The sequence below is a fragment of the Streptomyces sp. NPDC050674 genome, from assembly GCF_040654575.1.
In the GTDB taxonomy this organism is placed as follows: Bacteria; Actinomycetota; Actinomycetes; order Streptomycetales; family Streptomycetaceae; genus Streptomyces.
In genome coordinates this window covers 1-55,932 of the sequence record NZ_JBFAIG010000018.1, presented here as the reverse complement: position 1 = coordinate 55,932, position 55,932 = coordinate 1, and the positions used below count along the sequence as shown (strand labels likewise).

51 protein-coding genes (1 of these 51 only partly in view) are annotated in these 55,932 nt (G+C 72.3%); 31 read left to right on the top strand and 20 right to left on the bottom strand.

Annotated features, from left to right (window positions below; genetic code table 11):
• Positions 1–629, top strand: partial view of a cytochrome P450 gene (locus tag AB0I06_RS26880; protein WP_363121406.1) — the 3' end only. Its footprint begins 697 nt before the window's first position; 629 of the gene's 1,326 nt are visible here — the last part of the coding sequence; the start codon falls outside the window, past its left edge; its stop codon occupies positions 627–629.
• Here the strand turns inward: AB0I06_RS26880 and AB0I06_RS26875 are convergent.
• Entirely contained in the window at positions 577–1,497 is a 921-nt protein-coding gene (locus AB0I06_RS26875) for an NAD-dependent epimerase/dehydratase family protein (RefSeq protein WP_363121405.1), read from the bottom strand. The two genes, AB0I06_RS26880 and AB0I06_RS26875, sit on opposite strands and share 53 nt — an antisense overlap.
• Positions 1,494–2,495, bottom strand: coding sequence for a ScbA/BarX family gamma-butyrolactone biosynthesis protein (locus tag AB0I06_RS26870; protein WP_363121404.1), 1,002 nt, complete (start codon positions 2,493–2,495; stop codon positions 1,494–1,496). The genes AB0I06_RS26875 and AB0I06_RS26870 overlap by 4 nt, the downstream gene beginning before the upstream one ends.
• 312 nt (positions 2,496–2,807) lie before the next feature.
• On the opposite strand from AB0I06_RS26870, the gene AB0I06_RS26865 reads away from it, so the two are divergent.
• From AB0I06_RS26865 to AB0I06_RS26850, 4 genes are all read left to right on the top strand, one after another.
• Entirely contained in the window at positions 2,808–3,521 is a 714-nt protein-coding gene (locus AB0I06_RS26865; protein WP_363121403.1) for a ScbR family autoregulator-binding transcription factor, read from the top strand.
• 132 nt (positions 3,522–3,653) lie between these two features.
• Positions 3,654–5,093, top strand: coding sequence for a DUF2252 domain-containing protein (locus AB0I06_RS26860; protein WP_363121402.1), 1,440 nt, complete (start codon positions 3,654–3,656; stop codon positions 5,091–5,093).
• 183 nt (positions 5,094–5,276) lie between these two features.
• Entirely contained in the window at positions 5,277–6,104 is an 828-nt protein-coding gene (locus tag AB0I06_RS26855; protein ID WP_363121401.1) for a hypothetical protein, read from the top strand.
• Positions 6,105–6,188: 84 nt separating this feature from the next.
• Positions 6,189–6,518, top strand: a complete 330-nt coding sequence (locus AB0I06_RS26850; protein WP_363121498.1) for a rhodanese-like domain-containing protein — start codon at positions 6,189–6,191, stop codon at positions 6,516–6,518.
• A 106-nt stretch (positions 6,519–6,624) separates the two neighbouring features.
• Here AB0I06_RS26850 and AB0I06_RS26845 read toward each other — a convergent pair whose 3' ends face one another.
• Positions 6,625–7,758 carry an acyl-CoA dehydrogenase family protein gene (locus AB0I06_RS26845; protein WP_363121400.1) on the bottom strand — a complete coding sequence of 378 codons (1,134 nt, stop codon included), beginning with the start codon at positions 7,756–7,758 and terminating at the stop codon, positions 6,625–6,627.
• Between the two features lie 401 nt (positions 7,759–8,159).
• Between AB0I06_RS26845 and AB0I06_RS26840 the strand changes: the two genes are divergently transcribed.
• Genes AB0I06_RS26840 through AB0I06_RS26830 form a run of 3 tightly spaced genes read left to right on the top strand, consistent with a single transcriptional unit; the run spans position 8,160 to position 11,097 of the window.
• Positions 8,160–9,149 carry a DUF5819 family protein gene (locus tag AB0I06_RS26840; RefSeq protein ID WP_363121399.1) on the top strand — a complete coding sequence of 330 codons (990 nt, stop codon included), beginning with the start codon at positions 8,160–8,162 and terminating at the stop codon, positions 9,147–9,149.
• Entirely contained in the window at positions 9,146–10,357 is a 1,212-nt protein-coding gene (locus tag AB0I06_RS26835) for an HTTM domain-containing protein (RefSeq protein WP_363121398.1), read from the top strand. The genes AB0I06_RS26840 and AB0I06_RS26835 overlap by 4 nt, the downstream gene beginning before the upstream one ends.
• Positions 10,354–11,097 carry a TrmH family RNA methyltransferase gene (locus AB0I06_RS26830; protein ID WP_363121397.1) on the top strand — a complete coding sequence of 248 codons (744 nt, stop codon included), beginning with the start codon at positions 10,354–10,356 and terminating at the stop codon, positions 11,095–11,097. The genes AB0I06_RS26835 and AB0I06_RS26830 overlap by 4 nt, the downstream gene beginning before the upstream one ends.
• 70 nt (positions 11,098–11,167) lie before the next feature.
• Here the strand turns inward: AB0I06_RS26830 and paaN are convergent, their stop codons facing one another.
• Positions 11,168–12,859, bottom strand: coding sequence for a phenylacetic acid degradation protein PaaN (paaN, locus tag AB0I06_RS26825; protein WP_363121396.1), 1,692 nt, complete (start codon positions 12,857–12,859; stop codon positions 11,168–11,170).
• A 160-nt stretch (positions 12,860–13,019) separates the two neighbouring features.
• On the opposite strand from paaN, the gene AB0I06_RS26820 reads away from it, so the two are divergent.
• The 3 genes from AB0I06_RS26820 to AB0I06_RS26810 all read left to right on the top strand — a co-directional run bounded on the left by AB0I06_RS26820 (position 13,020) and on the right by AB0I06_RS26810 (position 15,530).
• On the top strand, positions 13,020–14,543 hold the full coding sequence (locus tag AB0I06_RS26820) for a 3-hydroxyacyl-CoA dehydrogenase (RefSeq protein WP_363121395.1): 1,524 nt from the start codon (positions 13,020–13,022) through the stop codon (positions 14,541–14,543).
• Entirely contained in the window at positions 14,540–15,130 is a 591-nt protein-coding gene (locus AB0I06_RS26815) for a TetR/AcrR family transcriptional regulator (protein ID WP_363121394.1), read from the top strand. The genes AB0I06_RS26820 and AB0I06_RS26815 overlap by 4 nt, the downstream gene beginning before the upstream one ends.
• Before the next feature lie 91 nt (positions 15,131–15,221).
• Complete coding sequence (locus AB0I06_RS26810; protein WP_363121393.1) at positions 15,222–15,530, top strand: hypothetical protein; 309 nt, start codon at positions 15,222–15,224, stop codon at positions 15,528–15,530.
• Positions 15,531–15,547: 17 nt separating this feature from the next.
• On the opposite strand, the gene AB0I06_RS26805 is transcribed toward AB0I06_RS26810, so the two are convergent.
• Positions 15,548–16,033: an Lrp/AsnC family transcriptional regulator gene (locus AB0I06_RS26805; RefSeq protein ID WP_363121392.1), complete on the bottom strand. Its 486-nt coding sequence runs from the start codon at positions 16,031–16,033 to the stop codon at positions 15,548–15,550.
• Between the two features lie 189 nt (positions 16,034–16,222).
• Here AB0I06_RS26805 and pdhA (AB0I06_RS26800) point away from each other — a divergent pair, with 189 nt between their 5' ends.
• From pdhA (AB0I06_RS26800) to AB0I06_RS26775, 6 genes are all read left to right on the top strand, one after another.
• The gene (gene pdhA, locus AB0I06_RS26800) at positions 16,223–17,368 is read left to right on the top strand and encodes a pyruvate dehydrogenase (acetyl-transferring) E1 component subunit alpha (RefSeq protein WP_363121391.1); all 1,146 of its coding nucleotides are present in this window, start codon (positions 16,223–16,225) and stop codon (positions 17,366–17,368) included.
• Entirely contained in the window at positions 17,365–18,369 is a 1,005-nt protein-coding gene (locus tag AB0I06_RS26795; protein ID WP_363121390.1) for an alpha-ketoacid dehydrogenase subunit beta, read from the top strand. The genes pdhA (AB0I06_RS26800) and AB0I06_RS26795 overlap by 4 nt, the downstream gene beginning before the upstream one ends.
• Complete coding sequence (locus AB0I06_RS26790; RefSeq protein WP_363121389.1) at positions 18,369–19,898, top strand: dihydrolipoamide acetyltransferase family protein; 1,530 nt, start codon at positions 18,369–18,371, stop codon at positions 19,896–19,898. The genes AB0I06_RS26795 and AB0I06_RS26790 overlap by 1 nt, the downstream gene beginning before the upstream one ends.
• A 135-nt stretch (positions 19,899–20,033) precedes the next feature.
• Entirely contained in the window at positions 20,034–21,017 is a 984-nt protein-coding gene (locus AB0I06_RS26785) for an NTP transferase domain-containing protein (RefSeq protein WP_363121388.1), read from the top strand.
• A complete protein-coding gene (locus tag AB0I06_RS26780; protein WP_363121387.1) occupies positions 21,014–22,396 on the top strand; it encodes a molybdopterin molybdotransferase MoeA in 1,383 nt (460 codons plus the stop codon). The genes AB0I06_RS26785 and AB0I06_RS26780 overlap by 4 nt, the downstream gene beginning before the upstream one ends.
• Positions 22,393–23,502, top strand: a complete 1,110-nt coding sequence (locus AB0I06_RS26775; RefSeq protein WP_363121386.1) for a potassium channel family protein — start codon at positions 22,393–22,395, stop codon at positions 23,500–23,502. The genes AB0I06_RS26780 and AB0I06_RS26775 overlap by 4 nt, the downstream gene beginning before the upstream one ends.
• 146 nt (positions 23,503–23,648) lie before the next feature.
• Here AB0I06_RS26775 and AB0I06_RS26770 read toward each other — a convergent pair whose 3' ends face one another.
• Together AB0I06_RS26770 and AB0I06_RS26765 are read right to left on the bottom strand one after the other, a co-directional pair.
• Positions 23,649–24,497, bottom strand: coding sequence for an ABC transporter permease (locus AB0I06_RS26770; protein WP_363121385.1), 849 nt, complete (start codon positions 24,495–24,497; stop codon positions 23,649–23,651).
• On the bottom strand, positions 24,494–25,513 hold the full coding sequence (locus tag AB0I06_RS26765; protein ID WP_363121384.1) for an ATP-binding cassette domain-containing protein: 1,020 nt from the start codon (positions 25,511–25,513) through the stop codon (positions 24,494–24,496). Before AB0I06_RS26765 ends, AB0I06_RS26770 begins: the two co-directional genes overlap by 4 nt.
• Before the next feature lie 170 nt (positions 25,514–25,683).
• On the opposite strand from AB0I06_RS26765, the gene AB0I06_RS26760 reads away from it, so the two are divergent.
• Entirely contained in the window at positions 25,684–26,676 is a 993-nt protein-coding gene (locus AB0I06_RS26760; RefSeq protein ID WP_363121383.1) for an NAD(P)H-quinone oxidoreductase, read from the top strand.
• 86 nt (positions 26,677–26,762) lie between these two features.
• On the opposite strand, the gene AB0I06_RS26755 is transcribed toward AB0I06_RS26760, so the two are convergent.
• On the bottom strand, positions 26,763–27,521 hold the full coding sequence (locus AB0I06_RS26755) for a hypothetical protein (protein ID WP_363121382.1): 759 nt from the start codon (positions 27,519–27,521) through the stop codon (positions 26,763–26,765).
• 138 nt (positions 27,522–27,659) lie between these two features.
• On the opposite strand from AB0I06_RS26755, the gene AB0I06_RS26750 reads away from it, so the two are divergent.
• Positions 27,660–28,229 carry a PadR family transcriptional regulator gene (locus AB0I06_RS26750; protein WP_363121381.1) on the top strand — a complete coding sequence of 190 codons (570 nt, stop codon included), beginning with the start codon at positions 27,660–27,662 and terminating at the stop codon, positions 28,227–28,229.
• A gap of 85 nt (positions 28,230–28,314) precedes the next feature.
• Positions 28,315–28,854, top strand: coding sequence for a bacterial proteasome activator family protein (locus tag AB0I06_RS26745; protein ID WP_363121380.1), 540 nt, complete (start codon positions 28,315–28,317; stop codon positions 28,852–28,854).
• 70 nt (positions 28,855–28,924) lie between these two features.
• Here the strand turns inward: AB0I06_RS26745 and AB0I06_RS26740 are convergent, their stop codons facing one another.
• Positions 28,925–30,568, bottom strand: a complete 1,644-nt coding sequence (locus tag AB0I06_RS26740; protein WP_363121379.1) for a protein kinase — start codon at positions 30,566–30,568, stop codon at positions 28,925–28,927.
• A gap of 347 nt (positions 30,569–30,915) precedes the next feature.
• Here AB0I06_RS26740 and AB0I06_RS26735 point away from each other — a divergent pair, with 347 nt between their 5' ends.
• The 6 genes from AB0I06_RS26735 (at position 30,916) to AB0I06_RS26710 (ending at position 39,921) form a co-directional block, all read left to right on the top strand.
• Entirely contained in the window at positions 30,916–32,505 is a 1,590-nt protein-coding gene (locus tag AB0I06_RS26735; RefSeq protein WP_363121378.1) for a protein kinase, read from the top strand.
• Positions 32,506–32,934: 429 nt separating this feature from the next.
• Positions 32,935–34,125 carry a pyruvate dehydrogenase (acetyl-transferring) E1 component subunit alpha gene (pdhA, locus tag AB0I06_RS26730; RefSeq protein WP_363121377.1) on the top strand — a complete coding sequence of 397 codons (1,191 nt, stop codon included), beginning with the start codon at positions 32,935–32,937 and terminating at the stop codon, positions 34,123–34,125.
• A 1-nt stretch (position 34,126) separates the two neighbouring features.
• Positions 34,127–35,104 carry an alpha-ketoacid dehydrogenase subunit beta gene (locus AB0I06_RS26725; RefSeq protein ID WP_363121376.1) on the top strand — a complete coding sequence of 326 codons (978 nt, stop codon included), beginning with the start codon at positions 34,127–34,129 and terminating at the stop codon, positions 35,102–35,104.
• 10 nt (positions 35,105–35,114) lie between these two features.
• Positions 35,115–36,578: a dihydrolipoamide acetyltransferase family protein gene (locus tag AB0I06_RS26720; protein WP_363121375.1), complete on the top strand. Its 1,464-nt coding sequence runs from the start codon at positions 35,115–35,117 to the stop codon at positions 36,576–36,578.
• A 247-nt stretch (positions 36,579–36,825) separates the two neighbouring features.
• Positions 36,826–39,060, top strand: coding sequence for a glycoside hydrolase domain-containing protein (locus AB0I06_RS26715; RefSeq protein ID WP_363121497.1), 2,235 nt, complete (start codon positions 36,826–36,828; stop codon positions 39,058–39,060).
• 36 nt (positions 39,061–39,096) lie between these two features.
• Positions 39,097–39,921, top strand: a complete 825-nt coding sequence (locus AB0I06_RS26710; protein ID WP_363121374.1) for a twin-arginine translocation signal domain-containing protein — start codon at positions 39,097–39,099, stop codon at positions 39,919–39,921.
• Between the two features lie 57 nt (positions 39,922–39,978).
• On the opposite strand, the gene AB0I06_RS26705 is transcribed toward AB0I06_RS26710, so the two are convergent.
• Entirely contained in the window at positions 39,979–40,878 is a 900-nt protein-coding gene (locus tag AB0I06_RS26705) for a serine hydrolase (protein WP_363121373.1), read from the bottom strand.
• Positions 40,879–41,087: 209 nt separating this feature from the next.
• Here AB0I06_RS26705 and AB0I06_RS26700 point away from each other — a divergent pair, with 209 nt between their 5' ends.
• Positions 41,088–41,738: a GntR family transcriptional regulator gene (locus AB0I06_RS26700; RefSeq protein WP_363121372.1), complete on the top strand. Its 651-nt coding sequence runs from the start codon at positions 41,088–41,090 to the stop codon at positions 41,736–41,738.
• Positions 41,735–43,030: an MFS transporter gene (locus tag AB0I06_RS26695; protein WP_363121371.1), complete on the top strand. Its 1,296-nt coding sequence runs from the start codon at positions 41,735–41,737 to the stop codon at positions 43,028–43,030. Before AB0I06_RS26700 ends, AB0I06_RS26695 begins: the two co-directional genes overlap by 4 nt.
• A gap of 1 nt (position 43,031) precedes the next feature.
• Here AB0I06_RS26695 and AB0I06_RS26690 read toward each other — a convergent pair whose 3' ends face one another.
• The gene (locus tag AB0I06_RS26690) at positions 43,032–43,772 is read right to left on the bottom strand and encodes a class I SAM-dependent methyltransferase (RefSeq protein ID WP_363121370.1); all 741 of its coding nucleotides are present in this window, start codon (positions 43,770–43,772) and stop codon (positions 43,032–43,034) included.
• 216 nt (positions 43,773–43,988) lie between these two features.
• The gene (locus AB0I06_RS26685; RefSeq protein ID WP_363121369.1) at positions 43,989–44,813 is read right to left on the bottom strand and encodes a maleylpyruvate isomerase family mycothiol-dependent enzyme; all 825 of its coding nucleotides are present in this window, start codon (positions 44,811–44,813) and stop codon (positions 43,989–43,991) included.
• Positions 44,814–44,994: 181 nt separating this feature from the next.
• On the opposite strand from AB0I06_RS26685, the gene AB0I06_RS26680 reads away from it, so the two are divergent.
• Positions 44,995–45,792, top strand: coding sequence for a carbon-nitrogen family hydrolase (locus AB0I06_RS26680; RefSeq protein WP_363121368.1), 798 nt, complete (start codon positions 44,995–44,997; stop codon positions 45,790–45,792).
• Between the two features lie 11 nt (positions 45,793–45,803).
• Here AB0I06_RS26680 and AB0I06_RS26675 read toward each other — a convergent pair whose 3' ends face one another.
• Together AB0I06_RS26675 and AB0I06_RS26670 are read right to left on the bottom strand one after the other, a co-directional pair.
• Complete coding sequence (locus AB0I06_RS26675; RefSeq protein ID WP_363121367.1) at positions 45,804–46,295, bottom strand: LURP-one-related family protein; 492 nt, start codon at positions 46,293–46,295, stop codon at positions 45,804–45,806.
• Complete coding sequence (locus tag AB0I06_RS26670) at positions 46,292–47,290, bottom strand: helix-turn-helix domain-containing protein (RefSeq protein ID WP_363121366.1); 999 nt, start codon at positions 47,288–47,290, stop codon at positions 46,292–46,294. Before AB0I06_RS26670 ends, AB0I06_RS26675 begins: the two co-directional genes overlap by 4 nt.
• Positions 47,291–47,342: 52 nt before the next feature.
• Here AB0I06_RS26670 and AB0I06_RS26665 point away from each other — a divergent pair, with 52 nt between their 5' ends.
• Positions 47,343–47,735 carry a cupin domain-containing protein gene (locus AB0I06_RS26665; protein WP_363121365.1) on the top strand — a complete coding sequence of 131 codons (393 nt, stop codon included), beginning with the start codon at positions 47,343–47,345 and terminating at the stop codon, positions 47,733–47,735.
• A 28-nt stretch (positions 47,736–47,763) separates the two neighbouring features.
• Here AB0I06_RS26665 and AB0I06_RS26660 read toward each other — a convergent pair whose 3' ends face one another.
• The 6 genes from AB0I06_RS26660 to AB0I06_RS26635 all read right to left on the bottom strand — a co-directional run bounded on the left by AB0I06_RS26660 (position 47,764) and on the right by AB0I06_RS26635 (position 55,143).
• Complete coding sequence (locus tag AB0I06_RS26660; RefSeq protein WP_363121364.1) at positions 47,764–50,103, bottom strand: hypothetical protein; 2,340 nt, start codon at positions 50,101–50,103, stop codon at positions 47,764–47,766.
• Between the two features lie 108 nt (positions 50,104–50,211).
• Positions 50,212–50,805 (bottom strand): hypothetical protein, encoded by a 594-nt coding sequence (locus AB0I06_RS26655; RefSeq protein WP_363121363.1) that lies wholly within the window; start codon positions 50,803–50,805, stop codon positions 50,212–50,214.
• A gap of 362 nt (positions 50,806–51,167) precedes the next feature.
• Positions 51,168–51,509 carry a hypothetical protein gene (locus AB0I06_RS26650; protein ID WP_363121362.1) on the bottom strand — a complete coding sequence of 114 codons (342 nt, stop codon included), beginning with the start codon at positions 51,507–51,509 and terminating at the stop codon, positions 51,168–51,170.
• A gap of 96 nt (positions 51,510–51,605) precedes the next feature.
• Positions 51,606–51,860: a DUF6458 family protein gene (locus AB0I06_RS26645; RefSeq protein WP_361296595.1), complete on the bottom strand. Its 255-nt coding sequence runs from the start codon at positions 51,858–51,860 to the stop codon at positions 51,606–51,608.
• Between the two features lie 87 nt (positions 51,861–51,947).
• Positions 51,948–53,240: a M18 family aminopeptidase gene (locus tag AB0I06_RS26640; RefSeq protein WP_363121361.1), complete on the bottom strand. Its 1,293-nt coding sequence runs from the start codon at positions 53,238–53,240 to the stop codon at positions 51,948–51,950.
• 76 nt (positions 53,241–53,316) lie between these two features.
• Positions 53,317–55,143 carry an acyl-CoA dehydrogenase gene (locus tag AB0I06_RS26635; RefSeq protein ID WP_363121360.1) on the bottom strand — a complete coding sequence of 609 codons (1,827 nt, stop codon included), beginning with the start codon at positions 55,141–55,143 and terminating at the stop codon, positions 53,317–53,319.
• A 191-nt stretch (positions 55,144–55,334) separates the two neighbouring features.
• Here AB0I06_RS26635 and AB0I06_RS26630 point away from each other — a divergent pair, with 191 nt between their 5' ends.
• Entirely contained in the window at positions 55,335–55,799 is a 465-nt protein-coding gene (locus tag AB0I06_RS26630) for an SseB family protein (protein WP_363121359.1), read from the top strand.
• The last annotated feature ends 133 nt before the right edge of the window (positions 55,800–55,932 follow it).

Below are 55,932 nucleotides of genomic sequence, written 5' to 3'. Positions count from 1 at the left end.
AGGAGCTGATGGACAATCTGATCCTGCTGCTCACCGCCGGCTTCGAGACGACCGTCAACCTCATCGACAACACCGTGCACAGCCTGCTCGCCCACCCCGGCCAGCTCGACCTCGTCCGCACCGGGCGGGTGAGCTGGGAGGACGCCCTGGAGGAGTCGCTGCGCTTCGAGGCGCCGGGCGCCATGTCGGGGCTGCGTTACGCCGTCGAGGACATCGAGATCGAGCCGGGCCTGACCATCCCCAAGGGCGACCCGCTCGTGGTCTCCTTCGCCGGCGCGGGACGCGATCCCGAGCGGCACGGGCCGGACGCCGACCGGTTCGACGTCACCCGCGCCACCAGTCGCGAGCACATCTCCTTCGGCCACGGCGTGCACCACTGCCTGGGCAGGCCGCTGGCCATGGCCGAGGCGACCGTCGCCCTGAGGTCGCTGTTCGCGCGCTTCCCGCGCCTGGCCCTGGCCGACCCGGCGCGTCCGCCGAAGCGGCTGCGCTCGATCATCTCCACCGGCCACGAGGCACTGCCGGTGCTGTTGCACGGCCGGGACGCGGACCCGCGCCCCGGGGAAGCGGAGACGGTCAGGACACCCGGCTCCGGAGGAACGCGCGGTACCAGGGCGCCGCGCGGCTGAACGCGGCCGCGAACCCCTCGCCGGGCGCGCAGCCGGTGTCCTTCCAGAACGTCTCGTCCACGAACCAGTGGTCGACCGTGAGCATGCCGAGGTGATGGAGGGCGAGCGGTGACCCGGCGGCCCGGCCGAGGGCGGTGGCGACGTCCACGGCCGCACCGCCGCCGGGCTCGGCCACCTGACGGCACACCGACGCCAGCAGGTCCCCGACCGCGACCGGCTCGGGGTGGTCGACGTGGTGCACGCCGTCGCCGAGCGCCGGGGAGAGGGCCGCGGCCACCACCGCGCGGCCCAGGGTGTCCACGTCGATCATCGACTGGAGGGCCTCGCAGCCGGTGAGGGTGGCCGACAGCTCCTCCATCAGCCACACCAGCCCGGGGACCACCCACCGGTCGCCCTCTCCGTACACGAGGTGCGGACGCAGCACCAGGCCGCCCGCGTCGAGGACGTACCGCTCGGCGGCGGCGCGGGCGCGGCTGGTGGGCGACGCGGGCGCGACCGGCACCTGCCCGGGACGCACGCCGCGAAAAGGGCCCCGGCCGAGGACGGCGGCGGTGCTGACGTACACGATCCGGCGCACTCCGGCGCGCACCGCCTCCTGCACCAGGGCCCGGGTGCCGTGGTCGTTGACCGCCCGGACGGTCTCGGCGTCGCCGCCGACCTGGGCGGCGCAGTGCACCAGGACATCGGTGTCGGCGCAGGCGCCGCGCAGCGAGGGCGGGGCGCACAGGTCGCCGTGGACGTACTCGGGACCGGGCGGCGCGTGCCGGGACAGCAGGCGTACGTGGACGTCCGGCCGGCGCCGGGCCGCCGCGGCGACACGGCTGCCGACGAAACCGCTCGCGCCCGTGATCAGAAGCTTGACCGTCACGACGGGGACCGTACCGGCGCGGGCCGGGCGGTGGTCAGGGTGGCCGTGAAGACGGACTCGCCGTCCTGCCGGCCCGACACCCGTACGGTCGTCTCCCCGGGGCGTCCGGCGAGGATCTCGGTCTCGACGTCGCAGGGGCTGTGCAGTTCGGCGTACCGGGCGAAGCCGGCGGTCATGGTCGTGGGCAGGAAGGGGTGCAGGCCGGACGCGGCCGTCGCGGCCTGGCGGGCCGCCTCGAACAGGACCATGCCGGGGACGTGGTCGTTGGGCCGCGGGAAGAGGACCGGGTGGCCGGTGTCGACGCGCAGCCGCCAGACGCCGGGGCGGTCGGCGGGGGCGAGGACGACGTCCTCGGGGCGGGCGCGTCCCACGATCCGGGGCGCTGTGCCGGGCAGCAGCGGCACCGGCGTGTCCAGGGCGTTCAGCCGGTCCCCCCGCAGGCGGCGGTAGGCGCCCGGGGAGGTGCAGCCGGTACTGCCGGTGCCGCGGGCGACGAACCGTCCCGCCCGGCGGAACTCCATCGTGGTGCGCATGCCGGCCAGTCCGCGGCCGCGGCGGCGGATCTCGGAGCACACGACGTCGACCTCCACCGGTTCGGCGGCGTCCGTCAGCAGCAGGGCGGACGGGTCGAGGCGGACCGTCAGGTCCCACATGACGAAATGGGTGTCGGCCGGGGCTCCGAACTCGGCGTGCGCCAGCACCATGGAGGCCTGCCGCAACGTTTCGCCCACGACCATCGGATCCTGGTGCCGGTCGTCCACGGGGCCGAAGAACGGGTGGGCGGCCGGCCAGTGCGCCGTGAACCGGAAGCGGGTGTCGGAGATTCGGGTCCACCGGGTGGGGAAGACGTCCGTCTCTGTGGTGCGGTGGGCCAGTTCCTTGGTGACGGCGGTGTGGGAGTGGGGGACGCGGTGTTCGGTGACGGGGGACGGCGGCGCCGGTTCGCCGGCGACCACGACCGGCGCGGCCGGTCTCCCGGCGGCGGTGACCCGTGACACGGGTTCCCCGGGCGCGGGACGCGGCGGCGCGATCCCCTGGGGCGCCGCCGTCTGTGGCGGGTTCTCGACGGTCGTAGCGGTTGCGTTTGCCGGACGGCCCCCGCGTCCGGTCTGATCGTCGGTGAGTGCGCTTAAAGGCCCTGTCTGCGGCATGAGAACCCCCAGGATCGGCTGTCTGGCCGCGGTCGACGCCTGACTAAGATACGGACGAGCCGGTTTTTTTCAAAGGGTGGACCACCACCGCCGGGACAGGCTCTCGCGCCCTCGCCCCACAGCGACTTCACAGGATCGACGGAGATCAGGAGGCACCCGATGGCGCGACAGGAGCGCGCGATCCGCACCCGGCGGACCATCCTGGAGGCGGCGGCGGCCGTCTTCGACGAACGCGGCTACACCTCGGCGACCATCGGCGAGATCCTGCAACGGGCCGGCGTCACCAAGGGCGCGCTGTACTTCCACTTCGGCTCCAAGGAGGAGCTGGCGGTGGGGGTGTTCGAGGAGCAGCTCGCGATCACGCTCCCTCCGCAGTCCAGCAAGCTCCAGGAACTGGTCGACTCCGGGCTGGTGATGGCCCGCCGGCTGCGGTCCGAACCGCTGGTGCGGGCCAGCGTGGGGCTCGCCCTCGACCAGGGGGCCATGGACCTCGACCGCACCCCCGCCTTCCGGATGTGGATCGACCAGAACGTGCAGCTGCTGACCGAGGCGAAGACGCGGGGTGAGCTGCTCCAGCACGTCGACGTGGCGGAGACCGCGGAGTTGCTGGTCGGCAGCTTCTCCGGGGTGCAGCTGCTGTCGCAGCTGCGCTGCCAGCGGCAGGATCTCGAGCGCCGGATCGTCGTGCTGTTCGAGCACTTCCTGCCCAGCATCACCGTGCCCGCGGTGCTGGCCCGGCTCGACATCTCGGTGGACCGGGCCGAGCGGGTGCTGGCGCGGGTGCGGACGGAGCGGGAGCAGGAGGAGCAGGGGGAGCAGGGGGAGGACGATGTGGCCGCGGCCGTGGAGACCTCCGTGCCCTCGGGGGCGTGACCCGCCGCCGCGCGAACCGGGACCGGTTGTCCACAACGCTGGAGTTGTCCCCAGGGTCTGACGAGTTCCGGCCACCCGGTTGTACCGTCGGCACGAGTCGATGTTCGTGCGCGTGCGGGGGAGGCGGTCGGGATGACCAGGTCCGGGGCTCGGGACGAGGGCGGGACCGGAGCGGGCGACGCGGAGCGGCGCAGGCTGCCCCGGGTGCGCGGCTTCGCGCGATGGCCGGCCGAGGAATCACCCAAGGGTGAGGGCAAGGCCCTGCGCGAGCGGATCCCGCGCAGCGCGCACGCCGCGCTCGACCTCGACGCCTCCCGGCCCGACGCGCTGAGCGCGGTCGAGGAGTCGGGCCGTGGCAGGCTGCCCGAACTGACCCCGATCCGGGTCGGCCGCATGGCCGCCAGCCCCTTCGCGTTCCTGCGCGGCGCCGCGGGGCTGATGGCCTACGACCTGGCGCGCACGCCCATGACCCGGATCCGGGCCCAGATCTGCGGCGACGCCCACGCGGCCAACTTCGGCCTGTACGGCGACGCGCGCGGCGGCCTGGTCATCGACCTCAACGACTTCGACGAAACGGTGCTCGGCCCCTGGGAGTGGGACGTCAAGCGCCTCGCGGCCTCCCTGGTGCTCGCCGGCCGGGTGGCGGGTGCCGACGAGGACCAGTGCCGCAAGGCGGCGTTCGACGCGGCCGGTGCCTACCGCAGGACCATGCGGCTGCTGGCCAGGCTGCCGGTGCTGGACGCGTGGAACGCCATCGCGGACGAGGAGCTCGTCTCCCACACGGACGCCCATGACCTGCTCGGCACGCTGGAACGGGTCTCCGAGAAGGCCCGGCACAACACCAGCGGCCGCTTCGCCGCCAAGTCGACCGAGGCCACCGAGGACGGCGGGCGCCGTTTCGTCGACGCCCCGCCGGTGCTGCGGCGCGTCCCGGACGCGGAGGCCGCCGTCGTGGCGGCGTCCCTGGAGGAGTACGTCGGCACCCTCCAGGAGGACCGCCTGCCGCTCCTCGCCCGGTACGCGGTGCAGGACGTGGCCTTCCGCGTCGTGGGCACCGGCAGCGTCGGCACCCGGTCCTACGTCGTGCTGCTCCTGGACCACCGGGGCGAGCCCCTGGTGCTCCAGGTGAAGGAGGCGCGGGCGTCGGCGCTGGTGCCGCACCTGGTGACGGCCGGTTTCGAGGCACCCGAGGCCGGTCACGAGGGCCGGCGGGTGGTGCGGGGCCAGAAGCGGATGCAGGTCGTCAGCGACAACCTGCTGGGCTGGACGACCGTCGACGGCTTCCACTTCCAGGTCCGCCAGTTCCGCAACCGCAAGGGCAGCGTCGACCCGGCCGCCCTCGCCGTCGACCAGCTGGACGACTACGGCCGCATGACCGGCGCGCTCCTGGCCCGCGCGCACGCGCACAGCGCCGATCCGCGGCTCATCGCCGGCTACTGCGGGAAGAACGAGGAGCTGGACGAGGCGATGGCCGCCTTCGCGGTGGCCTACGCGGACCGCACCGAGGCGGATCACGCGGAGCTGGTGGCGGGGGTGAAGAACGGCAAGGTCGCGGCGGAGATGGGGGTGTAGGGGACCGGGCCCGGACCCTGCCGCCGGGTGGGCCCGGGGCTCCGGGTTGTGGTCGGCTGCCGGGCTGCGGGTGCCCGGGGCGCCCGTCTCGCCCGGGCGCCCGGCAGTGCCGGGGTGCGGGGACACCGGGAGCCCTCTCCCCGGGCGCGAGGCCCCGGCGGGTTCGTCACCTAGGCTGGTCGGGTGACGACCCCGGAAGCTGAGCAGGATGGCGGCGACGCCGCACGGCCGGAGGCGCGGCTGGAGCGGGCCGTGCGGGCCGCCGAGCAGGCCTTGATCGAGTACGAGATCGCGGTGGAGACCTTCCGCGTCGAGGTCGAGAACTTCTCCCGGCTTCATGAGCAGAAGCTCGGCCCGCTGTACGCCCGGCTCGAGGAGCTGGACGCCCGGATCCTGGAGGCCAGAGCCGCCCGCAGCGGTGACCCCGCGGACCGGCAGCGGGCGGAGGAGGCCAGAGCGCGGCTCGCCCCGATCCCCGGCGTCGAGGAACTGCTGCACGGCTGGATGGACGGCAGCGGTCTGTTCCCGGAGGCCTCGGCCATGCTCACGGAACAGCCGGTCCGGCCCCCGCAGCGGGTCCGCCCCAGCGAGGAGGCCCGCAAGCTCTACCGCGACCTCGCCCGCAAGGCCCACCCGGACCTGGCCCAGGAGGAGCAGGAGCGCAGGCGGCGCGAGGAGTTCATCACGCGGGTCAACGCCGCCTACGCCCGGGGCGACGAGGCGGAGCTGCGCGAGCTCGCCGCTGAGTGGGCCAAGGGGCCCGAGCTGGAGCGGGGCCCGAGCCCCGCCGAGGAGCTCTACGCCCGCCTCGAATGGCTCGCCCAGCGCAAGGAACTGCTCGCCCTGCTCGCCAGGGAGCTGGAGGACAGCGCCATCGGCCACATGCTCCAGCTGGCCCCGGACGACCCGGACCGGTTGCTGGACGAGATCGGGCAGGGCCTGCTCGCCCAGGTCGCCGAGCGCGAGACGGAACTGGCCGGGCTGCTCGACGAGGGCGCGGGCGGGAGCTGAGGACGGGCGGAGCGGGGCCGGGCCGTACCCCGACCGCACCGGGCCGGTTCGGGTAGCGTCGGACGCATGAGTTTTGGAGCTGGTGTGCCCACCGTCGCGGTCGCGGACCTCAAGGACGGCGACTTCCTGCTGGACGTCCGGGAGGACGACGAGTGGAAGGCCGGTCACGCCGAAGGGGCCCTGCACATTCCCATCAGCGAGTTCGTCGCCCGTTACGGCGAGCTGACCGAGGCCGCCCCGCAGGACGGCCGGGTCCATGTGATCTGCCGTTCCGGTGGCCGTTCCGCGCAGGTCACGATGTATCTGGCGCAGCAGGGCGTCGACGCCGTGAACGTCGAGGGCGGCATGCAGGTGTGGGAGGCGGCGGGGCGTCCCGTCGTCACGGACGACGGGCAGCAGGGGTTCGTCCTCTAGGACTGCCTGCTCGGGGTGGACCTGCCCGGTCGGGTGAGGCGTCAGGTGGACCTGCCCGTCAGGCGGGCTGCCCGGTCAGGCCGCGTCGGCCGGTGGACCTGCCTCGTCAGGCCGGTGGGTGGGCCGCCAGCAGGTCGCCGAGCACCTCTTCGTGTGCCGCCGCCGGGCCGAGCGACAGTTCCAGGTGCTTGGCCCAGGCGTGGTACCGGTGCAGGGGATAGTCGACGTCGGCCCCGAACCCGCCGTGCAGGTGCTGCGCGGTCTGCACGACCCGGCGGACGCCCTCGGCCGCCCAGATCTTCGCGACGGCCACGTCTGCCGCGGCGGGCAGGTCGCCCGGTGCCCCGGAGGCGATCCGCCACGCGGCCTGCCACAGGGTGGCCTCCATGGCGCGCAGGTCGATGTAGCGGTCGGCGGCCTGCACGGCGACGGCCTGGAAGGTGGCGATCGGGAACCCGAACTGTTCCCGCTCGCTCGTGTACCGACCGGTCATCCGCAGCACGCGCTCCCCGAGCCCGAGCGCCAGCGCGCACGTCCCGGTGGCCAGCAGGTCGCGCAGCCACTCCCATGCCCCGTCGGTGTCGATCACGTCCCGGGCGGCGAGCCGTGCCGACTCCAGCCGCAGCTCACCGAGGCGCTCGCCGCTGGTGGAGAACTGCTCGGCCAGGACCGCGCCCGGCAGCCCGCGCGGCACCAGGGCCAGCAGGGTGCGGCCCGACGCGGTGTGCGCGGGGACGACCGTGACGTCGGCGTCGTAGGCCCAGGGCACCGCCGTCTGGAGCCCGTCCAGCACCCACGTTCCGCCGTCCCGCCGGGCGGTCACGGCCTGCTCGGCCGGGTCGTGGCCGGTGCGGCCGTGTGCGGCCACCGTCAGGACGAGCTCGCCCCGGCCGGCCCGGGCGAGCAGGGTCTCCTTCGCCTCCTCACCGCCGTAGGCCTGGACGGCGGCCGCCGCCGCGCAGCTCTCCAGCAGCGGCACCCTGGCCAGCACCCGCGCCGACTCCCGCAGCACCAGGCACAGGGCGATGGCGTCCAGGCCGGCCCCGCCGTGACGGGGGTCGAGCAGCAGGCTCAGCAGGTCCGCGTCGGCGAGCCTGGCCCACAGGGCGCGGTCACAGGTCTCGGCGACGGCGCCCGCGGTGAGGGCCGGGCTGGGCACGGCGTCGGGCGCGACCCCGGCGAACACACCCTGCGCCGCCTCGGCCGCCGCCTGCTGCTCCTCGGTGAAGGTGAAGTCCACGGTGCCTGTCCTTCCGGCGGATCCCGTTGGCCTGACGGGGCGTCAAGATAGAACAGGTTCTAGAAGAAGGGAATGGGTGTACGGGGGGCGCCGTAGGGTGTCACTCCTGTGGACGAACGGCCGGGCCTGCCTGTGGATAACCTGCGGGGGTCCCCTGTGGACCAGGGGGACCGGGGCTCCCGGGCGGTCGCACGCGCCGTACGTCCGGCTGCGCAGTGTGGTGATCGGTGTGGTGATCGGTGTGGTGACGGCCACGGCGGGACCGGCCGACAGGGGCTGTGCCCGGGTGGGCGTCCTGAGTACCGTTCCCGTGCCGATGCCGCGCGCCGGTGCGCGGGTGGTGCGACGCCCTCGCGGCCGGGCGGACGGAACGACGGACCGGGATCGTGGAACGGGGCGGAATGGACGCGTACGACGAGGGCTCGGACGCCCGGCACGGCCCGGAGGCGCCGGGCCGGCCGGCCCCGCCCGCGGAGGGGGGCGCACCGGCGCGGTCCCCCGGCCCTGCCGTGCCGCCCTCGGCCTGCGAGCCGGTGGGTCCGACGCAGGCGACGGGTCCGACGGATCCGACGGAGCCGGTGGGCCCGACGGAGAGGGCAGGTCCGACGGAGACGGCTGGATCGTCCGAGTGGCTCGGGCCGCCCGAGCGGGTCGGGCCGTCCGAGCGGGTCGGGTCGTCCGAGCGGGTCGGGCCGTCCGAGTCGGTCGGGTCGTACCCGGGCGCTGACGCCCGGGCCGGTGTCGCCGCGCTGTCGCTCCCCTACCGGATCGGCGTCGCCCTGGCGCTCGCGGTCGTCGCCATCGGCGTGTGTGTGCATCTCGGCATGACGTTCCTGCACGTCGCACCGGCGAACACGGTCACCCGGGCGCACGGTGAGGCGGTGGACGACTGGATCTATCCGGAGTTCGAGCAGAACTGGAAGCTTTTCGCGCCGAACCCGCTCCAGCAGAACATCTCCATCCAGGTCCGGGCCGCGATCCGCGGGCCCGACGGCGCGACGCTGACCACCGGCTGGTACGACCTGTCCGCCGAGGACGGCCACGCCATCGACGGCAATCTGCTGCCCAGCCACACCCAGCAGAACGAGCTGCGCCGCGCCTGGGACTTCTTCGTCGCCACGCACGACAACGACAACCGCCCGGTGGGCCTGCGCGGCTCGCTCTCCGAGTCGTATCTGCGCCGGATCACGGTGCTGCGCCTGGACCGCGACGACGCCGTGCGGGCCACGACCGGGGGCGCCGGTGTCATCGAGCGCGTGCAGGTCCGCTCCCGTACCAGCAACGTGCCGCCGCCCGCCTGGAGCCGGGAGAAGGTGACCACGACGCCGTCCTACCGGGAGCTGCCGTGGTGGAAGGTGCCGCAGGACGAGGCCCTGGAGGGTGTGCGGTGAACCGCTTCTCGCTGGCCGTCTCGGGCGTCATCGCCCGGGTCACCGAGGCCGCCCTCGGCCCCTACCAGACGGCGGTCATCCGTATCGGCTTCGCCGCCACCTGGCTGCTGTTCCTGCTCCGCGAGTTCCCCCACCGCCACGAGCTCTACGGTCCCGACGGTCCCTGGAGCTGGGATCTCGCCGCGCAGCTGGTCGGCTCCAACGGCTCCTTCACCGTCCTGATGTGGTCGGACGGCCGGGTCTGGTTCGAGATCGTCTACGCGCTGGCCGTGCTGTCCAGTGCCCTGCTGATGCTGGGCTGGCGCACCCGCACCACGTCGGTGCTGTTCATGGCCGGTGTGCTGTCGCTCCAGAACCGCAGCGTCTTCATGGGCGACGGCGGCGACAACGTGCTGCATCTGATGTCGATCTACCTGGTGTTCACGCGGTGCGCCCAGGTGTGGTCGCTGGACGCCCGGCGGGCCGCGCGGCAGGGGGCGGCCCGCGCGCGGGGCGAGCGGGTCACGGACCGCACCGGACCCGCCCTGTGGGGTGTGTTCGGGTGCGTGCTGCTCGCGGTCACCCTGGTCGGCCGGATGCAGGGCGACTGGCTGATACCGGCACTGCTGTGGACGGTGTGGGCGGCGCAGGCCCTGTGGTGGCTGGCCGGGCGCCGGGCACGGACCGGTGAGCCGCGGATCCTGCTGGACGTCGTCGCCACCGTCGTGCACAACGGCGCCCTGCTGGTGATCATGGCCGAGGCGTGTCTGATCTACGCGACGGCCGGCTGGTACAAGATCCAGGGCTCCCGCTGGCAGGACGGCACCGCGGTCTACTACCCGCTGCACCTGGAGTACTTCTCCCCCTGGCCCGCCCTGGCCGACCTGCTGACGGCCAGCGGCACCCTGGTGATGCTGGTGACCTACGGGACGGTCCTGGTCCAGGTCGCCTTTCCGTTCACCCTGTTCGACCGGCGGGTGAAGAACGTCCTGCTGGCGGTCATGATGACCGAGCACGCCGTGATCGCGGTGGTCCTCGGGCTGCCGTTCTTCTCGCTGGCGATGATCGCGGCGGACGCGGTGTTCCTGCCGACCGGCTTCCTGCGCCGCCTGGGCGAAAGGGCGGCGCGGTTGTGGGACCGGCTCCCGCGCCGGGGCGGGCGTACTCCGGTTCCCCCGCCGCGCGCGGCCGAGAGCCCCGGGACGGCGCACGTAGGCTTCGGGGCATGACCGACCCCCTGACCGTCTGGCACCGGCATGCCGGTGACACCGTCCTGCTCGACGGCTTCCACGCCCTCAAGCACGCGCTGCGTTTCGGCGCCGAGGTGCCGGTGGCGGTCACGGCGGACCGGGCCGCCGCCCTCGCGCTCGCCGACGAGCTGGCCCCGGACGTACGGGACGCGCTGGCCGGGCTGCTGGTGGAGGTGCCGCACGAGGCGTACGCGTCTGTCGTGCCGCGCCCGCACCCCACCGCCCTGGCCGCCCTGGCCGTGCGGCCGTCCCGGGCCTCCGGCCTCGAACGGCTGGCGCGCCTGCCGCGCACGGCGCCGGTCGTGGTCCTCGACAACCCGCGCAACCTCGGCAACGCGGGCGCGGTGATCCGCCTGGCCGCCGGGTTCGGGGCGACCGGGGTGGTCACGACCGGGACGGTCGACCCGTGGCACCCGACGGTCGTGCGCGGCGGGGCGGGGCTGCACTTCGCGACGGCGGTGGAGCGGCTGACCGCCGACGAGCTGCCGCCCGGCCCGCTGTTCGCCCTGGACCCGGAGGGCGACGACCTCCGGGGCGTCGAGCTCCCGGACGACGCCGTCCTCGCGTTCGGCTCCGAACGTACGGGCCTGTCCACGGAACTACGCGCGCGGGCCGACCACTTGCTGTCCCTTCCGATGCGCCCCCAGGTCAGCAGCTACAACCTGGCGACGAGCGTGGCGATGACCCTGTACCACTGGAGTTTCGGGGCGCCCCGGTAGGGGCGCGGGGAACCGCGCGAGCAACCCCACACGGCCCGGCACTCGCGCGCTGACGTGAACCCCCGAGCTCCTAGGCGTCCCGCCGCACCTCGACCACCCGGAACCGGTTGGCCACGAACGCCCCGTCGCACAGCGCCGCACTGGCCGCCGGGTTGCCGCCCGAGCCGTGGAAGTCGGAGAACGCGGCCGTCTGGTTCACGTACACCCCGCCCGTGAGGTTCAGCGACAGCTGCGCCGCCTCCTCCAGGCAGACCTCCTGCACGGCCTGCTCGACCTCCGGGTCCGTGGTGTACGCCCCGACGGTCATCGCGCCCTTCTCCCGGACGGTGCGCCGCAGCAACTCCACCGCGTCCGGCGCCGAGTCGACGGCGACGGCGAAGGACACCGGCCCGAAGCACTCGCTCATGTACGCCGCCTCGTCGTCCGGCTTGGCCCCGTCCAGCTTGACGATCACCGGGGTGCGGACGACCGCACCCGGGAAGTCCGGGTTGGTGATCTCCCGGGAGGCCAGGGCCACTTCACCGAGGCCCGCGGCGGACTCCAGGCGGGACTTCACGTCCGGGTTGACGATCGCGCCGAGCAGGGCGTTGGCCCGGGCGTCGTCGCCGAGGAGCCCGTCGACCGACCGGGCGAGGTCGGCGACCACCTCGTCGTAGGACTTGGGGCCCTGGTCGGTGGAGATGCCCTCGCGGGGGACCAGCAGGTTCTGCGGGGTGGTGCACATCTGGCCGCTGTACAGGGACAGCGAGAACGCCAGGTTGGAGAGCATGCCCTTGTAGTCGGACGTGGAGTGCACGACGACCGTGTTGACGCCGGCCTTCTCCGTGTAGACCTGCGCCTGGCGGGCGTTGGCCTCCAGCCAGTCGCCGAACTCGGTCGAGCCCGTGTAGTCGATGATGCGGATCTCGGGGCGCAGGGCGAGGGTCTTGGCGATGCCCTCGCCGGGGCGCTCGGCGGCCAGCGCGACCAGGTTCGGGTCGAAGCCGGCCTCGGTGAGCACCTCGCGGGCGACCTGGACGGTGAGCGCGAGCGGCAGCACCGCGCGCGGGTGCGGCTTGACCAGGACCGCGTTGCCGGTGGCGAGGGAGGCGAACAGGCCCGGGTAGCCGTTCCACGTCGGGAAGGTGTTGCAGCCGATCACCAGGCCGATGCCGCGCGGGACCGGCGTGAACTGCTTGGTCATGGCCAGCGGGTCGCGCTTGCCCTGCGGTTTGGTCCACTCGGCGTGGTCGGGGGTGCGCACCTGCTCCACGTACGCGTACGCCACCGCTTCCAGGCCGCGGTCCTGGGCGTGCGGCCCACCCGCCTGGAACGCCATCATGAAGGCCTGGCCGGAGGTGTGCATGACCGCGTGCGCGAACTCGTGCGTCCGGTCGCTGATGCGCTTGAGGATCTCCAGGCAGACCACCGCGCGCTGCTCGGCGCCCGCGTCGCGCCAGGCCCGCTGCCCGGCCTGCATGGCGGGCAGCAGCACGTCGAGGTCCGCGTGCGGGTACGTCACGCCCAGGTCGACGCCGTACGGGGACGTCTCGCCGCCCACCCAGTCGTCCGTGCCGGGCTGGCCGAGGTCGAGGCGGGAGCCGAGCAGGGCGTCGAAGGCGGCCTTGCCCGCCGCCGCGTCCAGGCTGCCGTTGTCCCCGTAGGCCTTGGGGTGCTCGGGGTGCGGGGACCAGTAGGCGCGCGTGCGGATCGCTTCCAGCGCCTGGTCGAGGGTGGACCGGTGCCGGGCGATCAGCTCGTGCGCCGAGAGTGCGGCGGTCATGGGTGACCAACTCCTCGTCTCAAGAACTCCTCGTCGAGTTCATGACCTGGGCAGAAACCTGGGCAGGAACACTCGGACAGAGCTAGAGTAACCGAACGATCGGTCGGTTCAAGGGGGTCCGCCGCATCTGTGGAAAACCCCGTGCGGGAGGATCGCGCACATGACAGCACTCGACCTCAGCAGCCCCGTGGCCGTCGTCGGCACCGGCACGATGGGCCAGGGAATCGCCCAGGTCGCGCTGGTCGCGGGCCATCCCGTACGGTTGTACGACGCCGTCCCCGGACGGGCCCGGAAGGCGGCCGACGCGATCGGTGCCCGTCTGGACCGGCTCGTGGAGAAGGACCGGCTCACCGGTGCCGCCCGGGACGCCGCCCGGGCCCGGTTGCTGCCCGCCGAGGACCTCGCCGAGCTCGCCGACTGTGCCCTGGTCGTCGAGGCGGTCCTGGAGCGGCTGGACGTCAAGCAGGAGCTGTTCCGCGAGCTGGAGGGCATCGTCGCCGACGACTGCCTGCTCGCCACCAACACCTCGTCGCTGTCCGTCACGGCCATCGGCGGCGCCCTGCGCGTCCCCGGCCGGTTCGTCGGCCTGCACTTCTTCAACCCCGCGCCGCTGCTGCCGCTGGTCGAGGTGGTCTCCGGGTTCGCCACCGACGTCACCCACGCCACGCGCGCGTACGAGACCGCCCGCGCCTGGGGCAAGACGCCGGTCGCCTGCGCGGACACCCCGGGCTTCATCGTCAACCGCATCGCCCGGCCCTTCTACGCCGAGGCCTTCGCGGTGTACGAGGCGCAGGGCGCCGACCCGGCCACCATCGACGCCGTGCTGCGCGAGTCGGGCGGCTTCAGGATGGGCGCGTTCGAGCTGACCGACCTGATCGGCCAGGACGTCAACGAGTCCGTCACGCACTCGGTCTGGCAGGCCTTCTTCCAGGACGTGCGCTTCACACCGTCCCTGGCCCAGCGGCGCCTGGTCGAGTCCGGCCGGCTGGGCCGCAAGACCGGCCAGGGCTGGTACGACCACCGGGACGGCGCCGAGCGCCCCGAACCGGACACCGCCGAGCCGCGGCAGCCGCCCGCGTACGTCGTCGCCGCGGGCGACCTGGGCCCGGCCGCCGAGCTGCTCGCCCTGATCCGCGAGGCGGGCATCCCGGTCCGCGACGAGGACGACGACGAGGACCAGGGGGCCTGTCTGCTGCTCCCGGGCGGCGGGCGGCTCGTCCTGGCCGACGGGCAGACCTCCGCGGAGTTCCGGGACGTCGTCTACTTCGACCTGGCCCTGGACTACCGCGAGGCGGCCCGGATCGCCCTGTCCGCCTCCCAGGACACCGCCGCGCGGACCGTCGCCGAGGCCACCGGTCTCTTCCAGGCACTGGGCAAGAAGGTCAGCTTCATCGGCGATGTGCCCGGCATGATCGTCGCCCGCACGGTCGCGCGGATCATCGACCTGGCGCACGACGCGGTCGCCAAGGGCGTGGCCACCGAGGAGGACATCGACACCGCGATGCGCCTGGGCGTCAACTACCCCCTGGGCCCCTTCGAGTGGAGCCGCCGGCTCGGCCGCTCCTGGGCCTACGCGCTCCTGGACGACCTCCACCGCTGCGACCCCTCGGGGCGTTACGCGCCGTCCCTGGCGCTGTACCGCCACGCCCACGCCTTCGACCCGCGGGAGGGCACCGCCTCATGACCACCGCCAAACGCGACACCTACACCCCGGACACACTGCTGTCCGTCGCCGTCCAGGTGTTCATCGAGCGCGGCTACGACGGCACCTCCATGGAGCACCTCTCCAAGGCGGCCGGCATCTCCAAGTCGTCGATCTACCACCATGTCGCCGGCAAGGAGGAGCTGCTGCGCCGGGCCGTGAGCAGGGCCCTGGACGGTCTCTTCGGCATCCTCGACGAGGAGCACGCGCGCGTGGGGCGCGCCGCCGACCGCCTGGAGCACGTCGTCCGGCGCATGGTCGAGGTGCTCATCACCGAACTGCCCTACGTGACCCTCCTGCTGCGGGTGCGGGGCAACACCGACACCGAGCGGTGGGCCCTGGAGCGGCGCCGCGACTTCGACCACCGGGTGTCCGACCTGCTCAAGGCGGCCGCGGCGGAGGGGGACGTGCGCGGGGACATAGAGGTCCGGCTGGTGACCCGGCTGGTCTTCGGCATGATCAACTCGATCGTCGAGTGGTACCGGCCGGACGGCCGCGGCATGAGCGAGCGCGAGGTGGCCGACGCGGTGGTGCAGCTGGCCTTCGCAGGTCTGCGCAGAGCCGCCTGACCCCGGCCCCCTGGGGGTGAGTAGCCGCGCGGGGGGCGGATGAGTACGCGTGACGATGTCCCGGACACTCCGCGGTGATGGGGTGGGGCGCATGCTCGGACATGACACGCCGCCTCCCCGCGCCGCCCACCCGACCTGGTGGCGCGCCCCGCTCGTGGCCACCCTGTTCGGCCTGCCGCTCCTCGTGCTGGAGTACCGCTGGTTCGCCGCCCAGGACGGCCCCGGCGCCTTCTCGGGCGTGCTGTTCTGGGCGGCCGGCCTGCTCGCGCTCGCCTGGGTGCTGCCGCACCGCCGGTCCCTGCGCGGACTGCGGCTCGCCGCGGCCGGCACCGGGCTCGGATGCGCGCTGCTCCCGGTCATGTTCGCGATGCTGCTCGGCGCCGCGGTGGCCGCGAGCTGACGGGCGCGTTCCGGCCCTCACCCCTGGGGTTCCAGGTCCTCCTCCTCGAACACCAGCAGCGTGCGGGTGCTGAGCACCTGCGGGATCGCCTGGAGCCGGGTCAGCACCAGTTCGCGCAGCGCCCGGTTGTCGGACACGTGGACCAGCAGCAGCACGTCGAAGTCCCCGCCCACCAGGGCGATGTGGGAGGCGCCCGGCAGCTGTCTGAGCTCCTCGCGCACGGTGCGCCAGGAGTTCTGGACGATCTTCAGCGTGATGTACGCGGAGGTGCCCTGGCCCGCCCGCTCGTGGTTGACGCGGGCGCCGAAGCCGCGGATGACACCGTCCTCGACGAGGCGGTTGATGCGGGCGTAGGCGTTGGCGCGCGAGACGTGGACCCGATCGGCGACGGACCGTATCGAGGAGCGGCCGTCCGCCTGGAGCATGCGCAGGATGTCCTGATCGATGGCGTCCAGGGGCCGCGCCGGCGGCAGCACGCCGCCGTCGTCCTGTCCGTCGGCCATTTGTTCAGATGCCACCCGCCCCCGCCTTCCCGCCATGGACGTACTGCGTCCATCTCAGGTTGTGGAGAACCGTTTGTCCACAGCCTGGGGCCACCCGTAGCCAAAATGTGCCGACGACCGAACAATCGGTAGGTGAGGCGGGTCACAGCCGACGCGCCTGACATGCCGCTCCCACGAGGAGGTGCCGTCATGACGGTCATGGAGCAGCGGGGCGCTTACCGGCCGACCCCGCCGCCCGCCTGGCAGCCGCGCACGGATCCCGCGCCGCTGCTGCCCGACGCGGAGCCGTACCGCGTCCTCGGCACCGAGGCGGCCGCCGAGGCCGACCCCGAGCTGCTGCGGACGCTGTACGCCCAGCTGGTGAAGGGCCGCCGCTACAACGCCCAGGCCACCGCCCTCACCAAGCAGGGCCGTCTCGCGGTCTACCCCTCCACCACCGGTCAGGAGGCCTGCGAGGTCGCCGCCGCGCTCGTGCTGAAGGAGCAGGACTGGCTCTTCCCCAGCTACCGCGACACCCTCGCCGTGGTCGCCCGCGGGGTGGACCCGGTCCAGGCACTCACTCTCCTGCGCGGCGACTGGCACACCGGCTACGACCCCCGCGAACACCGGGTCGCCCCCCTGTGCACCCCGCTCGCCACCCAGTTGCCGCACGCCGTCGGCCTCGCGCACGCCGCCCGCCTCAAGGGCGACGACGTGGTCGCGCTGGCCATGGTCGGTGACGGCGGCACCAGCGAGGGCGACTTCCACGAGGCGCTGAACTTCGCCGCCGTCTGGCAGGCCCCGGTGGTCTTCTTCGTGCAGAACAACGGCTTCGCGATCTCCGTCCCGCTCGCCAAGCAGACCGCGGCCCCGTCGCTGGCCCACAAGGCCGTCGGCTACGGCATGCCCGGCCGCCTGGTCGACGGCAACGACGCCGCCGCCGTGCACGAGGTGCTCTCCGACGCCGTGCGCCACGCCCGGGCGGGCGGCGGCCCCACGCTCGTCGAGGCGATCACCTACCGCGTCGACGCCCACACCAACGCCGACGACGCCACCCGCTACCGCGGCGACGCCGAGGTCGAGACCTGGCGCGAGCACGACCCGATCCGGCTGCTGGAGCGCGAGCTGACCGAGCGCGGCCTGCTCGACGAGGCCGGCATCGAGGCCGCCCGCCAGGACGCCGAGACCATGGCCGCCGCCCTGCGCGAGCAGATGAACCAGGACCCGGTCCTCGACCCGATGGACCTGTTCGGCCACCTCTACGCCGAGCCCACGCCCCAGTTGCTGGAGCAGCGGGACCAGCTGCGGGCCGAGCTGGAGGCCGAGGCCGAGCCGGAGGAGGGCACGCACCGATGACCACCGTCGCCGTCAAGCCGGCCACCATGGCGCAGGCCCTCACGCGCGCGCTGCGCGACGCCATGGCCGCCGACCCCGCCGTGCACGTCATGGGCGAGGACGTCGGCACCCTCGGCGGTGTCTTCCGCGTCACCGACGGACTCGCCAAGGAGTTCGGCGAGGACCGCTGCACCGACACCCCGCTCGCCGAGGCCGGCATCCTCGGCACCGCCGTCGGCATGGCCATGTACGGCCTGAGGCCGGTGGTGGAGATGCAGTTCGACGCGTTCGCCTACCCGGCGTTCGAACAGCTCGTCTCGCACGTGGCGAAGATGCGCAACCGCACCCGCGGCGCGATGCCCCTGCCGATCACCATCCGCGTCCCCTACGGCGGCGGCATCGGCGGCGTCGAGCACCACAGCGACTCCTCCGAGGCGTACTACACGGCGACTCCCGGGCTCCATGTCGTCACCCCCGCCACCGTCGCCGACGCCTACGGGCTGCTGCGCGCGTCCATCGCCTCCGACGACCCGGTCGTCTTCCTGGAGCCGAAGCGGCTGTACTGGTCGAAGGACTCCTGGAACCCCGAGGAGCCGGCGCCCGTCGAGCCGATCGGGCGCGCGGTGGTGCGGCGCCCCGGCCGCAGCGCCACGCTCATCACCTACGGGCCGTCCGTGCCCGTCTGCATGGAGGCCGCCGAGGCGGCCCGGGCCGAGGGCTGGGACCTCGAGGTCGTCGATCTGCGCTCCCTGGTGCCGTTCGACGACGAGACGGTGTGCGCCTCGGTGCGGCGGACGGGACGCGCGGTCGTCGTCCACGAGTCGAGCTCCTACGGCGGCCCGGGCGGGGAGATCGCCTCCCGGGTCACCGAGCGCTGCTTCCACCACCTGGAGGCGCCGGTGCTGCGTGTGGCCGGGTTCGACGTGCCGTACCCGCCGCCGATGCTGGAGCGCCACCACCTGCCCGGTGTGGACCGGATCCTGGACGCCGTGGGGCGTCTTCAGTGGGAGGCCGAGAGCTGATGGCACAGGTGCTGGAGTTCAAGCTGCCCGACCTCGGTGAGGGGCTCACCGAGGCGGAGATCGTGCGCTGGCTGGTCGAGGTCGGTGACGTGGTGGCCATCGACCAGCCGGTCGTCGAGGTCGAGACGGCCAAGGCGATGGTCGAGGTGCCCTGCCCCTACGGCGGTGTGGTCACGGCCCGCTTCGGCGAGGAGGGCACGGAACTGCCCGTCGGCGCACCGCTGATCACGGTGGCCGTGGGGGAGCGGCCCGCCTCCGGCCCCGGGGACACCGGCGCTGAGGGGACCGGTCCCGAGGGCTCGGGCAACGTGCTGGTGGGCTACGGCACCTCCGAGGCACCCGCGCGGCGCCGCCGGGTCCGCCGGGACCCGCTCGTGCCCGGCACGCCCGCCGGCGCCGGACAGACCGGTGCCGCCGGTGCGGTGAACGGGCGGACCGGTGCCGCCGGGGCGGTCGGCGAACGGGCCGGAGCCGCCGCGACCGAGGTGAACCCGCACACCGCGTCCACCGCCCGGGCGGTGGGCACGCGGGCCGCGGGCCCGGTGCCGACGGGGGACCGGCCGGCCGGTGGTCCCGCCACGACGGCCGGCGGACGGGGCGGCGGCCTCGCCACGGAGGACGGCCCCGTCCCCGTGATCTCGCCCCTGGTGCGCCGCCTGGCGCGCCAGAACGGCCTGGACCTGCGCGAACTGACCGGGTCCGGCCCGGACGGGCTGATCCTGCGGGCGGACGTGGAGTACGCCCTGCGCGCCACCGGGCCGGGCCTGACCGCGGCGCCCCCGGCGGAGCCGCAGGCCTCCGCGCCCCCGCCCTCGGTGACCTCCTCCGCCGTGGCCCCGGGCGAGACGCGCACCCCGCTCAAGGGCATCCGGGGCGCCGTCGCCGACAAGCTGGCGCGCAGCCGTCGCGAGATCCCGGACGCCACCTGCTGGGTGGACGCCGACGCCACGGAGCTCATGCGGGCCCGCACGGCCATGAACGCGGCCGGCGGACCGAAGATCTCCCTCCTGGCCCTGCTCGCCCGGATCTGCACGGCCGCCCTCGCCCGCTTCCCCGAGCTCAACTCCACGGTGGACGCACAGGCCAGGGAGATCGTCCGGTTCGACCACGTGCACCTGGGCTTCGCGGCGCAGACCGAGAGGGGCCTCGTCGTCCCGGTCGTCCGGGACGCGCACGCGCGGGACGCCGAGGCGCTGACCGCGGAGTTCGCCCGGCTCACCGAGGCGGGCCGGACGGGCACCCTCACCCCCGGCGAACTCACCGGCGGCACCTTCACGTTGAACAACTACGGCGTCTTCGGTGTCGACGGGTCCACCCCGATCATCAACCACCCCGAGGCCGCCATGCTCGGCGTCGGCCGCATCGTCCCCAAGCCGTGGGTGCACGAGGGCGAGTTGGCGGTGCGGCAGGTCGTCCAGCTATCCCTCACCTTCGACCACCGGGTGTGCGACGGCGGTGTGGCGGGCGGGTTCCTGCGCTACGTGGCGGACTGCGTGGAACAGCCGGCGGTGCTGCTGCGGACGCTCTGATCCGGTCCGGCCGGCGGGCTTCGGCCGCGCCGCCGTGCGGACGCCCTGATTCCTGTCCGGCTCGCCGAGCGGGACCCGTGATCGTGTCGGTTCCCCCGCGTTCCCTGTGATCGCGGGGGCACGCATACTCGGGGGGTGACCGCCTACGAGCCCCCCGGTGAACCCGGCGCCGGCACCGGCCCCGCCCAGGAGGCGGACTCCGCCGGGTACGACGCCGTCGTGCTCGCCGGCGGTGCCGCCCGGCGCCTGGGCGGCACCGACAAACCCGGTGTGCGCGTGGGCGGGAGGGCCCTGCTCGACCGGGTGCTCGCCGCGTGCGGCGGTGCCCGGACCGCCGTCGTCGTCGCCGCGCCACGGCCGACCGCACGGCCCGTGACCTGGGCCCGGGAGGACCCGCCCGGGGGCGGGCCGCTCGCCGCGCTGGACGCCGGACTACGCCACACCACGGCCGAGCACGTCGTGGTGCTCTCCGCCGACCTGCCGTTCCTCGTCCAGCGGACCGTCGCCCGTCTGCTGGACGCGCTGCGGGCGAGCGGCTGCGACGGCGCGCTGCTGACCGACCCCGGCGGCCGCGACCAGCCGCTCGTGGCCGCCTACCGGGCGCCGCGCCTGCGCGAGGAGCTCGGGCGCCTCGCCGACCGGCACGGCGCCCTCGCCGGTCTTCCCCTGCGGCGTCTGACCGCCGAGCTGAACCTCACCCGCGTCTTCGACCCGGTCGCGTCCTTCGACTGCGACACCTGGGACGACATCGCCACCGCCAGGGCACGTATCAGGGAGCATGGGCACGTGTTGGATGAATGGATTTCCGCCGTCAAGGACGAACTGGGGATCGACCTCGATGTCGACACCCGCGGCCTGCTCGACCTCGCCCGCGACGCCGCCCACGGAGTGGCGCGGCCCGCGGCCCCGCTGACCACCTTCCTCGTCGGCTACGCGGCCGCGCAGGCCGGTGGTGGCCCCGAGGCGGTCGCCGAAGCCGCCCGCAAGGCCGCGGCCCTCGCCGTCCGCTGGGAGGAGGAGACCACCTCCGAGGCCCAGCCGTCCGGCAGCGCCCCGCAGGCCTCCCAGGGCGACGTGGCCCCCGACGCCACGCCCGACACCCGACCGGACGCCGGATGACCCCGCACGGCGCCCGTGCCGGAGAGGACGCCGAGGACCTCGACATCGAGGAGGTGCTCGCCCTCGTGAAGAACAGCAACCACCTGCCCGACCCGGCGGCGCGCGGCGGCACGGACGGTGCCCCCGCTCCCCACGGGCCGGGCTCCTCCGCCCGGCCCGACCCCCACCACCGCGCCACCCCCTGGCCCGAGGCACGCGCCCTCGCCGAACGCGCCGGCCGCGACGCCGCCCGGGCCGCCCGCCGTGCCCCCGTCTCCGCGCCCCTCGACACCGCCCTGGGCCTGACCCTGGCCGCCCCGCTCGACGCGCTCACCGACCTGCCCTCCTTCGACACCTCCGCGATGGACGGCTGGGCGGTCTGCGGCCCCGCCCCCTGGCACGTGCGGGACGAGGGCGTGCTCGCCGGGCACGCCGCGCCCCCGGCCCTGACCGACGGCGAGGCCGTCCGGATCGCCACCGGCGCCCGCATTCCCCCGGACGCCACCGCCGTCCTGCGCAGCGAGCACGGCCGCACCGACGACAAGGGCCGCCTCCACGCGACCAAGGACGTCATCCCCGGCCAGGACATCCGCCCGCGCGGCCAGGAGTGCCGCACCGGCGACCAGCTCCTCGCCGCCGGCACACTCGTCACCCCGGCCGTCCTCGGGCTGGCCGCGGCGGCCGGATACGACACCGTCACCGCCGTCCCCCGCGCCCGCGTCGAAGTCCTGGTGCTGGGCGACGAGTTGCTGACCCAGGGCCTGCCGCACGACGGGCTGATCCGGGACGCGCTCGGCCCGATGCTGCCGCCCTGGCTGCGGGCCCTCGGCGCCGAGGTCATCGCCGTCCGGCGCATCCGCGACGACGCCGACGCACTGCACCGGGCCCTCGGCGCCTCCGACGCCGACGTCATCCTCACCACCGGCGGCACCGCGGCGGGGCCCCTCGACCACGTCCACCCCACCCTGAGCCGGATCGGCGCCGAACTCCTCGTCGACGGCGTCAAGGTCCGCCCGGGCCACCCGATGCTGCTGGCCCGCATCACGCGGACCCAGCACCTCGTGGGCCTGCCCGGCAACCCGCTCGCCGCCGTCTCCGGCCTGCTGACGCTCGCCGAGCCACTGCTGCGGATCCTCGCGGCCCGCCCGGCCCCGGAGCCGTACACCCTCCCCTTGCGGGACGCGGTGCACGGGCACCCCCACGACACCCGGCTCGTCCCCGTCGTCCTGCGCGGCGACGAGGCCGTGCCCCTGCACTACAACGGCCCCGCCATGCTGCGCGGTATCGCGGCGGCCGACGCGCTGGCCGTCGTACAGCCGGGCGGCGCCCGCCCGGGTCAGGAGGCGGAACTGCTCGACCTGCCCTGGGCGTCCGGAGGAATCGGGGTGTGTTTCACGTGAAACTTCCGGGCCAGGACGCGATCGCCCGCCAGGCCGACGAGCATCTGGTGACCTATCGGGTGAAACTCCCGAGGAAAGTGGTGGAGCACCCGATCCGCCAGGTCGTCAAGCGGCTTTCCATGGCACTGCTGGTCCTCGTCGTGACCGCGGTGATCGTCTATGCCGACCGCGCCGGATACAACGACAACGCGGGCGGCGGCCTCAGTCTCCTCGACGCGTTCTACTACGCGACCGTCACGCTCTCCACCACCGGCTACGGTGACATCACCCCGGCCAGCGAAAGCGCCCGGCTCACGAACATTCTCGTCGTCACGCCCCTGCGCGTGCTGTTCCTGATCATCCTGGTCGGCACCACGCTCGAAGCCCTCACCGAACGCACCCGGGAGGAGTGGCGACTGACCCGCTGGAGGTCCACGTTGCGCGATCACACCGTCGTCATCGGGTTCGGCACGAAGGGCAGGTCGGCGATCCGGACCGTCTGCGCGACGGGTCTGAGAAAGGAGCAGGTCGTCGTGGTCGACCCCAGCTCCAAGGTCATCGACGCCGCGACCGCCGAGGGCTACGCCGGAATCGTCGGGGACGCGACCCGCAGCGAGGTGCTGAAGCAGGCCGAGGTGCACCGGGCGCGTCAGATCATCATCGCGACCCAGCGCGACGACACCGCGGTCCTGGTGGCGCTGACGGCCCGCCAGCTCAACCGCGGGGCGAAGATCGTGGCCACGGTCCGGGAAGAGGAGAACGCGCCGCTGCTCAAGCAGTCGGGCGCCGACGCGGTGGTCACCAGCGCCAGTGCCGCCGGCCGGCTGCTCGGCCTGTCCGTGCTCAGCCCGTCGGCCGGCATGGTGATGGAGGACCTCATCCAGCAGGGCAGCGGCCTCGACATCGTCGAACGGCCGGTCGTCAAGGCCGAGGTGGGCAAGACCCCGCGGGAGGTCGCCGACCTGGTGGTGAGCGTCATACGCGGTCACCGGGTGCTCGGGTACGACGATCCGTCCGTCGGGCGGCTGGAGTTGACCGACCGGCTCATCACGATCGTCCGCAAGACCCCGGCCACCCAGGTCGCCCCGGACATCCGCCCGATGCCCCCGATGCCCCGCAACACCTGACGAACCGAGCGAACGGCCGGCCGCCCCGCACCCCTGAGGTGCGCGACGGCCGGCCGCGGGGCCGGGAGCCGTGGGCCCGGGAGCGTGGGCTCGGGAGCCGTGGTCCGGGAGGCGGGGCCCGGGAGCCGTGGTCCGGGCGGCGTGGGCTACTTACGGTTGTACAGCCGCATCGTGACCGGCCCGAAGACCAGCACGAACAGCGCTGCCCAGCCCAGCGACCAGGCGACCTCGTCGGCCGGCCAGTCGCCGCCCATCAGCCCGCGCACCGCCGAGGCCAGATGCGTGATGGGGCTGTTGTTCACGAACGCCTGGAGCCAGCCCGGCATGGTCTTCGGGTCCACGAACACGTTGGACAGGAACGTGAGCGGGAAGATCACCATCATGCTGACGCCCATCACCGACTTCTCGGTGCGCAGCATCAGCCCGAACATCGTCCAGATCCACGAGAAGGCGAACGAGAAGGCCACCAGCAGGGCGATCCCGGCGAGCACACCGGCGACCCCGCCGTCCGGCCGGTAGCCCAGGACGATGCCGACGGTGAGCATCACGACCGACGCGATCGTGTACCGCAGGGCGTCACCGAGCAGATAGCCGACCATCGTCGAGGGCCGCCAGATCGGCAGGCTGCGGAACCGGTCGAACACGCCCTTCTCGATGTCGGTGTTCACGGAGACACCCGTGTACATCGTGATCATCACGACCGACATGACGAGGATGCCCGGCAGCAGGAACTGGATGTACTCCTTCGGCGAGCCGGCCAGCGCCCCGCCGAACAGGTACGTGTACATCAGCACCATCATGATCGGGAACGCCGTGACGTCGAAGAGCTGCTCCGGCACGTGCTTGATCTTGAGGATCGCCCGCCAGCCGAAGGTCATCGACGCCGACCACGCGCTGGGCCGCGGTGGACGTTCCTTCGAGACGAGCAGCGCGGCGAGGGATTCGGCGCTGACCGGGGCGAGGTCCTTGCTCTCGGTGGTCGTCGCGGTGCTCATGCCGCCACCTCGTCCTTCGGGTCGTCGGAGTGCTCGGCGGAGTCGTGCGTGTCGTGGCCGGTGAGGGCGAGGAACACCTCGTCCAGGCTGGGCTGGCCCAGGGAGAAGTTGTCGACGGTGATCCCGGCGCGGGCCAGCTCGTTCAGGGCGCGGGCGGCCTGCTCGGCGGCGGAGTCGTCGCTCGCCGCCGTACCGAGGCGGGCGGTGAGGGCCACCGGGTCGGGCTCCGGTTGCACCCGCGCGCCGAGGGCGCGGTGCAGCAGCTCGGCCGCGAGGTCGCGCTGCTCGGGATCGCGCAGGCGCAGATGGACGGATCCGGCGCCGACGGACGACTTCAGCTCGCCCTTGGTGCCCTCGGCGATCACCTTGCCGCGGTCGATGACGGCGATCCGGGACGCCAGCTGGTCGGCCTCGTCCAGGTACTGCGTGGTCAGCAGCACGGTGGTGCCCTGGGCGACGACGGCCCGCACGATGTCCCAGACCTGGTTGCGGCTGCGCGGGTCAAGGCCGGTCGTCGGCTCGTCCAGGAACAGCAGGTCCGGGGTGTTGAGGATGGACGCGGCGATGTCGATACGGCGCCGCATGCCGCCCGAGTAGTGCTTGACCTGCTTCGAGGCGGCCTCCGTGAGTCCGAAGGCCTCCAGGAGCTGGGCGGCGCGGGTGCGGGCGGCCTTCTTGTGGTGGCCGAGCAGCCGGCCCAGCAGGACCAGGTTCTCGGTGCCGGTGAGGTCCTCGTCCACCGACGCGTACTGGCCGGTGAGGCTCACCCGGCCGCGCACCTCGTCCGCCTCGCGGACGATGTCGTGCCCGAAGACATGCGCTTCACCGCCGTCCGGCCGCAGGAGCGTGGCGAGCATCTTCACGGTGGTGGTCTTGCCGGCGCCGTTCGGGCCGAGGACGCCGTAGACCGTGCCCGCGGGCACGGCCAGGTCGACTCCGTCGACGGCCCTCGTCTCACCGAACGTCTTCACCAGGCCCGCGGTCTCGATCGCCAGGCCGGACAACTGCGTGCTCATGCTTCGGGTCCTTCCGCGTGCTTGGGCTACGCATGGGGAGACCTTCACGGTCGCGCAAACTCATCGGTGGCGCACACGGGTTTTCGGCGGAACCGGTCCAACGGCGTAGGCGCGGAGGACCTCGGGACGGAGCGGACTCGGTCCCGGGACCGACGGGTACGGTCCCTTCCATGCATGCGATCACGATTCCCGAACCTGGTGGGCCCGAGGCGCTGGTCTGGGACGAGGTCCCGGACCCCGTACCCGGCGAGGGCGAGGTCCTGGTCGAGGTGGCGGCCGGTGCCGTCAACCGGGCCGACATCCTGCAACGGCAGGGCTTCTACGAACCGCCGCCCGGCGCGTCCCCCTACCCCGGCCTGGAGTGCTCCGGGCGCATCGCCGCGACCGGCACCGGCGTCTCCGGCTGGAACGTGGGCGACGAGGTGTGCGCGCTGCTCTCCGGCGGCGGTTACGCCGAGAAGGTGACCGTGCCGGCCGGGCAGCTGCTGCCCGTCCCCGAGGGGGTGGGTCTGACGCAGGCCGCGGCGCTGCCCGAGGTGGCCTGCACCGTCTGGTCCAACGTCTTCATGGTCGCCCACCTGCGCCCCGGCGAGACGCTCCTCGTGCACGGCGGCTCCAGCGGCATCGGCACGATGGCCATCCAGCTGGCCAAGGCCGTCGGTGCGCGGGTGGCCGTGACGGCGGGTACGGAGGAGAAGCTCCGGCGGTGCGCCGAGCTGGGCGCCGACATCCTGGTCAACTACCGCGAGCAGGACTTCGTCGAGGAGGTCAGGAAGGCGACGGACGGTGCCGGTGCCGACGTCATCCTCGACAACATGGGCGCCAAGTACCTGGAGCGCAACGTCAGGGTCCTCGCCGTCAACGGCCGGCTCGCGATCATCGGCATGCAGGGCGGTGTGAAGGGCGAGCTCAACATCGGCGCCCTGCTGGCCAAGCGCGCCGCGATCAGCGCGACGTCCCTGCGGGCCCGGCCCCTGGAGGAGAAGGCGGCCATCGTCGCGGCCGTACGCGAACACGTCTGGCCGCTGTTCGCCGGCGGCCACCTGCGCCCGGTCGTCGACCGCGAGCTGCCGATGCGGGAGGCCGCCGCCGCACACCGGGTCGTGGAGGAGAGCGGCCACATCGGCAAGGTCCTGCTGGTCACCGGCCCCCAGGAGGCCTGACCTTCGCACCGCCGGGCCGGACCCGGTTCGATCCGGGCCCGGCCCGGCGGCGGGCGAGGCGGAGCCGCGGCCCCGGCCGGCTGTCCCTACACCCGCCGCAGCCGCAGTGCCACGAACGCCAGGGCCAGGCCCAGGCCGATCAGCACCAGCCCGCTGCCCAGGGGCAGGATGCGCAGGACCGGGCCGGCGGGGCGTTCGGCGGTCGCGGCCTCTCGTACCGGCTGCTCCGCCGGGGCCGACGGCGGCGGGGCGAGGTCCAGGGGTGCCTCGGGAAGGGGTGTGGCGTCGGCGAGGCCCGGCCTCAGCCCTGCGTCCTCGAGGCGTCCCGGACGCGCCCGGCCCTCCCCGGCCCTGCTGCCCGCCCGCGAGGGCTCACCGGGCGCGGAGGGAGCCGCCAGGGCCGCCGTGGCCGACGAGTCCGCCCGGGGCGACGGGACCGGCGAAGCCGCCCGCTCCGAAGAGACCGCCCGGGCCGATGACGTCGCCCGGGCCGGGGGGCCCGAGGAAGCGGCCCGGTCCGACGGCGGCGGTGAGGCCGCCGGGGTCGTCGGGCCCGACGGGCCCGACGAAGTGGCCGGGCCCGATGAAGCCGCCGGGGCCGGCGGGAGAGTCGGCGCCGCCCGGGCGGACAGCATGGCCCCGGCCGAGGGGCGGGGCAGCGACGGCCCGGCCGTGACGGCCCCGGGCACTCCCGCCCGTCGCGCCTCCCGCTCCTGCGTGAGGAAGGCCCCGTGGGACGGGACGGCCCCGTGGGACGGGACGGATCCGTAGGGTGAGACGACCGCGCCGGCCCCTAGGGCGAGCGTCAGTCCCGCCGCCCGCAGTGCGCGTAGCCATGGAGTCACGTGGGTGACCCCTTCCCGCCGCGCCCGCTAGGGCAGAAACGGCAAGTTCGGTCATATCGAGGCAATCAGCCTCACACCGCTCCGAAAGTGCGGCACTCGGGACTCGGCCGACCGGTGGAATCGCTGCACAATCCCGTTATGTCGATACGTCACGGGCTGCTGGCGCTCCTGGCGGCCGGACCCCGCTACGGCTCCCGGCTGCGCACCGACTTCGAAACCCGCACCGGCGGGACCTGGCCGCTGAACATCGGACAGGTCTACACGACACTGGGCCGCCTGGAACGGGACGGCATGGTCGCCCGGGACGACGTCGACGCGGCCGGACGGACGCTGTACGCGCTCACCGGGGCCGGCCGGGCCGAGCTGCGCGCCTGGTACGACCGCCCGGTGGTCCGGACCGGTCCGCCGCGCGACGAGCTGGCGATCAAACTCGTGATGGCGCTCGGCGCGGACGGCGTCGACGTACGGGAGGTCGTCGAGGCTCAGCGCCGGCACGTGACGCGGGCGCTGCACGACCACGTGCGGCAGCGGGCAAAGGCCCTGGCCCGGGCGGCGGAACACCCCGAGGATTTGGCCCGGTTGCTGGTCCTCGAGCAGCTCGTCTTCCACGCGGAGGCCGAGGTCCGCTGGCTGGACCACTGCGAGGCCCGGCTGCTCCGTCTCACCCACGAGGAGGAACCGCCCCGGCGGGAGCAACCCGAAGCCTGACGAACTCGTCTCCTCCGTCGTGGTGGATCAGCCTCGGGTGGGGGCACCACGGAGGTGAGGTGCAGGCGTGCGAGAGAATGGCGGCATGGAGATGCCGAGGAACGAAAGGTCGCCGGAGAACCCGCAGATCCTGGTCGTGGGCCAGGACGGCATGGCGCTCGGGGGCGGCAGCGCAGACGAGGACTCCCGCGAGACCCCGGTCACGGAGCAGGTGGAGCAGCCCGCGAAGGTCATGCGGATCGGCAGCATGATCAAGCAGCTGCTGGAGGAAGTGCGCGCGGCTCCTCTGGACGAGGCGAGCCGGGTCCGGCTCAAGGACATCCACGCCAGCTCGGTGAAGGAGCTGGAGGACGGTCTGGCGCCCGAGCTGGTCGAGGAGCTGGAGCGGCTCTCCCTGCCCTTCACGGACGAGGGGACCCCCAGCGACGCGGAGCTGCGCATCGCACAGGCCCAGCTCGTCGGCTGGCTGGAGGGGCTCTTCCACGGGATCCAGACGACGCTGTTCGCCCAGCAGATGGCGGCCCGCGCCCAGCTGGAGCAGATGCGCCGGGCCCTCCCGCCGGGCGTCGGCGACGGCCTCGACGAGCAGCACCCGGGCGGCCGGTCCGGCGGCCCCTACCTGTAGACGCCCACCGGCCTCGAAGACCACAGGGCCCGGCGGCCGAAGCCGCCGGGCCCTCGCGCGTCGGGTGAGGTCAGGAGGGCGGGTTGCCCGTCGAGACGCTGAGCTCGATCTCGGGCATCTCCTTCGGGTCGACGTCCGTGTCGGCGGACGGGAACTGGTTCATCACCGTGCCGTCGCCGTAGGTGTTCTCGTCGACCTTCTTCTCGTTCACTTCCCAGCCCGCCGCCTGGAGACAGGCCTTGACGGACTTGATGTTCTTGAACTTGAAGTCCGGGATCTGGATCTTGTCGGGGTCGTTGTAGGACTCCCGCGGCTCCGTGCACTCCTCGGTCTCGATCGTCTTCGAGGTGTCCGGGCCGCGGTAGCCGGGCTTCTTCTCCGCGGAGGCCGAGGCACTCGCGCCGCCGCCACCGCCCTTGTCGTCGTCACCGCCGCCGTTCATCAGCAGCGCCGTGACCAGGCCGCCGACCGCGACGAAGGACACGATGACCGCGCCGATGATCACCGGTTTGTTGGTCCGGCCGCCACCGGAGGAGGCCGGGGCGTTCTGCGGGGTCAGGTTGTACGGCGGCGGCGTCGACGGGCCGGGCTGCGGGGAGTAGGCGGCCGGGGACGGCGTCTGGTAGCCGCCCTGCTGCGGATAGCCGTACGCCGGGGACGGACCCGTCGGGGCGGGCGTGCCGTACGGGTTCGGGGGCGGGGTCGGCTGGTACGGCGTCTGGACCTGGCCCGAGGGGGCCGGGGTCGCCTGGTCGACCGGCGGGAACACGGCCGAGCCGACACCCGCGCCGCTCTGCGCCTGCGTGCCCGGGACGATGCTCGGCGGCGCGGTCCGGACGGATGCCGCCACGCGCAGGCACTCGTCGCGCATGGCCTCGGCGCTCGGGAAGCGCTCGTTGGGGTTCTTCTTCAGCGCCCGGGCGATCAGCGCGTCCACGGCCGGGGGCAGCGAGCGGTTGATCGAGGACGCGACCGGCGGCTCCTCCTGGACGTGCGCGTAGGCGATGGCCAGCGGCGAGTCGGCGTCGAACGGCAGCCGCCCGGTGACGAGCTGGAACAGCATGATGCCGACCGAGTACAGGTCGGAGCGGGCGTCCACACCGCGGCCGAGGGCCTGCTCGGGCGAGAGGTACTGCGGGGTGCCGACGACCATGCCGGTCTGCGTCATCGACGTCACACCCGACTGCATGGCCCGGGCGATGCCGAAGTCCATGACCTTGACCACGCCCCGCTTGGTCATCATCACGTTGCCCGGCTTGATGTCGCGGTGGACCAGGCCCATCTCGTGGCTGATCTCCAGCGCGGCCAGCACGTCCGCGGTGATCTTCAGGGCCTTGTCGGCGGGCATCGCGCCCTGCTGCCGCACGTCCTCGTCGAGGACCGAGCCCAGCGGACGGCCCTCGACGTACTCCATGACGATGTAGGGGGTCGTCAGGCCGTCGAGGGTGTCCTCGCCGGTGTCGAAGACGGAGACGATGTTGGTGTGCGTGAGCTTGGCCACGGACTGGGCCTCACGGCGGAACCGCTCACGGAAGGCCTGTTCCCGCCCGAGCTCCGTGTGCAGTGTCTTGATGGCGACCTGACGGTCGAGCACGCTGTCGTACGCGAGGTGCACCGAGGCCATGCCGCCCTGGCCGAGGAGGTCGCGCAGCTGATAGCGGCCACTGGCGAGCGCCCGCCCCGAGTACTGGCCCTGTGCGCCGTCCTGGCTCATGTTCCGTGTCCCCCGTAGCGCCTGCGGGCGCCGCCGACCGCCGCTGATTCGTCGTTGATCCAAACCGTCATTCCCGGCCAAGTCTGCCCCAGGGCACCGACACGTCAAGCTCGGTGCCCGTTCCGTGACCGTACGCGAAAGAAGCGTCGCGGAAGCGTTACAGCGGGCGTACGGCCGGAACACAGAATTTGCACGACAGTACGGAGTGAAGGTTTCATGGCCGGTCCGTCTCGTGCCGGTCCGGGCACCCCTTCCCGGACCGGAGGCTTGCGCGGAGGCTGTAGCGTGGCCGACGGAGACCGTAACAACACCGCGCGCACCGCGGGCAGAAACGACGGCGAGGACTGATGGCACAGCAGCAGCGCGCTCAGGGCCCGTCCGACCCCGAGGCGGCTGGCAGCGGTATGTCGGACGCGCCGGAGTCCTGGGGGAACGGCGGGCTGGTCGGGGACGGCCGGTACCGGCTGACCCACAGACTCGGCCGGGGCGGCATGGCCGAGGTGTTCGCAGCCGAGGACGTCCGCCTCGGACGCACCGTCGCCGTCAAGCTGCTCCGCTCCGACCTCGCCGAGGACCCGGTGTCCAAGGCGCGTTTCACGCGCGAGGCGCAGTCGGTGGCCGGTCTCAACCACCACGCGATCGTCGCCGTGTACGACTCCGGCGAGGACTTCGTCGGCGGCCAGTCCGTGCCCTACATCGTGATGGAGCTGGTCGAGGGCCGCACCATCCGCGACCTGCTGCTGAACGCGGAGGCCCCCGGCCCTGAGCAGGCGCTGATCATCGTCTCGGGCGTCCTGGAGGCGCTCGCCTACTCGCACCAGCACGGCATCGTGCACCGCGACATCAAGCCCGCCAACGTGATCATCACGCACAACGGCGCCGTGAAGGTGATGGACTTCGGCATCGCCCGCGCCCTGCACGGCGCGTCCACGACGATGACGCAGACCGGCATGGTCATGGGCACCCCGCAGTACCTCTCCCCCGAGCAGGCCCTCGGCAAGGCCGTCGACCACCGCTCCGACCTGTACGCCACGGGCTGCCTGCTCTACGAACTCCTCGCGCTGCGCCCGCCGTTCACCGGCGAGACCCCGCTGTCGGTGGTCTACCAGCACGTCCAGGACATCCCCACGCCGCCGTCCGAGGCCTCCGACGCCTGCCCGCCGGAGCTGGACGGCCTGGCCATGCGCGCCCTCGCCAAGGAGCCCGACGACCGCTTCCAGACGGCCGAGGAGATGCGCGGCCTGGTCCAGTACGCGCTCCAGATGCTCTACGACCAGGGCGGCCACACCGGCACCTGGAACACCGGCCCGGTCGTCATGCACGAGGGCCGGCACACCCCCTCGGGCGGCCTGGCCGGCACGGCCGTGATGGGCCACCCCGGGGACGCCTCCGGCACCACGCAGATCCCCTCGCCGATCCTGCCCGGCGGCTACGGCGGCGGGGACGAAGGCGGCTTCGAGGGCCACGGCAACAAGGGCAGCGGACGCGGCAAGCTGTGGATCCTCGCCGTGCTCGCGGTGATCGCGGTCGCGGCGGGTGTGGCCCTGGCGCTGCAGAACACCGGTGGCGACAACGAAGGCCCCGGCACCAAGCAGTCGCCGACCACCTCGCAGACGACCGAGAAGAAGACGCCCAGCGAGACGCCGAGCGACGACACGACCGACGCGCCGACCGACACGTCCACGGACGACGGCACCGGCACGAGCTCCGGCGGCGGCAACTGGACGCCGTCCTACACGCCGTCCTACAAGCCGTCGCCGAGCGCTCCGCAGTCGCCCACCGGCCAGCCCTCGAACCCGCCGACCTCCGCGGAGCCGACCGGCGAGCCGACGGACGAGCCGCCCACGGACGTGGAGACTCCGCCGGACGACACGGGCGGTGCCGACGGCGGCACCACGGAGGGCATCGTCGGCGGCGCGGGCGGCGGCGAAGGCTGACCTCGCCGCGCTGCTCACAGGCATGATCCACGCGCGCGTGGGCCCGGAAACCGGGCCCACGCGCGCGTGCCGTTTCGGGCGCGCCGAAAAGTGGACTCTTCCCGTGACCTGGGTCACCGGGTTAACGTGCGGTTGCTCCGGCCTCCTGCAAGGCTGTGACCAGGGCCCCTTCCACGCCTTCCCGATTTACTTGGATATCCAAGCAAAATCGCAGGTCAGGTGGGGTTTCACAGAAATGTGGCGCACTGGGTAACGTGCTTTCTGCAGGGCGCTCGCCGGGGCACCTGTCACGCCCGTTCCCGGCCGAGCGGCACCCACCCCGTGCCCCGTGGTCGAGAACAGGTGAGCCGCTCCCCCCAGCTCAAAAGAGCAGGGGGGACCCCCAGGCCTACCGGCAACCCCGTGGCCCGGACCGACGGAGGAGCACACGTGACCGTGGAGAGCACTGCCGCGCGCACACCGCGACGCAGCGCCGGAAGCAAGGCCGGCACCACCGGCACCAAGCGCACCCGCACCACCGCCAAGAAGGACGCCGGCGCCGAGCCCCAGCTCGTGCAGTTGCTGACGCCCGAGGGCAAGCGCTTCAAGAACGCCGAGTACGACAAGTACGTCGCCGGCATCACCCCGGAAGAGCTCCGCGGCCTCTACCGCGACATGGTGCTCACCCGTCGCTTCGACGCCGAGGCCACCTCCCTCCAGCGCCAGGGCGAGCTGGGCCTGTGGGCGTCCCTGCTCGGGCAGGAGGCCGCCCAGATCGGGTCCGGACGGGCCACCCGCGAGGACGACTACGTCTTCCCGACCTACCGCGAACACGGCGTGGCCTGGTGCCGCGGCGTGGACCCGACGAACCTGCTCGGGATGTTCCGCGGCGTGAACAACGGCGGCTGGGACCCCAACAGCAACAACTTCCAGCTCTACACGATCGTCATCGGTTCCCAGACGCTGCACGCCACCGGCTACGCGATGGGCGTCGCCAAGGACGGTGCCGACAGCGCGGTGATCGCGTACTTCGGCGACGGTGCCTCCAGCCAGGGCGACGTGGCGGAATCGTTCACCTTCTCCGCGGTCTACAACGCCCCGGTCGTGTTCTTCTGCCAGAACAACCAGTGGGCGATCTCCGAGCCCACCGAGAAGCAGTCCCGCGTGCCGATCTACCAGCGCGCCCAGGGCTTCGGCTTCCCGGGCGTCCGGGTGGACGGCAACGACGTGCTCGGCGTCCTCGCGGTCACCCGCTGGGCCCTGGAGCGGGCCCGCAGCGGCGAGGGCCCGACCCTCGTCGAGGCGTTCACGTACCGCATGGGTGCCCACACCACCTCCGACGACCCGACCCGCTACCGGGGCGACGAGGAGCGCCAGGCCTGGGAGGCCAAGGACCCGATCCTGCGCCTGCGCCGGTACCTGGAGGCCTCGAACCACGCGGACGAGGGATTCTTCGCGGAACTGGAGGCCGAGTCCGAGGCGTTGGGCAAGCGAGTGCGCGAGGCGGTCCGTGCCATGCCGGACCCGGACCACTTCGCGATCTTCGAGAACGCCTACGCGGACGGGCACGCGCTCGTCGACGAGGAGCGCGCCCAGTTCGCCGCGTACCAGGCGTCCTTCGCCGACGAGGGGGGTAACTGAGATGGCTGAGAAGATGGCACTGGCCAAGGCGATCAACGAGTCGCTGCGCCGCGCCCTGGAGTCCGACCCCAAGGTCCTGATCATGGGTGAGGACGTCGGCAAGCTCGGCGGTGTCTTCCGGGTGACGGACGGGCTCCAGAAGGACTTCGGCGAGAGCCGCGTCATCGACACCCCGCTCGCCGAGTCGGGCATCGTGGGCACCGCGATCGGCCTGGCCCTGCGCGGCTACCGCCCGGTGGTGGAGATCCAGTTCGACGGCTTCGTCTTCCCGGCGTACGACCAGATCGTCACGCAGCTCGCGAAGATGCACGCCCGTTCGCTGGGCAAGGTCAAGCTCCCGGTCGTCGTGCGCATCCCCTACGGCGGCGGCATCGGCGCGGTGGAGCACCACTCCGAGTCGCCCGAGGCGCTCTTCGCGCACGTGGCGGGCCTGAAGATCGTCAGCCCGTCGAACGCGTCGGACGCGTACTGGATGATGCAGCAGGCCATCCAGAGCGACGACCCGGTGATCTTCTTCGAGCCCAAGCGCCGCTACTGGGACAAGGGCGAGGTCGCCACGGAGGCCATCCCGGGCCCGCTGCACAAGGCCCAGGTGGTCCGCGAGGGCACCGACCTCACCCTGGCCGCCTACGGCCCGATGGTGAAGCTCTGCCAGGAGGTGGCCGACGCCGCCGCCGAGGAGGGCAAGAGCCTGGAGGTCCTGGACCTGCGCTCGGTCTCCCCGCTCGACTTCGACTCGATCCAGGCGTCGGTGGAGAAGACCCGCCGCCTGGTCGTCGTCCACGAGGCCCCGGTGTTCTTCGGCTCCGGCGCGGAGATCGCCGCCCGGATCACGGAGCGCTGCTTCTACCACCTGGAGGCCCCGGTGCTCCGGGTCGGCGGCTATCACGCCCCGTACCCGCCGGCCCGCCTGGAGGAGGAGTACCTGCCGAACCTGGACCGGGTACTCGACGCCGTCGACCGCTCGCTGGCGTACTGAGGAGAGGGTCGTGACGACGATGACGGAAGCGTCCGTGCGCGAGTTCAAGATGCCCGACGTGGGCGAGGGACTCACCGAGGCCGAGATCCTCAAGTGGTACGTCCAGCCCGGTGACACGGTCACCGACGGCCAGGTGGTCTGCGAGGTCGAGACGGCGAAGGCGGCCGTCGAGCTGCCCATCCCGTACGACGGCGTGGTGCGTGACCTGCACTTCCCCGAGGGCACCACGGTCGACGTGGGCACCGCGATCATCGCGGTGGACGTGGGTGGTGGCGGTGCCGCGCCCGCGCCCGCCGCGGAGCAGCCCGCCGCCGCGCAGTCCGCCGCCGGGCGGCCCGCCGCTGCCGAGCCGGTCGAGGGGCCGAAGTCGGTGGGCTCGGGGCGCCAGCCGGTCCTGGTGGGTTACGGGGTGGCGACCTCCTCCACCCGCCGCCGGCCCCGCAAGGGCGCGGAGGTCCCGGTCCAGCAGGCCTCGACGGCGGTCCGGCCGGAGCTGAACGGCCACGCTCCGGCCCCCGCCCCGGCGGCCCCAGCACCGGCCGCCCCCGCCCCGGCGGGCCTGGACCGCCCGCTGGCCAAGCCGCCCGTCCGCAAGCTGGCCAAGGACCTGGGCGTCGATCTGACGACCGTCGTCCCGACCGGCCCGGACGGCATCATCACCCGCGAGGACGTGCACGCGGCGGTCGCCGCGACCGCCCCGGTGGCCCCCGAGCCGTCCGCGGCGGCGGCGCCGGCCCCGGCCACCGCCCCGGCGGCCGCGTCGTACGACACCGCCCGCGAGACCCGCGTCCCGGTCAAGGGGGTCCGCAAGGCGACGGCGGCGGCGATGGTCGGCTCGGCCTTCACCGCGCCGCACGTCACCGAGTTCGTGACGGTCGACGTGACGCGCACGATGAAGCTGGTCGAGGAGCTCAAGGCGGACAAGGAGTTCGCGGGCCTGCGCGTGAACCCCTTGCTGCTGATCGCCAAGGCGCTGCTCGTGGCGATCCGGCGCAACCCGGAGGTCAACGCGTCCTGGGACGAGGCGGCCCAGGAGATCGTGCTCAAGCACTATGTGAACCTGGGCATCGCGGCCGCGACCCCGCGCGGCCTGATCGTGCCGAACATCAAGGACGCCCACGCCAAGACGCTGCCGCAGCTGGCCGAGTCGCTGGGCGAGCTGGTGGCGACGGCCAGGGAGGGCAGGACGTCCCCGGCGGCCATGCAGGGCGGCACGGTGACGATCACCAACGTCGGCGTCTTCGGCGTCGACACGGGCACGCCGATCCTCAACCCGGGCGAGTCCGCGATCCTCGCGGTCGGTGCGATCAAGCTCCAGCCGTGGGTCCACAAGGGCAAGGTGAAGCCCCGTCAGGTCACCACCCTGGCGCTGTCGTTCGACCACCGCCTGGTCGACGGCGAGCTGGGCTCGAAGGTGCTGGCCGACGTGGCGGCGATCCTGGAGCAGCCGAAGCGGCTGATCACCTGGGCATGAGCCGGCCTCGGCGGCCCCCCACCCCTCGGGGCGGGGGGCCGCCGGCGTCTTCCGGGGGGTGAACCGGCGGTTCGCCGAGGGCCACAGGAGTCACCTCGAATCCTCCCAAGTACCACACAGTAAGCGGTTTATCCGGACATACGATCGACCTCACCACGAGATCGACCACTCGTCCGGCGCTCCGGGGGGAGCCCGGTTCCGGGCTGCGACGGGCGCGGTCACTCCCTCGAAAGTGAGTGAACCCCCCATGCGCGACGCGATGGTGCTCAAGGCCCAGAGATTCGTGAACTCCGTCTACGGCAGCCGTATCGGCACGACCGTGGCGGAGACCGGCGAGGCCGACTGGGCGACCATGTACGCCCTGACCCGTGCCCTCCAGTACGAACTGGGCATCACGGCGCTCTCCGACAGCTTCGGCCCCACCACGCTCGGCACCCTGACCGCCACGTACCCCGAGCTCGACGCGGACACCGTCCCCTCGCCCGACTTCTGCCGCATCCTCCAGGCCGGCCTGTACTGCAAGGGCTACGACGGCGGCGACCTCGACGGCAACTACGGCACCCGCGTGCAGGCGGCCGTCACCCGGCTCAAGACCGACATGGGCGTGGAACAGGCCCTCCCCGGCGCCGCCTTGACGCCCAAGGTGGTCAAGGCGCTGCTGACGATGGACTCCTACGTCACCGGAGCCCAGGGCACCGGACAGGTCAGGGCCGTCCAGCAGTGGCTCAACGGCAGCTACCTCCATCGGCAGGACTTCTTCGCCATCCCCTGCGACGGGCTGGTGTCCAGGGCCACGCTCAGGGCGCTGCTCCTCGGCGTGCAGTACGAGCTGGGCATGGCGGACGGCACCGCCAACGGCAACTTCGGGCCCGGCACCCAGTCGGGCCTGAAGGCGCACCCGGTGGCCCAGGGCGACAAGGGCGTCTTCGTCCGGCTGTTCTCCGCCGCGATGGTCCTCAACCGGCGGCCCGCGGCCCTCACCGACACCTTCGACGCCTCCCTCGCCGCCGCCGTCCGGGCCTTCCAGACCTTCGTGGCGCTCCCGGCCACGGGCGAGGGCGACTTCGCCACCTTCGCCTCCCTGCTGGCGTCCTTCGGCGACCAGTCCCGCCCCGCCAGGGCCTGCGACACCATCGCCAAGGTCACCCCGGCGCGGGCGGCCGTGCTCAAGGCGGCCGGGATCACCTGCGTCGGCCGCTACCTCACCAACCCCAGTGCCACCTCCCTGCCGGAGAAGGCCATCCAGCCGGGCGAGCTCGCCACCATCGCCCAGCAGGGCCTGCGCTGCTTCCCGATCTACCAGACCGTCAACAACGACGCCTCGGACTTCGACTACGTCGCCGGGCGGACCGCCGGGTACGCGGCGGTCAACGCCGCCCGCGACCACGGCTTCCGGCGAGGGAGCCGGATCTTCTTCGCCGTCGACTTCGACGCGATCGACGCCGAGATCACCGCGAACGTCCTGCCCCACTTCAAGGGCGTCAAGGAGGCGATGGCGGACTTTGGGCACCCGTACGAGATCGGCGTCTACGGCTCCCGCGAGGTGTGCGCGCGGGTCGGCGCGGCCGGCTACTCGACCGCGAGCTTCGTCGCCGACATGTCCTCGGGCTTCGAGGGCAACGCCGGGCACCCGCTGCCGCCGGACTGGGCCTACGACCAGTTCGCGGTCCGCACCCTCGGCTCGGGGGACGGGCAGTTCGAGGTGGACGCGAACATCGCCTCGGGGCGCGACACCGGGCAGAACGCGTTCGACCGGCCGCGGCCGCCCGTCCCGGACGTCGCCTTCGACGAGCGCCAGGTGCCGGCGCTGCGGGCCGACCTGTCGCGGTACATGCGCTCGATCGGCCGTCCCGACACGGGCGGCGTCGGCGGTGACGCGCGGCTCTACGGCAACGCGCAGGCCGTCGCGGCGATCCAGGACCAGGACGGGCTGATCACCGAGCTGTCGACGACCTACTCGATGCGCAAGGCGCTGATCCAGACGGTCGTCTACTGGGCCATGCGCGACTACGGCCTCGACGCCCGGTCCACCGATCAGCAGGTCGCCGACCACCACCTCACGGGCTCCGGTTCCGTCAAGGACTCGCACACCGGCATCGGCGAGATCAGCGCGGGTGACGCCATCCAGGCCTGGAACCACTGCATCGGCTGGGGCTTCGCCACCGGTGACCACCGCGACCCGGCCAAGGACGCCGACCTGTGGGCCGTGTGGCAGCGGCTGAGCAAGGACAACGCCTTCAGCGTGCGCACCGCGGCGCTGATCCACCTGTGGGGCACCCGGGGCAGGCCGGGCGGCCAACTGCCGCCCGGCGACCGGGTCACCACCCCGCGGACCATGCGCCTGGACCTCGTCGAGTTCGAGATCACCGAACTCCTGCGCCGCTACCGGGCCTGGGACCCCGACGTGGAGTCCCAGACGCACCAGAGCCTGGCCGTCTACCAGATCTTCGAGAAGTACAACAGCATCCTCCGCAACGCCTGAGCGCGTGGGCGCAGAGAACCCCAGGAAGAGACTCCGTTGAAGCTCAGCCTTCCCCGCATCCCCCGCATCCCCCGCGGAGCCTCGGCGCCCGGCACCGGCCACCGCCGCGTCCTGTCCCGCCGCGCCCTGCTCGGCCGGGTCGCCACCGTCGGCGGTGCCATGGGCGTCGCCGCCCTGCCCCTGTCCCCATTCCTGTCCCAGGCGTACGCCGACGCCGGCAACCCCATTCCGGCCCGCGTACGGGACGCCCTGCGCAGCGCGCAGGACCGCAGCCGGCGCGTGCTGGCGGGCTCGCGCTCCCACAACGGCTGGGAGATGGAGAACGTGGCCGACGACGGCGGCACCGTCTACACCCGTCCCGTCCCGGGCACCCCGCTCAAGGGCGTCGCCGTGCGCATGGGCGACGTGGAGACCGTCCTCGTGCATCTGGTGCGCCGGTTCCACTACGAGGTGGACCCGTTGCGCCGGGGCGACGTCGTCGGATGGCACGCCCCCGCCGGCCTCGCCAGGAGCGGGCCCGAGTCCAATCTGGCGTCCGGCACGGCGGTGCGGATCCGGCCGGGCTTCTACCCGCGCGGTGTCCGGGGCGGGTTCTTCCCGCAGCAGGAGGCCGTGATCCGCGACATCCTCGCCGAGCTCGACGGCGTGGTCCGCTGGGGCGCCGACGACCGTACGCCCGACGAGTCGCTGTTCAGCGTCGACGTACGGCCCGGTGACAAGAAACTGGTCCAGGTCGCGGCGCGGATCCGCGGCTGGCGGCTGGAGCCGGGCGCCGGTGCGGGCTCCCCGGTGAACGTGCCGGCGCCCGGCCGGCGCAAGGCGGCCCGGGCGCTGGAGCGCCGGCAGCGCGCCGCGGCGTGACGAAGGGGGCTCCGCCGCGCACGCGGCGGAGCCCCCTTCGGTCGTCCTGCTTCTGCCTTACCGGGTGAAGCCGTAGTTGAGCAGCTTCGTGGCGTCCGCCTTGCGGGCGTCCAGGCCGGTCGAGGCGAGGACCGTGCCGATGACCGTCTTGCCGTTGCGGGTGGCGGCGAAGACCAGGCAGTACTTCGCCTCCGGGCCGGAGCCGGTCTTCACACCGATCGCGCCCGAGTAGCTGGAGAGCAGCGGGTTGGTGTTCTCCCACGGGGCCATCGTCCGCGTACCACCGGTCTTGGTGATCGTCTTGGCCGTGTACTTCTTCGTCTTGACGACCGTGCGGAACGTGGAGTTCTTCATCGCGGCGCTGGCGAGCTTGGTCAGGTCGCGCGGCGTGGAGTAGTTGGCCCCGTGGCCGATGCCGTCGAACGAGTCGAAGTGGGTGTTCTTCAGACCCAGGTTCTGGGCGGTGGTGTTCATCTTGCCGATGAACGACTTCACGCGCGCCGCGCGCGTCGAGCCCGAGCCGAACTTGTCGGCGAGCGCGTAGGCCGCGTCACAGCCGGACGGCAGCATCAGCCCGTAGAGCAGCTGGCGGACGGTGACCTTGTCGCCGACGATCAGCTTCGCGTTGGACGCGTAGTTGTTCTCGACGATGTAGTCGCTGTACGCCTTCTGGACGGTGACCTTGCTGTCCATGTTGAGGTTCGACTGCTTCAGCACCACCAGCGCCGTCATGATCTTGGTGGTCGAACCGGTCGAACGGCGGGTGTCGGCCGCCTTGGTGTAGAGCGACTTGCCGGTCGCGTTGTTCATCACATAGCCGCCCTTGGCGGCGATGGAGGGCGCCGAGGCGGCCTGCGCCGGCGCGACGGTGAGGGCACCGGTCGCGAGCATGGCGCCGGTGGTGACGGCGACGGCCGCGGCTCTGCGGAGTCGAGTGCCCTGAATGCCGGTTATCAACTGAAGTACCCCGATTACGTCGAATGCCCCAACGGTGCGGCCGAGTTGAGGACGAGGGGAAAGGGGCCGCACGTATCTGACTTGTAACTAGCACACAAGGTTGCGCTGTTGCCGAGGGGGACCCCTGTTTTTGCCACAGATGTGTGACACAGGAGTCCGCATACTGGACGTATCCCTTCATGCGTACCTGTTGTATCTATGCTGTCGGCATGACCATGGCCGTGAAGCAACCGCCCGCCGCCGACCGTGTCTACGCCCATGTCAAACAGGGCGTGCTGGAGCGCCGTTACGAGGGCGGCACCCTCCTCACCGAGGGCGAGCTCGCCGATGCCGTGGGGGTCTCCCGCACACCGGTGCGTGAAGCGCTGCTCCGGCTGGAGGCCGAGGGGCTGATCCGGCTCTACCCGAAGAAGGGCGCCCTCGTCCTGCCGGTCTCCGCGCAGGAGATCGCCGACGTCGTCGAGACGCGGCTGCTCGTCGAGGAACACGCGGCGCGCAAGGCCGTCCCCGCGCCCCCCGGGCTCATCGAGCGCCTGGAAGAGCTGCTGGCCCGGCAGAAGAAGCAGGCCGCCGCCGGGGACCTCGCCGGGGCCGCCGTCACCGACCGCTGTTTCCACGCCGAGATCGTCCGCAGCGGCGGCAACGAGATCCTCTCCCGCCTCTACGACCAGCTGCGCGACCGGCAGTTGCGCATGGGCGTCGCCGTCATGCACTCCCACCCCGACCGCATCGCCAAGACCCTCGCCGAGCACGAGGAGATCCTCGACGCGCTGCGCTCGGGGGACGCCGAGGCGGCCGTCGGCCTCGTCCACCGGCACGTCGGCTGGTTCTCGCACCTGGCCCGGGGGGAGGTCCGTTGAGCTCCGGCACGCTCCCGGAGGACCCGCCGGGCGGCCGCCGCGCCCTGGCCGTCTGGGGCGTCGGCGTCTCGGTCTACTTCGTCGCGGTCATCTTCCGCACGTCCCTGGGCGTCGCCGGCCTCGACGCCGCCGACCGCTTCCACGTGAACGCCTCCGCCCTGTCCACCTTCTCCATCCTCCAACTGCTGGTCTACGCGGGCATGCAGATACCCGTCGGCCTGCTGGTCGACCGGCTGGGCACCAAGAAGGTGCTGGCGCTGGGCGCGGTGCTGTTCACGGCCGGGCAGCTGGGCTTCGCCTTCTCCCCCTCGTACGGCACGGCGCTCGCCTCCCGGGCGCTGCTCGGCTGCGGCGACGCGCTGACGTTCATCAGCGTGCTGCGCCTGGGCAGCCGCTGGTTCCCGGCCCGGCGCGGGCCGCTCGTCGCCCAGTTCGCGGGCCTGGTCGGCATGGCCGGCAACCTGGTCTCCACGCTCGTCCTGGCCCGGCTGCTGCACGGCATCGGCTGGACGGCGGCGTTCGCGGGCAGCGCCGCCGCCGGGGCCGTGGTGTTCGTCCTGGTGCTGCTGTTCCTGAAGGACCACCCCGAGGGCCACCAGCCGGAGCCGCTCCCGCACCGGGGCGCCGCCTACGTACGACGGCAGATCGCGGCCTCCTGGCGGGAGCCCGGGACCCGGCTCGGCCTCTGGGTGCACTTCACCACCCAGTTCCCGGCGATGGTGTTCCTGCTGCTGTGGGGCCTGCCGTTCCTCGTCGAGGCGCAGGGGCTGTCCCGGGCCGTCGCGGGCGAACTCCTCACCCTCGTCGTGCTGTCCAACATGGCCGTCGGCCTGGTCTACGGCCAGATCATCGCCCGGCACCACGGGGCGCGGCTGCCGCTCGCCCTCGGGACGGTCGGCACGACGGCGGTCCTGTGGGCGGCGACCCTCGCCTACCCGGGCCCGCACGCCCCGATGTGGCTGCTGATCGTGCTGTGCGCCGTGCTCGGGGCGTGCGGGCCGGCGTCGATGATCGGCTTCGACTTCGCCCGCCCGGCCAACCCGCCCGAACGGCAGGGCACCGCCTCCGGCATCACCAACATGGGCGGCTTCGTGGCCTCCATGACCACGCTGTTCGCGATCGGCGTGCTCCTGGACGCGACCGGCGACGACTACTCCCTGGCGTTCTCGGCGGTGTTCGTGCTCCAGGCGCTCGGGGTCTGCCAGATCCTGCGGCTGCGCAGGCGGGCGGCCCGGCGGGAACGGGAGCGGCTGGTCGCCAGCCGGGTGGAGACGGTGCACGTCCCGGTGTAGGTCAGCGGGCCGCCACCGGCACGAGGGTGAGGTAGGCCAGGCCGAGCACACCCCGGTAGGTGAGCCACCTGGCGCGGTGCCGGTCGAGGCGCTCGCGGGTCTCGGCCGCCCGGGGGTGATCGGGGTGTCCGGCGAGCCACACCTCGGTGTCCGCGAGGTACCCCGACTCGAACGCCTCCCATTCGTCGAGGCTCGCGGTCTCCGTCCACTCCGGCCTGAATCCCGCGTCGACCGCCATGGCGACGAGGGTCGCGAGGTCGGGGTGGTCGGTGAGGGCCGCGTCCGGCCACATGCGGGACAGCTCGCCGGGGGTGGGGGCGCGCTCCCAGAAGCCCTCGCCGAGCAGGACGCGGCCGTGGTCGGTGACGAGGCGGCGGAGGTCGGCCAGCGCGTCGGGGAGCCGGTCGCCGAGCGCCTGGCTCGCGCCCACGCACAGGACGAGGTCGGCGGGGCCGCGGGTGGTTCCTGTGGCGGACTCCTCGAGGAACCGGGCCCGGGAGGCCAGTCCGCGCTCCGCGGCGGCCTTCCGCCCGCGCGCCAGGTCGTCGGCGTCCAGGTCGATGCCGGTGCCGGTCGCCTCCGGCGTGGTGGCCAGGACGCGGAGCATCAGTTCGCCGGTGCCGCAGCCGATGTCCAGGACGGTGGTGGGGCGGTGGCGGGTGAGGCGCTGTACGAGGTCGGCCGCCCTCGCCTCGGACAGCGGGCCGTGGAAAGTGAGGCGGGTGCGGTGGGGTGGGGTCATGTGGGGGGACGCTACGGGGGTCGTGGGGCAGCGGCACGGGGTTTTCGGTGCTCGGCGTTCGTGCTGGGGGCGGGTGGGTCCGCGGCCCGGCGTAGCGGGGTGCCTCCCCCAAGCCCCCGGCCTCGCTCGAGCAGGGGGACCCCACGCCCACCCGTGCCGCCCCGAGCGGTACGCGTGCCCGCAGCTGGGCGGCCGACTGCCCGCAGCGGGGGAGGGCTACTGCGTCACCGTGAAGTTCCTCAGGATCGCCGCCGCCAGGTCCGGGTCGCCCTCCGTCTTCAGCCGGTCGGACACCGCCTCCGGGCTCACGCGCCCGCAGGCCAGGCGGACGTACGTCTCCCAGTCGAGCGTCAGGGTCGCGGCCGGGCCGAGGGCCGGGGCCGTCTCCAGGGTGCCGCGGCCCTGGATGTCGACGCGGATCGTGCGCAGGAACTCGACGGGCCCGTGCACGTCGAAGACGATCGCCGAGCTGCGCGGCGCCTGCGCGTCCTCGGCCACCACGCGCGGGAGTTCGCCGAGCAGCACGTCACGGGCGACCAGCGCGCCGGGGGAGTCGAGGTTGCCGGGCCGGCCCAGGGCCGTGCGCAGGTCCTGCTCGTGCACCCACACGTCGAACGCGTGCCGCCGCATCGACTCCTCGAGGGTGAGCTCGCTGCCGAGCGGCCCCCGCACCTTGGTGCCCGGGTCGCGCGAGTCGTTGCGCAGCTGCCGGTTGCGGCGGATGATCACGTACTCCAGCTCGGAGGTCATCTCCGGCGCCGTGTGGTGGCGGCGCACGTCGACCTGCATCTCCATGTAGCGCTGGTGCTCGTTGGTGACGTGGAAGAGGTCACGCGGCAGGCTGTGGATGGGCCGCGGGTCGCCGAGCATCTCGCAGTCCAGACCGATGACATGGGAGACCACGTCCCGCACCGACCACCCCGGGCACGGCGTCCGCCGGTTCCACTCGGCCTCCACGAGCGGCTGGACCAGCTCGGATATCGCTTCGACGGAGTGGGTCCAGGCGTCGGCGTAGGGCTGGAGGGTGGGATGCAGACTCACGGAACGGGACCCCTCGGCGGTCGGTGCACGGGCAGGTGGTGGCGGCGTTGCCAGTGGGAGGTGGCGGCTGTCGGCGGGCGTCTCGCGAGCTAAGTTACGCTGCTCTGGGGCACCCCGGCAGTGCTTTCGTGTGACGATCGTAGGCCCGTGTGGACGACTCGAATGCCAGGACGGTGGTAGTGTGCGCGCCTCTGTGATCCAGATCGCCGTGAACGAGGACGAATCGGTCGAAGCGCGTCGGCGGCGGGCGGCCGACCTGGTCCGTGAACAGGCCGGAGCCGACCTGGTCCTCCTGCCGGAGCTGTGGACCACGGGGGCCTTCGCCTACGAGGAGTTCGCGCGCGAGGCCGAGCCGCTCGAAGGGCCGACCTACGAGGCGATGGCCAAGGCCGCGAGCGACGCGGGCGTCTGGCTGCACGCGGGCTCCGTCCCGGAACGGGACCCCGAGGGTCCGCTCTACAACACCTCCCTCGTCTTCTCCCCCTCCGGCGACCTGGCCGCGGCCTACCGGAAGATCCACCGCTTCGGCTTCGACAAGGGCGAGGCCGTGCTGATGGGGGCGGGCAGCGAGCTGGTGACGGTGCGGCTGCCCGCGACGACCCTGGGCCTGTCCACCTGCTACGACCTCCGCTTCCCCGAGCTCTTCCGCGGGCTCGTCGACGCCGGGGCCGAGACGCTCGTGGTGGCGGCGGGCTGGCCGGAGCGCCGCCGGTCCCACTGGACGCTCCTGGCCCAGGCACGGGCCGTGGAGAACCAGTCGTTCGTCCTCGCCTGCGCGACGGCCGGGACACACGCCGGAATTCCCCAGGCCGGTCACTCGATCGTGGTGGACCCGTGGGGTGAGGTGCTGGCGCAGGCCGGTGCCGGCGAGGAGGTCCTCACGGTGGAGTTCGACCCCGGGAAGGTCACGGCGACCCGTGAGCAGTTCCCGGCGCTGAAGGACCGGGTGCTGGGCCTCCAGCCCCCGCGCCGGCCCTGACCCGGGCGCCCTCAGTCCTCCCGTTCCTTCTCCGCCAGGTGGATCACACACACGGCCACCGCGATGAGCAGCGCGGGATCCGCGTCCTCGCGGACGACGTCCACGCCGTAGGTGTCCCGCACGGTCAGCCACCGCCGGGAGATCACCGCCAGCAGCTCCCCGTCGTACTCGACGGCGAACTCCCGGTCCAGGATCTTGCCGCTGACGTCGAGTTCGTTGCCGTCGGCCAGGGACACCCGGTAGTGGTTGCGCAGCAGGGACAGCCGTTTGCGGCGGATCGTCGCCAGCGGCTCCCCGCCGCGCTGGAGCACCATGGTGTCGCGCAGGGCGAGCATCTTCTGGTGGATGTCGACGAGGACGCGTCCCTGGGGGTCCTTCAGCTCCCAGGTGTCCCGCAGCCGCAGCGCCTTGCCGTCGACGAGGAACACCTTGCTGCCGTGGTCGTCCTCGATCCAGTAGTCGTCACCGAAGCCGAGAAGCCGGTCGTACACGAGGAATCTCATGGGACCAGGGCTTCCCCGCCGCCCGGTCCAAAACGCCGTCTGTAGGCCGACGGGCTGAGGCCGGTCGCCCGCCGCAGGCGCGTGCGCAGGTTGGCGGCGGTACCGAGCCCGCTCCGGGCCGCCACCACGTCCAGCCGTTCCTCGCCCCGTTCGATCAGCCGGCAGGCCAGCGCCACCCGCTCCTCGATCAGCCAGGCGAGTGGTGTCGTTCCGAGCTGGGCGCGGAAGCGCCGGTGGAGCGTGGCGGGGCTGACACGCGCGTGTGCGGCCAGGTCCGCCACCGTCAGCGGATCGCCCAGCCGCTCCTGCACCCATGCCAGCAGCGGCGCCAGGGACTCGTCCCGCACGTGCGGCACCGGCCGCTCCACGAACTGTCGCTGTCCACCGTCCCGGTGCGCTGCGAACACCAGCCGGCGCGAGACGTGGTTGGCGATCTCGGCGCCGTGGTCGCGCCGCCAGATGTACAGCCCGAGATCGAGCGCCGCCGCGCTGCCGGCGGCCGTGAGGATGTCGCCCTCGTCCACGAACAGCACGTCCGGCTCCAGCAGCACCTTCGGGTGCAGCCGGCGGAACGAGTCCGCCCAGCGCCAGTGCGACGAGGCCCGCCTCCCGTCCAGCAGCCCGGCCTCGGCGAGAGCGAAGGTGCCGGTGCAGAAGCTCACGACCCGAGCGCCTCGCGCGTGTGCGCGCCGGATCGCGTCGAGCACGTCGGGGCCGCGCGGTACGACGTTGTCCGGCCGGCCAGGCACGAGAAGTGTGTCCGCGCGGTCCACCGTCTCCAGGCCCGGGAGGTCCGTGAGCGTGAAGAAGCCGTGGTTCATCCGGATCTCCGGGGTGGGCCCGCACACCGTCACCTCGTACAACGGCCCCGGCAGACCCAGCTCGGGTCGCGGCAGCCCGAACAGCTCGGTGGCCACCCCGACCTCGAACGGATTGGTGCCCTCGTCGACGATCACGGCGACCCGGTGCGGACGCTGCGAGGATCCTTGCGGCATGTGCGATTCCTAGCACTCGCGAGGGCTGTCCGGTAGCCCGCAGGATCCCTTCATGACCAAGGAATCCGTCTCCCTGGCCCACGCCCTGGCCTCCTTCTCCGAGCAGTGGAGCCCCCGCATCGTCACCGCCGTCAACGACTATGACGTCCGCGTCGCCAAGGTAGAGGGCGAGCACGTCTGGCACGTCCACGACCACACCGACGAGTTCTTCCTCGTGCTCGACGGCGAACTCCACATCGGCCTGCGCGAGGCGGCGGGCGAGCGCACAGTCGTCCTCCCCAAGGGCAGCGTCTTCACGGTTCCGCGCGGCACCGAACACAAGCCGTCCGCCCCGGTCCCCACCGCGATCCTCATGTTCGAACCGACCGGCACCCTGACGGTCGGCGATCACCACGACGAGATCCCGGCCCATGTGGACGCCACGACGGGACACCTGCTGGGCTGATCGCCGGGGCCGGGAACGAGCCGGCCTGTCACACCTCCAGTTCCTCCGATGCTTCCTCGCCGTCCGTGACCGCTTCCTCCTGTGCGGCTTTCCGGCGCAGGTTCTCCACGTCCGTCTGCAGGCCGATGAGCAGCTTGTGCAGTTCGTCGAGGACGGTCACCGGGACGATGGGGGTGTGGCTGCCGACCTCCGGTTCGAGGAGGAGCAACCGGTCGAGGGAGTCCCGGGCGCCCGTGACGCTCTGCCGCAGGACGTACCGGTGTTCGGCGGCCCGCTGGCTGGCGGGCAGGGACACCTCCTGCGACGGCCCCGGAGCCGGGTCTGTGGACGAGCCGGCCTCCCGGCTCTCGCCGTCCCCGGTTTCGCTCGTCACGCCCTCGCCGGTCGCGCCTGTCACACCCCCGTCGGCTTCCGCCGGTCCCGCCGCTGGGCCGGTCCTCGGCTCCGGCTGGGGCGGCACGAAGAGTGCCTTATGAGGGCGCGCCTTGAGGGCCCGGTCCGGGTTCGATGCCCAGACGACGTCCCACTGATGCAGCATCACCGGCACACCGTCGGCGTCGCGCTCGATCTGGTCGGCCTCGTCGAGGTCCACCTTGAAATGCACGTACGGCGTGGCGGCCTCGCCCTCCGCCTTCTGCTTGTGGATGAGCTGGCGCATCGTCACGGCGTTCTCGGGCAGCGCGTCGCTGCGAAACCGGTTCGCGGCGAGGGCGAGGGTCCACAGCCCCAGCTCGTTGTGCTGCTGGGACAGGTCCTCGATGACCTGGTTGACGTCGGCGCGGAACGGGACGCCGCCCTTCTCCTTGGCGGCCATGAGGGCCGATCCGACGTTGCGGGTGAGGAGCTTGTCGGCGATCAGCGCCACGCCCCCGGCCACGGCCAGGGTGCATCGGGCGTCCCTGTCGCCGAGCAGGGCGGGCTTCACCAGACTGGTGAAGTCGTCGGTGGGCAGGGGTTCCCACTCCTGGATCACGTCAGAGGTGAGGACGCCGCCGTTGTTCCAGGCGTTGCGTGCCTGGGTGGTGACGTGCTTCTTGTACGAGCGCCACGGGAGGTCGATCAGCGGACCGAGCAGTTCCGCGAACCCCTTGAGGCCCATGCGCCTGCCGCCCTTGATTGCCTTGGCCTGGTCCTTCAGCGGGTCGAGAAGCTCCGGGCGGGTCAGCGCGTGCACCAGGTAAACGCTGCGCCACAGGGCGGTGCCGGGCGGGGCCGTGCCCCCGTCGGTGGCGAACACGGAGGGAATCTCCTCCACCGGGATCCGGCCGACGGCCAGTCCGTAGACGACCTGGAGGTCGTCCTTGGGGACGAGCGAGTCGCCGAGTTGGATCACGCGCTTGAGGGCGCGGGTGGCGACCTCGACGTTCTGTGCGGCCGTGTCCCACTGCTTGAACTCGACGTGCACCGAGGCCAGGACAGAGCGGATCGCGTCGTCGAAGATGTCCTCGGCGGCCAGCAGATGCCCGGGGTGGCCTTCCGCCCCGACGGCGATCTGGGCCGGGAGGACGTAGGTCTGGGCGATCTGGGCGGCGCGCGTTCCCGGCTCCTCCGCGGTCATGGCCTGGGCGAACTCCTTCCTGAGCGCCCGGCGCCATCGCTCGCGGCCGGCGGCCAGCCGCTGTCCGAGCGGGTCACTGCCGGGCCCCGAAGACACGGCGGAGTTCTTGCCGAACAGTGAGTCCACCGCGAGTCCCGCCGCTTCCGCCGCGTCCGCGTCCGGCCCGGCCTGCACGGCCCAGGCGCTTGCGAGCCGGGTGATGCCGTCCCGTACCACCAGGGCGTGGAAGGACTCGGTGCCGTCCTCGAAGGTGATCTCGACGGGGTGGGTGATGAGGTTGCGGGTGACCTTGCGGGCGAGGATGGAGGGCGCGTAGCTGTTGAGGGACAGGGTGCCGTGGATGGTCTGCCACACGTGGTTCCGCAGGTGCGCGAGGTCCTGGAATCGGTAGCGGACGATGGCGCAGGGCCGGTCCTCGTCGGTGATGCCCTGCACCTGGGGGTCGGGGATCTCCATGACCTCCATGCCCGTGCGGGGCTGGATGCCGGGCAGCACTTCGCTCAGGTAGACCCGGGTGACCACCGAGTGCAGGGTGGCACCGTCGACGTTCTCCACCATCAGCAGCCCGGCGGGCTCCTCCGGGGTGGGACGCAGCTGTACCGCCACCCCGTCGGGCCCGGTCGTGGCGCGGGCGACGGCTCGCCAGGCCGCCTCCGGCAGCAGCGTCACCGGGTTGGCCTCGCCCGCCGCCACCACCTTCGCCAAATCCGCGTCCCCGGTCGCGACCGGTAGGTCGGGCTCGACATTGGACACCAGTACGGAATCGGAACCCCACTGCACGGTGAAGGAGCGGGGAGCGTGAACGGGCATGGGCGATGTCCTCCGGGAGAAGGCGGCGGTAAGGCGGTGTGGTTGTGAAGGGGAGCAGCGGCCCGATGCTCTCGGGCCGCTGCTCGGCAGTCGGCGGACCGGCTTTCGTCAGATCCCGATGGGCCGCGCGGCACCCGGCAGCAACTCGGGGAGCCAATCCCAGAGGAACCGGCGGTGGTGGGATCGTGCGTAGTGCTGGTAGGCGCAGTACGCGACGAACTCCGCGGCCTCCAGCAGGCCTCCCGCCTCGGCGGACGCGTACGGCGCACTCCGGACCAGGCTCGGGGCGGCGGGAACGGGGCCGGGGGTGAGCTCGTACCACGTGGTGTCGGCCGGGGTGCGGATGAGCGCCAGGGCGGACGACCTGTCCCTCGCGTGCCGGGAGGACAGCTCACCGAGGACGGCCTCGGTCGTGGCGGTGGCGCTCATGCCCCGTCCGCGGGCGCTGCCGACCGTGGTCCTCGGCAGCCGGGCGACCACCCCCAGCCCCCGCCGCAGGACGTGCCGGTAGCTCCACTGTTCGGCCCGGTTCGGACCACGGTGGGCCGACGGGAAGCGCGGCCTGCCCTGCCCGGCGGCGAGTTTCCTGGCGCGAAGCGTGTCACCGCGCCTGATGTTCAGCGCGGGATCCGCGTACAGCTCCTCGCGGAAACCGCCCCAGACGTCCGTGGCTTCCTTCGACTCCAAGGCCTCGTAGGGCATGTGGAGCCACCCGGCGACGGACATGTCCGGGCCGCCGGACAGGACGGTGAAGTAGACACTCCCAGGTGGATTGTTCGCGTTTGTGAAGATGGGAGGTGTGTGTTCGGTCTCGCCGCCGGCGGCGGGGATGGCAGAGTGGCTTTCGGAAGCGCTCAAGGCTCAACTCCGATGCATGGCACGGGATGTCGTGGAGCCTCCGCTGCAACGCGGTGCTCGTGCGTTGCAGGCGCCTCGCTTCGCACGTTGATGAAACTACTGTCTGAGTGGCGGGCCACCAAGCCGATCAAGACGGTCGGTCGAACCCGGACGTACACTGCCCCGAAGTGATCCGATCGGGGCGAGATCGGGCAGTAAGTAGTCGCTTACGCGCCCAAGTGCCCCAGCGCTTCGGGGTAGTTGTCGAAGAGCCGGGGCAGCGGGCTTTGCCCGAGCTTGTCGAGGGCGGCGAGCGTCGATGCGATGGCCACGGTCTGGCCGAGGGCGCTGGTCTTCTCGATGACGAACACGTACTCGTTCTCGGAAGTCGGCAGCCGCCGGGGCAGCGTGATGAGTCCGAGCTTGTCGAACTCCTTGGAGATCTCATCGCACAGCTCGGCGCTCAGACGCTGCCGCTCCGGCGCCGCGTACTTCTTGATGAAGCGCATCGAGAGCCGCTTGATGCCGTGGTCCACCTCGACGGCGTGAGCGATAACGGTGAAGTTCATAACTCAGCACATTACTGAGTTAGTTGCTGAGATACCTGGGCTTGCGTCGAAAGCCTCCCGGACGCTCGCGATACCCGGGGTGCGGACCTCGCTGTCCTACACCCCGTAGCCGTCGCTGTAGCCGTCGCGGCGGTGGTGGTGTGCCGCCGGGTCTTCGACGACCGGCGTGGTGGGGGGCACCACCACGCGCCTGCGCCGCGCGATGCTGCTGAACGTGGTGACGCCGATCAGTCCGACGATCATCAGAATGATGCCGACCAGGTCGAGGTTGACCCCTTGCATGTCCCAGTCGGTCGCGAACGTGAGGATGGCTCCCACGGCGATGAGGATGATGCATCCGCCGAGGCCCATGTGTGTCGCCTCCCTGTACGGTCCGGTCGTTCCGGTCCCGAACACCGGGTACCCCCGCGGCGAACACCCATGCGGTGACGCGTGGTTCTACCTCTCCAGGAAGGCCGTCAGCGCGTTGGCGAGCAGGAACGGGTCGTCGGCGCCGCACAGTTCGCGCACGCTGTGCATCGACAGGATGGCCACGCCGATGTCGACGGTCCTGATGCCGTGCCGGGCGGCGGTGATCGGGCCGATCGTGGTGCCGCAGGGCATGGAGTTGTTGGAGACGAACGACTGGAACGGCACGTCGGCCGCCTCGCAGGCCGCCGTGAACTCGGCGCGCCCCGAACCGTCCGTGGCGTAGCGGTTGTTGACGTTGACCTTGAGGATCGGGCCGCCGTTGACACGCGGGTGGTGCGTCGGGTCGTGCCGCTCCGCGTAGTTGGGGTGGACGGCGTGGCCGGTGTCGGAGGAGAGGCAGACCGTGCCGGCGAAGGCGCGCGCCCGGTCCTCGTAGGTGCCGCCGCGGGCGAAGACCGAGCGCTCCAGCACGGTGCCGAGCAGCGGTCCGTCCGCGCCGGTGTCGGACTGGGAGCCGTTCTCCTCGTGGTCGAAGGCGGCCAGGACCGGGATGGACGTCAACGGGCCGGAGGCCGCGGCCGTCAGCGCCGCCGTGCCGGCGTGCACGGACAGCAGGTTGTCCATGCGGGGACCGGCCAGCAGTTCGCGGTCGCGGCCGAGGTAGGCGGGAGGTTCGACGGAGTGGGTCATGAGGTCCCAGCCGGTGACCTCGCCGGCGGGGATGCCGGCCTCCTCCTCCAGGAAGGCGATCAGGTCGCCGTCGCGCACATCGCGGCCGAGGCCCCACACCGGCTGCATGTGCCGCTGCTTGTCGAGCTTGAGGCCGTCGGCCGTCACCGAGCGGTCCAGGTGGATGGCGAGCTGCGGGACCCGCAGCAGCGGCCGGTCGACGTCGACCAGGCGCGTGGAGCCGTCGCGCAGGGTCAGCCGGCCCGCGAGGCCGAGGTCGCGGTCGAGCCAGGAGTTGAGCAGCGGTCCGCCGTAGATCTCCACGGCCACCTGCCGCCAGCCGTGCGCCCCGCTGTCGGGGAGCGGCTTGACGCGCAGGTTGGGGGAGTCGGTGTGGGCGCCGACGATCCGGAACGGTGTGTGGGGGGCGGCGCCCTCCGGCACGTACCAGGCGACGATCGCGCCGCCGCGCAGGACGTACTTGCCGCCGCTCGTCCCGTCCCACGCGTCCGTCTCGGCGACCTGCTTGAAGCCCGCCTTCTCCAGCCGTTCGGCGGCGGTGGCCACGGCGTGGTACGGCGTGGGGCTCGCCGCCAGGAAGGTCATGAGGTCGTCGGTGTGGCCGCGGTCGAAGCGGGCTGGTTGGGTCATGGGTTCACCTTAACGACGGACGAGGGCCCGTTCCCGGCGTAGGGGAACAGGCCCTCGAACACAGGACGCGGGAGAACTAGAACGCGGCCTCGTCCAGCTCCATCAGGTCCAGCTCGACACCCTCGGCGACCTTGCGGGCCAGGGTGACGCCCGGCAGGACGTTGGCGGCGAAGAACTTCGCGGCGGCGATCTTGCCGGTGTAGAAGGCCTTGTCCTTGGCGGAGGCCGTCTCCAGCTTCTCGGCGGCGATCGCGGCGCCCCGAAGCAGCAGGTAACCGACGACGACGTCACCGGAGGCCATCAGCAGGCGGGTGGTGTTGAGCCCGACCTTGTAGATGTTCTTGACGTCCTGCTCGGTGGCGGCGAGGTCGGTGAGCATCAGGCCGACGATGGCCTCCAGCTCGACCGCGGCCTTGGCGAGGTGCTCGCGGGCAGCGGCCAGCTCCTCACCGCCCGTGCCGAGGGCGAGGAACTTCTTGATGTCCTCGGCGAGGGAGTTCAGCGCGGCGCCCTGGTTGCGGACGATCTTCCGGAAGAAGAAGTCCTGGCCCTGGATGGCCGTGGTGCCCTCGTAGAGGGTGTCGATCTTGGAGTCCCGGATGTACTGCTCGATCGGGTACTCCTGGAGGAAGCCGGAGCCGCCGAAGGTCTGCAGCGACTGGGCGAGCTGCTCGTAGCCCTTCTCGGAGCCGTAGCCCTTGACGATCGGCAGGAGCAGGTCGTTGAGGGCCTCCAGGGTGGAGGTGTCCTCGCCGGCGGCCTCCTTGATCTGGATCTCGTCCTGGATCGCCGCGGTGTGCAGGACCAGGGCGCGCATGCCCTCCGCGTACGCCTTCTGCGTCATGAGCGAGCGGCGCACGTCCGGGTGGTGGGTGATGGTGACCTTGGGCGCGGTCTTGTCCATGAAGTTGGCCAGGTCGGGACCCTGGACGCGCTCCTTGGCGTACTCCAGCGCGTTGAGGTAGCCCGTGGACAGCGTGGAGATCGCCTTCGTGCCGACCATCATGCGGGCGAACTCGATGATGCGGAACATCTGGCGGATGCCGTCGTGCTTGTCGCCGATCAGCCAGCCCTTGGCGGGGTGCTGGTCGCCGAAGGTCATCTCGCAGGTGTTGGAGGCCTTCAGGCCCATCTTGTGCTCGACGTTGGTGGCGTAGACGCCGTTGCGCTCGCCCAGCTCGCCGGTCTCGAAGTCGAAGAGGTACTTCGGGACGAGGAACAGGGACAGGCCCTTGGTGCCGGGGCCGGCGCCCTCGGGGCGGGCGAGCACGTAGTGGAGGATGTTCTCCGACATGTCGTGCTCACCGGAGGTGATGAAGCGCTTCACGCCCTCGATGTGCCAGGAGCCGTCCTCCTGCTGCACGGCCTTGGTGCGGCCGGCGCCGACGTCGGAGCCCGCGTCGGGCTCGGTGAGCACCATCGTGGAGCCCCACTGCTTCTCGGTGGCGATCTTGGCTATGTGCTTCTGGACCTCGTTGCCCTCCTCGAAGAGGATGCCGGCGAAGGCCGGGCCCGAGGAGTACATCCACACGGCCGGGTTGGCGCCCAGGATCAGCTCGGCGTACGCCCAGATCAGGGAGCGGGGCGAGGTGGTGCCGCCGATCTCCTCGGGCAGGCCGAGGCGCCAGTACTCGGAGTCCATGAAGGCCTGGTAGCTCTTCTTGAAGGACGCGGGGACCGGTGCCGTGTTGGTCTCCGGGTCGAAGACCGGCGGGTTGCGGTCGGCGTCGATGAAGGATTCCGCCAGGTCGTTCTCCGAGAGGCGGGTCATCTCCTCCAGGATGCTCTTGGCGGTCTCGACGTCCATCTCCTCGAACGGACCGGTGCCGTACACCTTGTCGCGGCCGAGTACCTCGAAGAGGTTGAACTCGATGTCGCGGAGATTCGACTTGTAGTGCCCCATGGTGACGGCTCCCGGCTCCGTAGAGAGTTCTGCGAGGCACTGGATCCTCGCGCTAGTTCGCGTACCAACAAGTAGCTCCGATGATGCTACCCGTCGGTAATAAGAAGCAACCCCGTTCCGGTCATCTGTGACGCGTGGCTCATACCGGCAACAGGCCGGCCCGGCCCTCCGTGCTCGGTACGCTTGCGCTCATGTACGGCTACGACCAGACAGCGGGCCCGCAAGGGCAGTACGCGCCTCCGCAGCAGCCGATGTCCGGCGGGTACGGGCAGCAGCCGCCGCTGTACCCCGAGCCGTCCCCGCCCTCGCTCACGGACGCGGTGCGCGCGTTCACCACCGGGCAGATGGCGGCGGAGGACTTCCAGCAGGTCTTCGCCACGTCGAAGGTCTACTGCCCGCGCGGTGACAACCCCGGTTTCCTCGCGCTGCACAACACCCAGCAGCCGGTCATCCCGATGTTCAGCACGCTCAAGGAGCTGCGCCGGTACGCGGGCAAGGAGTCCAAGTACTTCGTGATCACCGGCGCCGAGGTCCTGGACCTGCTGCCGACGGGCTACGGCTTCGTCCTCGACATGGAGGGCGACCACCGCATGGTGTTCGACGCGAAGGCCGTGGAGCAGATGGTCGAGTTCGCGATGCGGCGGATGTACGGCTAGGGCCTGTCGTTTGGATCAGGTCGGCCGGGAGTGACTGGGCCTCTCGGCCGAGCCGAGCGGGGTGTGGTGCGTGCAGCTGCAAGGCGGAGGAGGGCTTCAACGCGATGGGGGTCCCTCCCGCGCGAGCGCAGCC

What these genes read in the sequence shown, in the direction of transcription:
- AB0I06_RS26770 (WP_363121385.1), bottom strand. Translation starts at nt 24,497, where the DNA reads ATGAGCACCGCGACGACCACCGAGAGCAAGGACCTCGCCCCGGTCAGC.
- AB0I06_RS26655 (WP_363121363.1), bottom strand. Translation starts at nt 50,805, where the DNA reads ATGCCCTACGAGGCCTTGGAGTCGAAGGAAGCCACGGACGTCTGGGGC.
- AB0I06_RS26725 (WP_363121376.1), top strand. Translation starts at nt 34,127, where the DNA reads ATGGCTGAGAAGATGGCACTGGCCAAGGCGATCAACGAGTCGCTGCGC.
- AB0I06_RS26630 (WP_363121359.1), top strand. Translation starts at nt 55,335, where the DNA reads ATGTACGGCTACGACCAGACAGCGGGCCCGCAAGGGCAGTACGCGCCT.
- AB0I06_RS26715 (WP_363121497.1), top strand. Translation starts at nt 36,826, where the DNA reads ATGCGCGACGCGATGGTGCTCAAGGCCCAGAGATTCGTGAACTCCGTC.
- AB0I06_RS26740 (WP_363121379.1), bottom strand. Translation starts at nt 30,568, where the DNA reads ATGAGCCAGGACGGCGCACAGGGCCAGTACTCGGGGCGGGCGCTCGCC.
- AB0I06_RS26690 (WP_363121370.1), bottom strand. Translation starts at nt 43,772, where the DNA reads ATGACCCCACCCCACCGCACCCGCCTCACTTTCCACGGCCCGCTGTCC.
- AB0I06_RS26660 (WP_363121364.1), bottom strand. Translation starts at nt 50,103, where the DNA reads ATGCCCGTTCACGCTCCCCGCTCCTTCACCGTGCAGTGGGGTTCCGAT.
- AB0I06_RS26815 (WP_363121394.1), top strand. Translation starts at nt 14,540, where the DNA reads ATGACCACCGCCAAACGCGACACCTACACCCCGGACACACTGCTGTCC.
- AB0I06_RS26810 (WP_363121393.1), top strand. Translation starts at nt 15,222, where the DNA reads ATGCTCGGACATGACACGCCGCCTCCCCGCGCCGCCCACCCGACCTGG.
- AB0I06_RS26805 (WP_363121392.1), bottom strand. Translation starts at nt 16,033, where the DNA reads ATGGCCGACGGACAGGACGACGGCGGCGTGCTGCCGCCGGCGCGGCCC.
- AB0I06_RS26795 (WP_363121390.1), top strand. Translation starts at nt 17,365, where the DNA reads ATGACCACCGTCGCCGTCAAGCCGGCCACCATGGCGCAGGCCCTCACG.
- AB0I06_RS26790 (WP_363121389.1), top strand. Translation starts at nt 18,369, where the DNA reads ATGGCACAGGTGCTGGAGTTCAAGCTGCCCGACCTCGGTGAGGGGCTC.
- AB0I06_RS26830 (WP_363121397.1), top strand. Translation starts at nt 10,354, where the DNA reads ATGACCGACCCCCTGACCGTCTGGCACCGGCATGCCGGTGACACCGTC.
- AB0I06_RS26860 (WP_363121402.1), top strand. Translation starts at nt 3,654, where the DNA reads ATGACCAGGTCCGGGGCTCGGGACGAGGGCGGGACCGGAGCGGGCGAC.
- paaN (WP_363121396.1), bottom strand. Translation starts at nt 12,859, where the DNA reads ATGACCGCCGCACTCTCGGCGCACGAGCTGATCGCCCGGCACCGGTCC.
- AB0I06_RS26645 (WP_361296595.1), bottom strand. Translation starts at nt 51,860, where the DNA reads ATGGGCCTCGGCGGATGCATCATCCTCATCGCCGTGGGAGCCATCCTC.
- AB0I06_RS26840 (WP_363121399.1), top strand. Translation starts at nt 8,160, where the DNA reads ATGGACGCGTACGACGAGGGCTCGGACGCCCGGCACGGCCCGGAGGCG.
- AB0I06_RS26640 (WP_363121361.1), bottom strand. Translation starts at nt 53,240, where the DNA reads ATGACCCAACCAGCCCGCTTCGACCGCGGCCACACCGACGACCTCATG.
- AB0I06_RS26665 (WP_363121365.1), top strand. Translation starts at nt 47,343, where the DNA reads ATGACCAAGGAATCCGTCTCCCTGGCCCACGCCCTGGCCTCCTTCTCC.
- AB0I06_RS26765 (WP_363121384.1), bottom strand. Translation starts at nt 25,513, where the DNA reads ATGAGCACGCAGTTGTCCGGCCTGGCGATCGAGACCGCGGGCCTGGTG.
- pdhA (WP_363121391.1), top strand. Translation starts at nt 16,223, where the DNA reads ATGACGGTCATGGAGCAGCGGGGCGCTTACCGGCCGACCCCGCCGCCC.
- AB0I06_RS26650 (WP_363121362.1), bottom strand. Translation starts at nt 51,509, where the DNA reads ATGAACTTCACCGTTATCGCTCACGCCGTCGAGGTGGACCACGGCATC.
- AB0I06_RS26820 (WP_363121395.1), top strand. Translation starts at nt 13,020, where the DNA reads ATGACAGCACTCGACCTCAGCAGCCCCGTGGCCGTCGTCGGCACCGGC.
- AB0I06_RS26750 (WP_363121381.1), top strand. Translation starts at nt 27,660, where the DNA reads ATGTCGATACGTCACGGGCTGCTGGCGCTCCTGGCGGCCGGACCCCGC.
- AB0I06_RS26780 (WP_363121387.1), top strand. Translation starts at nt 21,014, where the DNA reads ATGACCCCGCACGGCGCCCGTGCCGGAGAGGACGCCGAGGACCTCGAC.
- AB0I06_RS26865 (WP_363121403.1), top strand. Translation starts at nt 2,808, where the DNA reads ATGGCGCGACAGGAGCGCGCGATCCGCACCCGGCGGACCATCCTGGAG.
- AB0I06_RS26735 (WP_363121378.1), top strand. Translation starts at nt 30,916, where the DNA reads ATGGCACAGCAGCAGCGCGCTCAGGGCCCGTCCGACCCCGAGGCGGCT.
- AB0I06_RS26635 (WP_363121360.1), bottom strand. Translation starts at nt 55,143, where the DNA reads ATGGGGCACTACAAGTCGAATCTCCGCGACATCGAGTTCAACCTCTTC.
- AB0I06_RS26675 (WP_363121367.1), bottom strand. Translation starts at nt 46,295, where the DNA reads ATGAGATTCCTCGTGTACGACCGGCTTCTCGGCTTCGGTGACGACTAC.
- AB0I06_RS26760 (WP_363121383.1), top strand. Translation starts at nt 25,684, where the DNA reads ATGCATGCGATCACGATTCCCGAACCTGGTGGGCCCGAGGCGCTGGTC.
- AB0I06_RS26670 (WP_363121366.1), bottom strand. Translation starts at nt 47,290, where the DNA reads ATGCCGCAAGGATCCTCGCAGCGTCCGCACCGGGTCGCCGTGATCGTC.
- AB0I06_RS26700 (WP_363121372.1), top strand. Translation starts at nt 41,088, where the DNA reads ATGACCATGGCCGTGAAGCAACCGCCCGCCGCCGACCGTGTCTACGCC.
- AB0I06_RS26745 (WP_363121380.1), top strand. Translation starts at nt 28,315, where the DNA reads ATGGAGATGCCGAGGAACGAAAGGTCGCCGGAGAACCCGCAGATCCTG.